55 protein-coding genes are annotated in these 52633 nt (G+C 67.3%); 12 read left to right on the top strand and 43 right to left on the bottom strand.

Annotated elements, in window-relative coordinates; translation table 11 throughout:
* The first annotated feature begins 273 nt into the window (after positions 1-273).
* Positions 274-2934, top strand: coding sequence for a glycosyltransferase (locus VRZ77_RS17110; RefSeq protein WP_414593819.1), 2661 nt, complete (start codon positions 274-276; stop codon positions 2932-2934).
* An 89-nt stretch (positions 2935-3023) separates the two neighbouring features.
* Here VRZ77_RS17110 and VRZ77_RS17105 read toward each other — a convergent pair whose 3' ends face one another.
* The 4 genes from VRZ77_RS17105 to VRZ77_RS17090 all read right to left on the bottom strand — a co-directional run bounded on the left by VRZ77_RS17105 (position 3024) and on the right by VRZ77_RS17090 (position 7581).
* Positions 3024-3893, bottom strand: a complete 870-nt coding sequence (locus VRZ77_RS17105; RefSeq protein ID WP_414593818.1) for a VOC family protein — start codon at positions 3891-3893, stop codon at positions 3024-3026.
* A gap of 217 nt (positions 3894-4110) precedes the next feature.
* Entirely contained in the window at positions 4111-5739 is a 1629-nt protein-coding gene (locus tag VRZ77_RS17100; RefSeq protein WP_414593817.1) for a CTP synthase, read from the bottom strand.
* Positions 5740-5856: 117 nt separating this feature from the next.
* Complete coding sequence (secG, locus tag VRZ77_RS17095; protein ID WP_414593816.1) at positions 5857-6243, bottom strand: preprotein translocase subunit SecG; 387 nt, start codon at positions 6241-6243, stop codon at positions 5857-5859.
* A gap of 204 nt (positions 6244-6447) precedes the next feature.
* The gene (locus VRZ77_RS17090; protein WP_414593815.1) at positions 6448-7581 is read right to left on the bottom strand and encodes a hypothetical protein; all 1134 of its coding nucleotides are present in this window, start codon (positions 7579-7581) and stop codon (positions 6448-6450) included.
* A 274-nt stretch (positions 7582-7855) separates the two neighbouring features.
* Between VRZ77_RS17090 and VRZ77_RS17085 the strand changes: the two genes are divergently transcribed.
* A complete protein-coding gene (locus VRZ77_RS17085; protein ID WP_414593814.1) occupies positions 7856-8938 on the top strand; it encodes a helix-turn-helix transcriptional regulator in 1083 nt (360 codons plus the stop codon).
* Here VRZ77_RS17085 and tpiA read toward each other — a convergent pair.
* Positions 8929-9678 (bottom strand): triose-phosphate isomerase, encoded by a 750-nt coding sequence (gene tpiA / locus VRZ77_RS17080; RefSeq protein ID WP_414593813.1) that lies wholly within the window; start codon positions 9676-9678, stop codon positions 8929-8931. The two genes, VRZ77_RS17085 and tpiA, sit on opposite strands and share 10 nt — an antisense overlap.
* A 181-nt stretch (positions 9679-9859) precedes the next feature.
* On the opposite strand from tpiA, the gene VRZ77_RS17075 reads away from it, so the two are divergent.
* From VRZ77_RS17075 to VRZ77_RS17035, 9 genes are all read left to right on the top strand, one after another.
* Positions 9860-11764 carry a SurA N-terminal domain-containing protein gene (locus VRZ77_RS17075; protein WP_414593812.1) on the top strand — a complete coding sequence of 635 codons (1905 nt, stop codon included), beginning with the start codon at positions 9860-9862 and terminating at the stop codon, positions 11762-11764.
* Positions 11765-11775: 11 nt separating this feature from the next.
* Positions 11776-13290, top strand: coding sequence for an anthranilate synthase component I (gene trpE, locus VRZ77_RS17070; protein ID WP_414593811.1), 1515 nt, complete (start codon positions 11776-11778; stop codon positions 13288-13290).
* A 157-nt stretch (positions 13291-13447) separates the two neighbouring features.
* Positions 13448-14056 (top strand): anthranilate synthase component II, encoded by a 609-nt coding sequence (locus VRZ77_RS17065; protein WP_414593810.1) that lies wholly within the window; start codon positions 13448-13450, stop codon positions 14054-14056.
* Positions 14057-14073: 17 nt separating this feature from the next.
* Complete coding sequence (gene trpD, locus VRZ77_RS17060; RefSeq protein WP_414593809.1) at positions 14074-15099, top strand: anthranilate phosphoribosyltransferase; 1026 nt, start codon at positions 14074-14076, stop codon at positions 15097-15099.
* 10 nt (positions 15100-15109) lie between these two features.
* On the top strand, positions 15110-15925 hold the full coding sequence (gene trpC, locus VRZ77_RS17055) for an indole-3-glycerol phosphate synthase TrpC (protein WP_414593808.1): 816 nt from the start codon (positions 15110-15112) through the stop codon (positions 15923-15925).
* Between the two features lie 3 nt (positions 15926-15928).
* Positions 15929-16417 (top strand): cyclic pyranopterin monophosphate synthase MoaC, encoded by a 489-nt coding sequence (gene moaC, locus VRZ77_RS17050; protein ID WP_414593807.1) that lies wholly within the window; start codon positions 15929-15931, stop codon positions 16415-16417.
* 4 nt (positions 16418-16421) lie between these two features.
* Positions 16422-17663, top strand: coding sequence for a gephyrin-like molybdotransferase Glp (gene glp / locus VRZ77_RS17045; RefSeq protein WP_414593806.1), 1242 nt, complete (start codon positions 16422-16424; stop codon positions 17661-17663).
* 87 nt (positions 17664-17750) lie between these two features.
* Positions 17751-18149 carry an oxalurate catabolism protein HpxZ gene (gene hpxZ / locus VRZ77_RS17040; protein WP_414593805.1) on the top strand — a complete coding sequence of 133 codons (399 nt, stop codon included), beginning with the start codon at positions 17751-17753 and terminating at the stop codon, positions 18147-18149.
* 71 nt (positions 18150-18220) lie between these two features.
* On the top strand, positions 18221-18949 hold the full coding sequence (locus VRZ77_RS17035; RefSeq protein WP_414593804.1) for a GntR family transcriptional regulator: 729 nt from the start codon (positions 18221-18223) through the stop codon (positions 18947-18949).
* A 44-nt stretch (positions 18950-18993) separates the two neighbouring features.
* On the opposite strand, the gene atzF is transcribed toward VRZ77_RS17035, so the two are convergent.
* A complete protein-coding gene (atzF, locus tag VRZ77_RS17030) occupies positions 18994-20820 on the bottom strand; it encodes an allophanate hydrolase (RefSeq protein ID WP_414593803.1) in 1827 nt (608 codons plus the stop codon).
* Positions 20821-21057: 237 nt separating this feature from the next.
* On the opposite strand from atzF, the gene lexA reads away from it, so the two are divergent.
* Positions 21058-21753, top strand: coding sequence for a transcriptional repressor LexA (gene lexA / locus VRZ77_RS17025; protein ID WP_241618823.1), 696 nt, complete (start codon positions 21058-21060; stop codon positions 21751-21753).
* 274 nt (positions 21754-22027) lie between these two features.
* Here the strand turns inward: lexA and VRZ77_RS17020 are convergent, their stop codons facing one another.
* From VRZ77_RS17020 to VRZ77_RS16840, 37 genes are all read right to left on the bottom strand, one after another.
* The gene (locus VRZ77_RS17020; protein ID WP_414593802.1) at positions 22028-22747 is read right to left on the bottom strand and encodes a DNA-methyltransferase; all 720 of its coding nucleotides are present in this window, start codon (positions 22745-22747) and stop codon (positions 22028-22030) included.
* On the bottom strand, positions 22723-22914 hold the full coding sequence (locus tag VRZ77_RS17015; RefSeq protein ID WP_414593801.1) for a Com family DNA-binding transcriptional regulator: 192 nt from the start codon (positions 22912-22914) through the stop codon (positions 22723-22725). The genes VRZ77_RS17020 and VRZ77_RS17015 overlap by 25 nt, the downstream gene beginning before the upstream one ends.
* A gap of 132 nt (positions 22915-23046) precedes the next feature.
* Positions 23047-24063, bottom strand: a complete 1017-nt coding sequence (locus VRZ77_RS17010; RefSeq protein ID WP_414593800.1) for a hypothetical protein — start codon at positions 24061-24063, stop codon at positions 23047-23049.
* Positions 24060-24293, bottom strand: coding sequence for a tail protein X (locus VRZ77_RS17005; RefSeq protein WP_414593799.1), 234 nt, complete (start codon positions 24291-24293; stop codon positions 24060-24062). Before VRZ77_RS17005 ends, VRZ77_RS17010 begins: the two co-directional genes overlap by 4 nt.
* Entirely contained in the window at positions 24290-24661 is a 372-nt protein-coding gene (locus VRZ77_RS17000; RefSeq protein WP_414593798.1) for a phage tail protein, read from the bottom strand. Before VRZ77_RS17000 ends, VRZ77_RS17005 begins: the two co-directional genes overlap by 4 nt.
* A gap of 2 nt (positions 24662-24663) precedes the next feature.
* Complete coding sequence (locus VRZ77_RS16995) at positions 24664-26661, bottom strand: phage tail tape measure protein (protein WP_414593797.1); 1998 nt, start codon at positions 26659-26661, stop codon at positions 24664-24666.
* A gap of 96 nt (positions 26662-26757) precedes the next feature.
* Positions 26758-27222, bottom strand: a complete 465-nt coding sequence (locus tag VRZ77_RS16990) for a phage tail assembly protein (RefSeq protein ID WP_414593796.1) — start codon at positions 27220-27222, stop codon at positions 26758-26760.
* Positions 27223-27269: 47 nt separating this feature from the next.
* The gene (locus VRZ77_RS16985; protein WP_414593795.1) at positions 27270-27803 is read right to left on the bottom strand and encodes a phage major tail tube protein; all 534 of its coding nucleotides are present in this window, start codon (positions 27801-27803) and stop codon (positions 27270-27272) included.
* 14 nt (positions 27804-27817) lie between these two features.
* The gene (locus VRZ77_RS16980; RefSeq protein WP_414593794.1) at positions 27818-29287 is read right to left on the bottom strand and encodes a hypothetical protein; all 1470 of its coding nucleotides are present in this window, start codon (positions 29285-29287) and stop codon (positions 27818-27820) included.
* 143 nt (positions 29288-29430) lie between these two features.
* Complete coding sequence (locus VRZ77_RS16975; protein ID WP_414593793.1) at positions 29431-30180, bottom strand: hypothetical protein; 750 nt, start codon at positions 30178-30180, stop codon at positions 29431-29433.
* A gap of 2 nt (positions 30181-30182) precedes the next feature.
* A complete protein-coding gene (locus tag VRZ77_RS16970; RefSeq protein ID WP_414593792.1) occupies positions 30183-31949 on the bottom strand; it encodes a hypothetical protein in 1767 nt (588 codons plus the stop codon).
* Positions 31950-31957: 8 nt separating this feature from the next.
* Complete coding sequence (locus tag VRZ77_RS16965) at positions 31958-32545, bottom strand: hypothetical protein (RefSeq protein WP_414593791.1); 588 nt, start codon at positions 32543-32545, stop codon at positions 31958-31960.
* 2 nt (positions 32546-32547) lie between these two features.
* Positions 32548-33669 carry a hypothetical protein gene (locus tag VRZ77_RS16960; RefSeq protein WP_414593790.1) on the bottom strand — a complete coding sequence of 374 codons (1122 nt, stop codon included), beginning with the start codon at positions 33667-33669 and terminating at the stop codon, positions 32548-32550.
* 10 nt (positions 33670-33679) lie between these two features.
* Positions 33680-36919, bottom strand: coding sequence for a DUF4815 domain-containing protein (locus VRZ77_RS16955; RefSeq protein ID WP_414593789.1), 3240 nt, complete (start codon positions 36917-36919; stop codon positions 33680-33682).
* A gap of 2 nt (positions 36920-36921) precedes the next feature.
* Positions 36922-38079: a phage tail protein gene (locus VRZ77_RS16950; RefSeq protein WP_414593788.1), complete on the bottom strand. Its 1158-nt coding sequence runs from the start codon at positions 38077-38079 to the stop codon at positions 36922-36924.
* Positions 38076-38231 (bottom strand): hypothetical protein, encoded by a 156-nt coding sequence (locus VRZ77_RS16945; RefSeq protein ID WP_414593787.1) that lies wholly within the window; start codon positions 38229-38231, stop codon positions 38076-38078. The genes VRZ77_RS16950 and VRZ77_RS16945 overlap by 4 nt, the downstream gene beginning before the upstream one ends.
* Positions 38232-38246: 15 nt before the next feature.
* A complete protein-coding gene (locus VRZ77_RS16940; protein ID WP_414593786.1) occupies positions 38247-38957 on the bottom strand; it encodes a baseplate J/gp47 family protein in 711 nt (236 codons plus the stop codon).
* Positions 38954-39337, bottom strand: a complete 384-nt coding sequence (locus VRZ77_RS16935; RefSeq protein ID WP_414593785.1) for a GPW/gp25 family protein — start codon at positions 39335-39337, stop codon at positions 38954-38956. The genes VRZ77_RS16940 and VRZ77_RS16935 overlap by 4 nt, the downstream gene beginning before the upstream one ends.
* A 36-nt stretch (positions 39338-39373) precedes the next feature.
* Positions 39374-39553 (bottom strand): hypothetical protein, encoded by a 180-nt coding sequence (locus tag VRZ77_RS16930; protein ID WP_414593784.1) that lies wholly within the window; start codon positions 39551-39553, stop codon positions 39374-39376.
* Position 39554: 1 nt separating this feature from the next.
* Positions 39555-40163, bottom strand: a complete 609-nt coding sequence (locus VRZ77_RS16925) for a hypothetical protein (RefSeq protein ID WP_414593783.1) — start codon at positions 40161-40163, stop codon at positions 39555-39557.
* Positions 40160-40750: a hypothetical protein gene (locus VRZ77_RS16920; protein WP_414593782.1), complete on the bottom strand. Its 591-nt coding sequence runs from the start codon at positions 40748-40750 to the stop codon at positions 40160-40162. The genes VRZ77_RS16925 and VRZ77_RS16920 overlap by 4 nt, the downstream gene beginning before the upstream one ends.
* On the bottom strand, positions 40747-41247 hold the full coding sequence (locus tag VRZ77_RS16915) for a phage virion morphogenesis protein (RefSeq protein ID WP_414593781.1): 501 nt from the start codon (positions 41245-41247) through the stop codon (positions 40747-40749). Before VRZ77_RS16915 ends, VRZ77_RS16920 begins: the two co-directional genes overlap by 4 nt.
* The gene (locus tag VRZ77_RS16910; RefSeq protein WP_414593780.1) at positions 41247-41717 is read right to left on the bottom strand and encodes a phage protein Gp36 family protein; all 471 of its coding nucleotides are present in this window, start codon (positions 41715-41717) and stop codon (positions 41247-41249) included. The genes VRZ77_RS16915 and VRZ77_RS16910 overlap by 1 nt, the downstream gene beginning before the upstream one ends.
* A 6-nt stretch (positions 41718-41723) precedes the next feature.
* A complete protein-coding gene (locus VRZ77_RS16905; protein WP_414593779.1) occupies positions 41724-41990 on the bottom strand; it encodes a hypothetical protein in 267 nt (88 codons plus the stop codon).
* Positions 41991-42121: 131 nt separating this feature from the next.
* Complete coding sequence (locus tag VRZ77_RS16900) at positions 42122-42514, bottom strand: hypothetical protein (protein WP_414593778.1); 393 nt, start codon at positions 42512-42514, stop codon at positions 42122-42124.
* A 4-nt stretch (positions 42515-42518) separates the two neighbouring features.
* On the bottom strand, positions 42519-43478 hold the full coding sequence (locus VRZ77_RS16895) for a capsid protein (RefSeq protein WP_414593777.1): 960 nt from the start codon (positions 43476-43478) through the stop codon (positions 42519-42521).
* Between the two features lie 34 nt (positions 43479-43512).
* A complete protein-coding gene (locus VRZ77_RS16890) occupies positions 43513-43872 on the bottom strand; it encodes a hypothetical protein (protein WP_414593776.1) in 360 nt (119 codons plus the stop codon).
* Positions 43869-44882 carry a phage protease gene (locus VRZ77_RS16885; RefSeq protein ID WP_414593775.1) on the bottom strand — a complete coding sequence of 338 codons (1014 nt, stop codon included), beginning with the start codon at positions 44880-44882 and terminating at the stop codon, positions 43869-43871. Before VRZ77_RS16885 ends, VRZ77_RS16890 begins: the two co-directional genes overlap by 4 nt.
* A gap of 329 nt (positions 44883-45211) precedes the next feature.
* Positions 45212-46552, bottom strand: coding sequence for a phage minor head protein (locus tag VRZ77_RS16880; protein WP_414593774.1), 1341 nt, complete (start codon positions 46550-46552; stop codon positions 45212-45214).
* Positions 46539-48206, bottom strand: a complete 1668-nt coding sequence (locus VRZ77_RS16875; RefSeq protein WP_414593773.1) for a DUF935 domain-containing protein — start codon at positions 48204-48206, stop codon at positions 46539-46541. The genes VRZ77_RS16880 and VRZ77_RS16875 overlap by 14 nt, the downstream gene beginning before the upstream one ends.
* Positions 48200-49834 (bottom strand): hypothetical protein, encoded by a 1635-nt coding sequence (locus VRZ77_RS16870; protein ID WP_414593772.1) that lies wholly within the window; start codon positions 49832-49834, stop codon positions 48200-48202. The genes VRZ77_RS16875 and VRZ77_RS16870 overlap by 7 nt, the downstream gene beginning before the upstream one ends.
* The gene (locus tag VRZ77_RS16865) at positions 49821-50432 is read right to left on the bottom strand and encodes a phage protein Gp27 family protein (RefSeq protein ID WP_414593771.1); all 612 of its coding nucleotides are present in this window, start codon (positions 50430-50432) and stop codon (positions 49821-49823) included. Before VRZ77_RS16865 ends, VRZ77_RS16870 begins: the two co-directional genes overlap by 14 nt.
* 3 nt (positions 50433-50435) lie before the next feature.
* Positions 50436-50738, bottom strand: a complete 303-nt coding sequence (locus tag VRZ77_RS16860) for a hypothetical protein (protein ID WP_414593770.1) — start codon at positions 50736-50738, stop codon at positions 50436-50438.
* Entirely contained in the window at positions 50735-51100 is a 366-nt protein-coding gene (locus VRZ77_RS16855; protein WP_414593769.1) for a DUF2730 family protein, read from the bottom strand. The genes VRZ77_RS16860 and VRZ77_RS16855 overlap by 4 nt, the downstream gene beginning before the upstream one ends.
* The gene (locus VRZ77_RS16850) at positions 51100-51315 is read right to left on the bottom strand and encodes a TraR/DksA C4-type zinc finger protein (RefSeq protein ID WP_414593768.1); all 216 of its coding nucleotides are present in this window, start codon (positions 51313-51315) and stop codon (positions 51100-51102) included. The genes VRZ77_RS16855 and VRZ77_RS16850 overlap by 1 nt, the downstream gene beginning before the upstream one ends.
* A gap of 4 nt (positions 51316-51319) precedes the next feature.
* Positions 51320-51790, bottom strand: a complete 471-nt coding sequence (locus tag VRZ77_RS16845) for a hypothetical protein (protein ID WP_414593767.1) — start codon at positions 51788-51790, stop codon at positions 51320-51322.
* A gap of 8 nt (positions 51791-51798) precedes the next feature.
* Positions 51799-52536 carry an N-acetylmuramoyl-L-alanine amidase gene (locus tag VRZ77_RS16840; RefSeq protein ID WP_414593766.1) on the bottom strand — a complete coding sequence of 246 codons (738 nt, stop codon included), beginning with the start codon at positions 52534-52536 and terminating at the stop codon, positions 51799-51801.
* Positions 52537-52633 lie beyond the last annotated feature (97 nt).

Here is a 52633-nt window from a genome sequence, read left to right as displayed (position 1 = left end):
CAGTGAGGCAAGCGCCCAGCGTCGGTTTCGCCGGATGAACGAGCATTCATCCGCAAGGCGTTTGCAGCGCAATGAAATCATGGCCGAGCCGCGGCGGCGACACGGCCCTGCCACAGTGCGGAACCATATTCCGTCCTGTCGCGTTGCCCCGCCGTAAAAGGCTTGCGCCGAATCACATCGGAAATATCGCGATGCGGCGCAGGACATGCTGCAACCGCGTTAAAATTGTACTATATGTCACCCGTTACCTCACTCCATCCGTGGGTTAGTTCCATGCGTCCCGCTGTTCGTGTCGCTGCCGCTGCTCTTGCGGTGGTCACGTCCGTGCATGCCTTCATGTGGCTGGCAATGCGCGAGGAGGTGACCGCTCCCGGCATTTCCGACCGCCTCGCCAGCATGTCCTTCGCGCCCTATGGCCGCGATGCCAACCCGGACAAGGGCGAGCCGACCACGGAAGCGCAGATCCGTGCCGACGTCGATGCGGTCGCCCCCTACACCAAGGCGGTGCGTACCTATGCCTCGACCGGCGGCCTGGAGCATGTCGCGCGCCTCGCGGGCGAGGACGGCCTGAAGGTCACAGTCGGCGCCTGGCTCGACGAGGACGAGGCGCGTAACGAGCGCGAGATCACCAACGCGGTCGAGGCGGCGAAGAAAAATTCCAACGTCGTCGGCATCGTGGTCGGCAACGAGTCGATCTTGCGCGCCGAGCGTACGCCCGAGCAGCTGATCGAGACCATTCGCCGCGTGAAGCGCGAGACCAACGTACCGGTCACCACGGGTGAGACCTGGGACGTATGGCTGGCGCATCCCGAGCTGGTCTCCGCCGTCGACTACATCGCCGCGCACATGCTGCCCTATTGGGAAGGCGTGACGCCGCAGCAGGTGGTCGACCATACCATCGCCATCTATGACCGCCTCCGCGCCACCTATCCCGGGAAGCGCATCGTGATCGCCGAGTTCGGCTGGCCGAGCCAGGGCTACAACCGCGACGACGCGGTGCCCGGCGAGCTGGAACAGGGCCAGATCATCCGCAATTTCGTCGCGCGCGCCGATGCGCTCGGCATCGACTACAACATCATCGAGGCGTTCGATGCGCCGTGGAAGAGCTTCGAAGGCAGCGTCGGCCAGTACTGGGGCCTGCTCGATGCCAATCGCGAGCTGAAGTTCCCGCTATCCGGCCCGCTTACGCCCTCCACCTACACCGCAACGGCGGCGATCGCGCTGCTGCTCGGCATCGCCTTCTCGCTGCCGGTGTTCCGCTTCGCGCGTCTCACCATGACGCAGGCGCTGGTGATGATGGGCGCGGCAAGCCTGGTCGGCGCCTGGATCGCGACTGTCGCCGATCACTGGATCACCCACTACATCGTCGGCGGCAATGTCGTGACCTTTATCGCCAGCATCGTGCTGCTGGTACCGCTGGTCGTGGTCATGCTGTACCGGGTCGAGGAGCTGGCCACCATCGCCTTCGGCCACGCCCCGCGCCGCCTGCTGCGCAATGACGGCGCCAAGGGCGATGTGATGCCGGCGCGCACCCCGAAGGTCTCGATCCACATCCCGGCCTATAAGGAGCCGCCGGAGATGCTGAAGCTCACGCTCGACAGCGTGGCGCGGCTGAACTGGCCGAACTTCGAGTGCCTGGTCATCATCAACAACACGCCCGACCCGGCGTTCTGGGAGCCGATCGAGGCCTATTGCGAGCAACTCGGCGAGCGCTTCAAGTTCATCAACCTCCCCAAAATCGAGGGCTTCAAGGCCGGCGCGCTGCGCGTCGCCATGGAGAAGACCGCGCCGGACGCCGAGATCATCGGCGTGATCGATGCCGACTACATGGTCGACCCGAACTGGCTGCGCGACCTCGTGCCGACCTTCGAGGACCCGACCGTCGGCATCGTGCAGGCGCCGCAGGACCATCGCGACGCCAATAAGAGCCTCATGCACGAGGCGATGAATACCGAATATGCCGGCTTCTTCGACATTGGCATGGTCCAGCGCAACGAGCACGACGCCATCGTCGTTCACGGCACCATGTGCCTGATCCGCCGCGCCGCCATGGTCGAGGCCGGCGACTGGTCGAGCGACACCATCTGCGAGGACACCGATCTGGGCCTCTCGATCGTCGAGCGCGGCTGGAAGAGCCACTACACCAACACCCGCTATGGCTGGGGCCTGCTGCCGGACGACTTCGCCTCGTTCAAGAAGCAGCGCCACCGTTGGGCCTATGGCGGCATGCAGATCGTGAAGAAGCACTGGCACCGGATGCTGCCGAATGGCGGCACCCGCCTCACCCCGGCGCAGCGCCGCGAATTCGGCATCGGCTGGGTGAGCTGGCTCGGCTCGGAGAGCGTGGGCGCGCTGGTGGCGATCCTCAGCCTCGCCTGGGTGCCCTTCGTGCTCGGCTTCGGCATCGCGGTGCCGCAGCGCATCCTCACCGTGCCGATCCTGTTCTGCTTCGGCATCTATGTGCTGCACTTCTGCGCGCTGTACCGCCTGCGCGTCGCCACCACCCCTGTGCGGATGATCGGCGCGGCGATCGCGGCCATGGCGGTGCAGTTCACCGTCGCCAAGGCGGTCTATGACGGGTTCCGCTACAAGGACCTCGCCTTCGCCCGCACCGCCAAGGGCTCCTGGCTCGCCGGCGCGGCCCGCGCCTTCCCGGCGCTGCCGGAGACCGTGATCGGCGTCGGCCTGATGCTGGCCGCCATCGGCCTGCGCATGACCAACTGGCACGCGGTGGTCGAAGTCGACCTGTTCGCCTTCGCCCTGGCGATCCAGAGCCTGCCCTTCCTCGCCGCCGCGCTGATCGGCTGGCTGGAAGGCTCCAGCCTGAACGCCCTCGAGACCTGGGCCAGCCTGCGTGCCCGCGCCCTGGCTCTGCTGCCCGGCCGTGCGGCCCAGCAGACCGCGCGGGTCACGGTGGAGAAGGTGACGCCCTGAGGGCGCCGCGCACCATCGCGACAAACCACATGAAAAAAGGCCCGGAAGTCATTCCGGGCCTTTTTTGTTTTCTCGCGACGGGAGACGCTTCAGTCCGCCGCCTCGAACACCAGCGCGGCGCCGAGCGCGGCCTTGGGACCGATCACGATGATGCCCTCGATCTCCTCGGCCGACATGCGGCTCGACGCCACGCGCCGCCGCGCCTTGGTGATGTCGGCGACCGCGAAGCGCAGCGCGGCGAGGCGCAGGCCCTGATCGGCCGGGGCGGCGACGCCGAAGCGCTGCGTGTAGATATCCGGGCTCATCAGGTCGACCGCCCCGCGCGGCGTTTGCGCGATGTGCCAGCCGTCCACCGCGCGGCGGAACGGCACATCGAGAAAGGTGGCGAGGAAATCGAGATGGCTCGCCGGATCCGCCGCGACCAGCACCACCCCGGCGATCGAGGTCGTGCCGTTCATATGGCGCTGCAGGTCCGGCGACCAGAAATTGTCCGGGAAGCGCTGCCGGCAGGTGAAGAAGCCGGCATGGGGCGACTCCGGATCGCGCGCGAAGGCCAGCGTGAATGCGACCTCGACATCCGAGCCGTCCGGCCGCTTGCCCTGCCGCGCGAAATCGAAGGTCTCGAACCCGCCATAGCCGGCGGCATCGAACTCCAGCTTGTCCGCGGCTGGCTCGACGCCTTCCAGCACCAGCATCGAAAGCCCTTGACCGGCGGTGGCGAGGAAATCCTGGTTGAAGGCGCCGAAGGAGAACACGCCTTCTGAGGCAGGGGGAATCGCCTCGGGCTCGGCGATCTCCAGCAGCTCGACAAAGAAGCCCGGCGTCTGCACCAGCCGGTTATGCGTGCCCCAGGGATGGCGATTGCGCGCGCCCACGGTGAAGCCGAGCATGTCGTAAAGCTCGCCGGCGGCTTCGAGGTCCCGGACGACATGGACGACATGGTCGAGACCGCGGGGCATGGGCTTACTCCTGACGAGACGATATCGGCAGGAGAGCACGGGGCGGATGGGGGAATCCAGCCCCGATTGCCACCCGGCAGCGATCTGTGGACAGGCGTGTCCCGGCGGTCGTCATCCCGGTGGCCGGAGACCGGTGCGGGATCGCGTCAAATATCGGGAAGCGATCCCGGCGCGTCGGCCGGGATGACGGAGAGCGCGTTCCGAGGATCGGCGCGCGTCAGAACAGCCGGCTCTGCACCGCCGCCGCGCCGATGAAGGACGCGAACAGCGGGTGCGGCTCGAACGGGCGCGACTTCAGCTCGGGATGGAACTGCACGCCGACGAACCATGGGTGATCCGGATATTCGATGATCTCCGGCAGCAGCCCGTCCGGTGAGAGGCCGGAGAAGCGCATACCGCAGGCTTCCAGCCGGTCGCGATAGGCCATGTTGACCTCGTAGCGATGGCGGTGGCGCTCGGATATCTCGGTCGAGCCGTAAATCTCCGACACCCGGCTCGCCGGGGTCAACGCGGCGGGATAGGCGCCAAGGCGCATGGTGCCGCCGAGATCGCCGTTCAAGCCGCGCTTTTCCAGCTCATTGCCGCGCAGCCATTCGGTCAGCAGGCCGACCACCGGCTCGCCGGTCGCGCCGAACTCGGTGGAGTTCGCCGCCTCGACGCCGGCGAGGTTCCGCGTCGCCTCGATCACCGCCATCTGCATGCCGAAGCAGATGCCGAAATAGGGCACGCGGCGCTCACGCGCAAACTGTGCCGCGCGAATCTTGCCTTCGGCGCCACGCTGGCCGAAGCCGCCGGGCACCAGGATGCCGTGGACGTGCTCAAGGAACGGCGCGGGGTCCTCGCGCTCGAAGATCTCGCTCTCGATCCAGTCGAGATTGACGCGCACATTATTGGCGAGCCCGCCATGGGCCAGCGCCTCGATGAGCGACTTGTAGGCGTCCTTCATGCCGGTGTACTTGCCGACGATGGCGATGGTGACGGCGCCTTCCGGATTGCGGATGCCCGCTTCCACCTTCTTCCAGCGCGTCAGGTCTGGCTCGGGCGCCGGCTCGATGCCGAATGCCGCCAGAACCTCACCGTCGAGACCGGCCTCGTGATAGGCCGAGGGTACGGCGTAGATGTTGTCGGCGTCGCGCGCCTCGATCACCGCGCTCTCGCGGACATTGCAGAACAGGCCGAGCTTGCGGCGCTCCTCGCGGGGGATTTCCCGGTCGGTGCGGCACATCAGAATGTCCGGCTGGATGCCGAGCGCCCGCAGTTCCTTGACCGAGTGCTGGGTCGGCTTGGTCTTCAGCTCGCCGGCCGAGGGGATGTAGGGCAGCAGCGTCAGGTGCACATAGATGCAGTGCTTGCGCGGCAGGTCGTTGCCGATCTGGCGGATCGCCTCCAGGAACGGCATCGCCTCGATGTCGCCCACCGTGCCGCCGATCTCCACCAGCACGAAATCATAGCCCTCGTTACCCGAGAGCACGAATTCCTTGATGGCGTTGGTGACGTGCGGAATCACCTGGATGGTGGCGCCGAGATAGTCGCCGCGCCGCTCCTTGGTGAGAATGTCCTGATAGATGCGCCCGGTGGTGATGTTGTCGGCCTTGGTGGCCGGTCGCCCGGTGAAGCGCTCATAATGGCCAAGATCGAGATCGGTCTCGGCGCCGTCGTCGGTGACGAACACCTCACCGTGCTGATACGGGCTCATCGTGCCCGGATCGACGTTGAGGTAGGGGTCGAGCTTACGCAGCCGCGTCTTGTAGCCACGAGCCTGCAACAGCGCGCCGAGGGCGGCGGAAGCGAGGCCCTTGCCAAGCGAGGACACGACGCCGCCGGTGATGAAGATATAGCGCGCCATGGAATTGGGTTTCTAGCTGCAAAAACGCGATTCGACGAGAGGCCGCCGTAAAGTTCGGCCCCTCGCCTGTGGAAACGTGGAAAAAGCCGACCGCGACCTCACAGCCGCGGAAGGGTCTTACTGGGACTGCGGGACCTGCGGGCCGGCCGGCGCCGTGGGAGCCGGCTGGGCGCCCTGAAGCTGGTCGAGCACCGTGCCGCCGGGCGCGGGCGCCGGAGCGCCGGAAGGCAGCGTGGTCGGCGCGTTGAAGATCGTCGCCGGGCCACGGCCCCAGCCCGCCACCACGGTGAGCGAGAGGCTGGTGAGGAAGAACAGGCCGGCGAGAATCGCGGTCGCGCGGGTCAGCGCGTTCGCGGTGCCGCGGGCCGAGAAGAAGCCGCCACCTGCGCCGCCGCCACCACCGCCGCCAATGCCGAGGCCACCGCCTTCGGAGCGCTGGATCAGCACGACGCCGATCAGCGCCAGTACCACCATCAGGTGGACGACAATCAATACGGTCTGCATGGGACGCCTTCAAAAAACCCAAAGCGGCGCCGGGCCCAACCTTTCGGTCCGGCCCTCCACCGCAACGTTCGGCGCGTTCCTACACGATCGCGCCCGACTTTGCCAGCACAAGAGGCGGAGCCGGCAACCGCCCCGCCCTCGCGCTTTCAAATAGGTCGAAAACCGCGCCGCGCCAGAGCCGCGCCTTGTGGAAACATTGGCATGTCATAGACAGGGGGCGTTCGGGCTGGGGGTAGGCGTACATGGCGGTCCCACCCGCGTCAGGGGGTTCTTGGGATTGCCAAGCTGCTCCTCGCCCTGGCGCTGCAGCGCGGCCAGCGCCTGCTGCGCGGCCTGCTCGTCTTCATAGAGTCGCTTCTGGTCCCGGGTCATGAAGGATGTCAGTGGCATCCCCAGTCCCGCCGAGAGTGCCTCGGTGATGAGATCGTCATCGCTCGAGATATATCCGGACTGCCAGCCATTTCCGGCTCCCGGTCGGGTCTTTTGGAGCAGATACTCATAGGATTTTCTGAACGCAGTGTCGTCCAAGAAACCACTGTCTTCGAGAAAGTCACCCATCAAATCCAGACGAGCGGTCCCAAGTTGATCGTTCCTATACATACTTTCTCGGATCATCTCATTGTACTCACCTATGGCCTCGATCTGCTCGGGCGTCGGATAACGTCGTTCAGCGTCAGGACCTTCTCCTTTCGGAATCTGGTCGAAATTGAAGTGACCATCAGCAATGCTTGAGCCTGAGACGAAGGACTCCTCAATATAGAAGCGGCCATCCTTATCTTTTTTAAGTGGGACGGAACGAGCGGCAAGCAGTTGGTTTCGACTTCGCGTCACCGCCTCGGTGTTTCTCTGCAAACTGGCGAAAGCCACGCCCAGCGCCACCATCACTCCGCTACGGGCGGGCCCTTCCCCAATTTCAGCGACAACCAGTTTTATCGCGTTCAACCGCTCCAGAGCCTCATTCGCGCGGACCTCCACATCATTGCGTGTGTTGACCCCGTAACGGACCTCATCGAGGCCACCGTCAATAAAGTGCGCGACGAGACCCGAAAATACGACGGTCGCGAAGCCGGGTTGAACGCCGTCCGGCGGGTTCGCGATCAGGCGCGAGTATGCCGCAAACACCCCGCCGATATTGCCGCTATGGAGCGCATCAACTGAGCCCCGAGGCACCAGCGCACTCATCACCTGCGCGCTCATCTGCACGCGATCCGGCGCGTCCAATACCGCTGCGCTGGCAGTCACGCCGCCGGTCAGGCTCAGCATGGCCAACACCATACCGGCGCCGGTCAGGCGCCGGCAGTCGGCGGCCATGGATTTGGCGACTTTGGCGAAACTCATATTAGCCCCCGCATATTCCCCTTGCGCGCCCCCCTGAACACACGGGTGATTCAGGTGGCACGCCCCACCATCAATGTCCGCAGCGCCGGGGGCCGACGCATCCCTCACCTTGGGTAGGTTGCAATTCCCGGCAGCGATCGCTCGAAACTGTGGCACTCTTGCCACAAGCGCGAATCCACGCACCGTGGAACAGCACGGAACTTGCATTTGCCCGTTGGGTCACAACGCCCGCCGCACCAGCCTCCGATCGATTCCAATCCTTCGAGACACCCGCATGACCCCCGCCGACGAGTTGATCGCCGCCATCTATGAGAGCGCCGCGCTGCCTGAGCTGTGGCCGACCACGCTCGACCGGATGGCGGCGGTGGTCGAATGCGACAAGGCGCTGATGTTCACCACCGATGGCGCGCGGGTGCAGCGCTGGGTGTGCAACGACGCGATGCGGCCGGGCCTGGAGGTGTTCCTGCGCGAGCGCTGGATGGAGCGCAACCCGCAAGGCACGCACGTCATCACCTACCCCGAGCCCGCATTCAAATGCGACGACGACCTGTTCTCGCCCGAGGAGATCGAGACGCTGCCCTATTACCGCGAGTTCCTGCGGCCGAACGGCATGGCCTGGGGCGCCGGCACCATGATCGAGGGCGGCAGCGCGGATATGGCGATCGTCTCGATCCACCGTCCCTATGAACGCGGACCGATCGAACGCGCCCGCATGGCGGAGCTGACCCGGCTGCGGCCGCATCTGGCGCGCGCCTCGCTGATTTCCGCGCGCCTGTCCAGCGAGCGCCACGCCGTCACGCTGTCGACGCTGGAAAGCCTCGGCCTGCCGGCGGCGACGCTTGGCGCCAACGGCCGGCTGATCGATGCGAATGCGGTGTTCGAGGCGCAGGCCGGCGCCCGGCTGGTCGACCTGCCCGGCCGGCTCCGGTTTCAGGACCGGGACGCCGACCGGCTGTTCCAATCCACGCTCGACGCGCCGCAGATGCGCGGCGGCAGTTTCCCGCACCGCGCCAGCACCGACGCGCCGCCCCTGATCGTCCACCTGTCGCCGATCGCCGGCCATGGCCGCGACCTGTTCGCGGCCGCACAGTGGCTGATGATCCTCACCCCGCCCGCCGCTGGAAAGCCGGTCAGCTCACGCATGCTCTCCGGCCTGTTCGACCTCACGCCGGCCGAATCGCGCGTGGTCGTCCATCTGCTGCAGGGCGCGGGCGTCGGCGGCGCGGCGGAAAGCACGGGGACCTCACCGGATACCGTGCGTCACCATCTGAAATCGGTGTTCCACAAGACCGGAACCCACAGCCAGGGCGAATTGCTCGCGCTGCTGCACGGGCTGCGCCCGCCCGCTCAGGAATAGGTGCGGGCGATATCGAGGAAAGCTTCCGCCTGGAGGCTCGCGCCGCCGACGAGAGCGCCGTCGACATCCAGCACCGCCAGGATCTCGCCGGCATTGTCCGGCTTCACCGAGCCGCCATAGAGCAGCCGGATGCCCGCGCCTTCCGCCCCGAAGCGGGCGAGCAGCTCAGCGCGCATGGTGGCGTGCATCTCGGCGATATCGGCCATGGTCGGAATGAGCCCGGTGCCGATCGCCCATACCGGCTCATAGGCCACCACCAGATCCGCGCCGGTCGCCCCGTCGGGAATCGATCCGGCGAGCTGCGCGCGCACCACGTCGAGCGCGACGCCGGCGCGGCGCTCGGCCTCGGTCTCGCCGACGCAGACGATGGCGATCAGCCCGGCCCGGCGCGCGGCCTCCGCCTTGGCGCGCACCACCGCGTCGGTCTCGCCATGGTCGGCGCGGCGCTCGGAATGGCCGACGATGACGAAGGTCGCGCCGGTATCGGCTATCATCTCGGCGGAAATGTCGCCGGTATGGGCGCCGCTCGCCTTGGCGTGGCAGTCCTGCGCGCCGATCGCGATCCGCGAGCCCAGTGCCACCACGGGGAGCGTCGCCAGCAGCGTAGCGGGCGGACAGATCAGCAGGTCGACCCGCGCCCGCATCTTGCGGTCATAGCCCTCCATCATCCGCCCGAACTCGGCGACGGCCCCCTTGAGACCGTTCATCTTCCAGTTGCCGGCAATGAGGGGACGGGGCATCGGCGTGTCATCTCGCTCGTGAAACATCGGATGACCCCGCGTAACAGAGGTTTTTTACGCGCGCAAATGATGCAACGTGTGGCGTTGCGGCACACGGGAGGCATCCCTATGATGCGCGCCTTTCGCGAGCCGACCCCGCTCCCGGGGCCGGACCTGCGCCTAATGCCCAACGAGAAACGAAATGCTGCAGACCCTGCGCAGTCGCGCTTCCGGTATCGTCGCCAAGATCCTCATGACGCTCCTCATCCTCAGCTTTGCGGTGTGGGGCATCGCGGATGTGTTCCGCGGCTTCGGCAGTCAGACGCTGGCGACCATCGGCTCGACCGAGATCACCGTCCCGGAATTCCGGCAGCTCTATCAGGACCGGATGCAGCAGATCAGCCAGCAGATCAAACGCGGCCTGACGCCCGATCAGGCCCGCGCGCTGGGCATTCCCGACCAGATTCTCAATGAACGCCTTGCCGAGGCCGCCCTCGACGACATGGCCGGCACCATGGGCCTCGCGCTCTCCACCGACGAGATCGTGCGCCGCGTGCACCAGAACCCGGCCTTCTTCGGGCCGTCCGGCTCGTTCGACCCGGCCTATTTCAACCAGCTGCTGCGTTCGAACAACTTCACAGAGGCGCGCTTCGTCGAATCCGAGCGCCGGCTCGCGCTGCGCCAGCAGCTCATCCAGTCGCTCGGCGGCGGCATCGAATTGCCGCAGGTCATCAGGGACGCCGCCGCGCGCTTCGAGAACGAACAGCGCTCGGTGAACTACGCGGTGCTGACCGCTGCCGGCCTCCCTGCCCTGCCCGAGCCGACCGAGGAGGAACTGCGCAGCTTCTTCGAGGCGCGCAAGGTGGCGTTCAAGGCGCCGGAGTTCCGCAAGATCGCCGTGCTCGCCCTCACCCCGCAGGCTCTGGCCGAGGCGCAGCAGGTGTCGGACGCCGATGTCGAGGCGGCCTATCAGGCCAATCTCGCCAGCTACGGCACGCCGGAGAAGCGCGTGGTGCAGCAGATCGTGTTCCCCAATGAGGAAGAGGCCAAGGCGGCCGCCGACCGCATCGCCGCCGGCACGCCCTTCGCGGACATCGCGGCCGAGCGCAAGCTGGAAGCCAAGGACATCGACCTCGGCGACGTGACCCGCGCCGACATCTTCGACAAGGCCATCGCCGATGCCGCCTTCGCGCTGGCGCCCGACAGCACCTCGGGCGTGGTCGCCGGCCGCTTCGGCCCGGTGATCGTGCATGTCGGCGCGGTGACGCCCGGCACCACGCAGCCGCTCGCGGAGGTCGCGCCGGTGATCCGTGCCGCGCTTCAGGTCGACGGCGCCCGCCGCGCGCTGCTCGCGAGCTATGACAAGATTGAGGACGAGCGCGCCAGCGGTGCCCAGCTCTCCGAGGTCGCCTCGCGCCTGAACCTCACGGTCCAGCAGATCGATGTCGATGCCCAGGGCCGCACGGCCGATGGCTCGCCCGTCGCCAGCTTCCCCGGCCAGGCCGAGGTGCTGCGGGGCGCCTTCGCCAGCGATGTCGGCGGCGAGAACGATCCGATCCAGATCCCGCAGAGCGCCGGCCAGGGCGGCGGCTATGTCTGGTACGAGGTCGAGGCCATCACCCCGCCGCGCGACCGCACCTTCGAGGAGGCCCGCGCCCAGGTGCTGGAGCGCTGGAAGCAGGACGAGACCGCTAAGGCGCTCGACGCGCGCGTCGAGGAGCTGACCAAGAAGATCGAGGCCGGCACGCCGTTCGATCAGGCCGTCACCGAGGCGGGGCTGGAAATGCGCACCGCCAACGGCCTGACCCGCAGCCGCGCCGCCGACGGCCTGCCGCAGGAAGTGCTGGCGAGCGTGTTCGACGCCGCGCCGGGCAAGGTTTCCTTCGCGCTCACCGATGGCGGCGACAGCCGCGTGCTGTTCCAGCTCGTGCGCAGCACGATTCCCGCCGGCGCCAGCGTCAACGACAAGCTGCTCTCCGACATCCGCCAGAGCATGGAAAACGACCTGATGACCGAATATCTGGTCCGGCTGCAAAACGATCTCGGCGCCCGCGTGAACCGCGCGGCGCTCGACCAGATCGTCGGCGGCGGCGAAGCGGTGAACTGAGACCCCGACCGATGAGCGTTACCCCGGATATCGCGGCCTTCACCGCGCTCTATGAGCGCGGCGAGCCGCAAGTGGTCTCTTCCGTTCTGGTCGCCGATCTTGAGACGCCGGTCTCGGCCTTCCTCAAGATCGCCGGCGAGCGGCCCAACAGCTTCCTGCTGGAATCGGTCGAGGGCGGCGCCACGCGCGGGCGCTACTCGATGATCGGCATCGAGCCGGACCTGATCTGGCGCTGCCGGGGCAATGCGGCGGAGATCAACCGCCACGCCGCCCATGCCCCCGACAGTTTCGAGCCCTGCCCCGAGGCGCCGCTGGTTTCGCTGCGCAAGCTAGTGGCTGAATCGCGCATCGCGCTGCCCGCGGGCTCGCCGCCGATGGCGGCCGGCATCTTCGGCTATCTCGGCTACGACATGGTGCGCCAGATGGAGCGCCTGCCGGAGCCGAAGGCCGATCTGCTCGGCGTGCCGGACGCGATCTTCTTCCGCCCGACCGTGATGGTGGTGTTCGATGCGGTGCGCGACGAGCTGACCGTGGTCACGCCGGTGCGCCCGCAGCCGGGCGTCAGTGCCGGCGCGGCCTATGAATCCGCCATGGAGCGCATCGAACGCGTGACCGCCGCGCTCGACAGCGCGCTGCCGAACCTGCCGACCGGGGACGCCTTCCATCAGGACGTGGCGCCGCTGTCCAACACCGAGCCGGCGCAGTACCTCGCCATGGTGGAGCGGGCGAAGGAGTATATTCGCGCAGGCGATATCTTCCAGGTGGTGCTCTCGCAGCGCTTCGACGCGCCGTTCACCCTGCCGCCGTTCTCGCTCTACCGGGCGCTGCGGCGGATCAACCCGGCGCCGTTCCTGGTCTATTTCAACTTCGGCGGTTTCTCGCTGGTGTGCTCCTCGCCGGAAATCCTGGTCCGGCTGCGCGACAACACCGTCACCATCCGCCCGATCGCCGGCACCCGCCCGCGCGGCGCCACGCCCCATGACGACAAGGCGCTTGAGGACGAATTGCTGGCCGACCCCAAGGAGCGCGCCGAGCATCTGATGCTGCTCGATCTCGGGCGCAACGATGTCGGCCGCGTCGCCTCGATCGGGTCGGTGCATGTTACCGACAGCTTCTTCATCGAGCGCTACAGCCAGGTGATGCACATCGTTTCCAATGTCGAGGGTACGCTGGACCCGCGCCGCGACGCGCTGGACGCGCTCGCCGCCGGCTTTCCCGCGGGCACCGTCTCGGGTGCGCCAAAAGTGCGGGCGATGGAGATCATCGACGAGCTGGAGCGCGACAAGCGCGGCATCTATGCCGGCGCCATCGGCTATTTCGGCGCCGACGGCGAGATGGACACCTGCATCGTGCTGCGCACCGCCGTGGTGAAGGACGGCAAGATGCATGTTCAGGCCGGCGCCGGCATCGTCTATGATTCCGTGCCGGAGAGCGAGTTGCAGGAATGCGTGAACAAGGCCAAAGCCCTGTTCCGCGCCGGCGAGGAAGCGGTGCGGTTCGCCGCGCGGGCAGGACGGGGACAGTGATGATGGCGGGGCTTCGTTTCGAGCGATGGCGTGGCGGACGATAACCGCCATTGCCGCCCGGCCCGGCTTGACCCGGCGCCGGTTCACACCCTAGAGCTTCTGCACCTTTGAGAAACGCCACAGGCGCAGGGAAGCTCTCCGCTCGAACGGAACCGTCATGATCCTTCTGGTCGACAATTACGACAGCTTCACCTGGAACCTCGTCCACTATCTCGGCGGCCTTGGCGTCGAGGTGGAGGTCCGCCGCAACGATGCGCTCACCGTGGACGAGGCGCTGGCGATGAAGCCCGAGGCCATCGTCATCTCCCCCGGTCCGGCCACGCCCAACGAGGCCGGCATCTGCCTCGACCTCATCACCCGCGCCGCCGGCGACGGCGTGCCGGTGTTCGGCGTCTGCCTCGGCCATCAGGCGATCGGACAGGTGTTCGGCGGCGACGTCATCCGCGCGCCGCTGCCGATCCATGGCAAGCTCGCCGAGGTGAAGCATCGCGGCGAGGGCGTGTTCCGCGGCATCAACGGCCCGTTCAAGGCGACGCGCTACCACTCGCTGGTGGTCGACCGCAAAACCCTGCCCGATGCGCTCGCCGTCACCGCCGAGACCGATGACGGCCTGATCATGGGCCTCTCGCACAAGGAACTGCCGGTGCACGGGGTGCAGTTCCACCCCGAGAGCATCGCCTCGGAACATGGCAAGACGATCCTGAAGAACTTCCTCGACCTTGCGCGCGACTGGAACGCCGGTCCGCGCCGGGCCCGCGCCGCCTGACGGGATTGCACAGCCTCATGGAAAACCTGAAATCCATCATCGCCAAGCTCGCCGCCGGCTCCACGCTGACCCGCACGGAGGCCGCCTTCGCCTTCGACGTCATGATGTCGGGCGAGGCGACGCCCTCGCAGATCGGCGCCGTGCTCATGGGCCTGCGCGTGCGCGGCGAGGATGTCGAGGAGATCGCCGGCGCGGTTTCCACCATGCGCGCCAAAATGCTGCGCGTGGAAGCGCCTGAGAACGCGGTCGATGTGGTGGGCACCGGCGGCGATGCCTCGGGCTCCTACAACATCTCGACCTGCGCCTCCTTCATCGTGGCCGGCGCGGGCGTGCCGGTCGCCAAGCACGGCAACCGCGCGCTGTCCTCCAAGTCCGGCGCCGCGGATGTGCTGATGGCGCTGGGGGTGAAGATCGACCTCACCCCGGCACAGATTTCCCGCTGCATCGCGGAAGCCGGCATCGGCTTCATGTTCGCCCCCGCGCATCATCCGGCGATGAAGCATGTCGGCCCGAGCCGGGTGGAACTCGGCACCCGCACGATCTTCAACCTGCTCGGCCCGCTCTCCAACCCGGCCGGCGTGAAGCGGCAGATGGTCGGCGTGTTCGCCCGCCACTGGGTCGAGCCACTGGCGCAGGTGCTGAAGACGCTGGGTTCGGTGCGTTCCTGGGTCGTGCATGGCTCGGACGGGCTCGACGAGATCACCGTCACCGGCCCGACCTATGTCGCCGAGCTGAAGGACGGCGCGATCCGCTCCTTCGAGATCGCACCGGAACAGTTCGGCATCGCCCGTGCCGACGCGGCGGCCCTGCGCGGCGGGGATGGCGAGGCCAATGCGGCGGCGCTGCGCGCGGTGCTGGCCGGCGAAAAGAGCGCCTATGCCGATGTCTCGCTGCTGAATGCGGCCGCCGCTCTGGTGGTCGCCGGCAAGGCGGAGCAGCTCGGCGAAGGGCTGGAACTCGCCCGCGCGAGCCTGTCCAGCGGCCATGCCGAGGCCGCGTTGAACCGTCTGGTCGCGGTCTCCGCGCTGGCGGTCGCGGAATAGGAGGCGGCCGGTGGCAGATATTCTGGAGAAGATCGGCGCCTATAAGCGCGAGGAAATCGCCGCCGCCAAGCGGGCGGTGTCCCCCGCCGAGATCGCGGCCCGCGCCGCCGACGCGCCGGCCCCGCGCGGCTTTCTCAAGGCGATCCAGACCAAGATCGCCGCCGAAAACACCGCACTGATCGCCGAGATCAAGAAGGCCAGTCCGTCCAAGGGCTTGATCCGGGCCGATTTCGACCCGCCGTCGCTCGCCCGCGCCTATGAGGCCGGCGGGGCGGCCTGCCTGTCGGTGCTGACCGATGCGCCGTCCTTTCAGGGCGCGCCGGAATTCCTCACCGCCGCCCGTGCGGCCTGCGCGCTGCCGGCGTTGCGCAAGGATTTCCTTTACGACACCTACCAGGTGCAGGAAGCCCGCGCCTGGGGTGCGGACTGCATCCTCGTGATCATGGCTGCGGTCGATGACGCGTTGGCTCTCGATCTGATTGAGGCCGCCCATGGTCTCGGCATGGATGCGCTGGTCGAAGTTCATGACGAGCCCGAGCTGGAGCGTGCGCTCGCCCTGCCGGCGACGCTTATCGGCATCAACAACCGCAACCTGCGCACCTTCGAGGTCTCGTTGGAAACCAGCGAGCGCCTCGCCCCGCGCATTCCCGCCGATCGGGTGATCGTCGGCGAGAGCGGCATCTTCACGCCGGACGACGTGGTGCGGCTCGCCCGCGCGCGGATCGACACCATCCTCGTCGGCGAGAGCCTGATGCGGCAGGCGGATGTGGCGCAGGCGACGCGCGCCCTGCTCTCCCGCCCCGCGTCCATCCGCGCGGCGGGCTGAAAAATGGGCGAGGATAACGCCCGGCTCTCGCATCTCGACGCTAGCGGCGCCGCGAACATGGTCGACGTCACCGACAAGCCGGCGACCGACCGCACCGCCACCGCGCTGGGCGCCGTGGTGATGAAAGCCGAAACGCTCGATCTGATCCTCTCCGGCAACGCCAAGAAGGGCGATGTGATCGGCACGGCGCGCCTCGCCGGCATCATGGCCGCCAAGCGCACCCATGAACTGATCCCGCTCTGCCATCCGCTGCTGCTCTCGAAAGTCAGCGTGGACATCGAGCCGGACCCGGCCCTGCCCGGCCTGCGCCTTTCCGCCACGGTGCGCGTCAGCGGTCCGACCGGGGTGGAGATGGAAGCCCTGACCGCCGTCTCCGTGGCGTGCCTGACCATTTACGACATGGCCAAGGCGGTAGATCGCGGCATGCGGATCGAGGGCATCCGCGTCGTCGAGAAGGCCGGTGGGCGCTCGGGCCACTGGAAAGCGGAGTAGCTCCATGGCCCGATCCCCCGCCTCGCCGCTGATGCCGGTGACCGAGGCGCTGTCGCGCCTGCTCGCCGCCGCCGCGCCGTTGCCCGGTGAGACCGTCCCGCTGATAGAGGCCCATGGCCGCGTCACCAGCGCCCCGGTGATCGCCCGCCGCACCAGCCCCGGCGCCGATGTCTCGGCGATGGACGGCTATGCGGTGCGCGCCTCCGATGTTGCGCGCGTTCCGGAGACGCTGGAACTGATCGGCGAATCCGCCGCCGGCCGCCCGTTCGCGGGCGAGGTCGCGCCGGGCACCACGGTGCGCATCTTCACCGGGGCGGTAATGCCGACGGGTGCGGACGCGGTGGTGATCCAGGAGGATACCACGCGCGAGGGAACGCGCATCACCATGACCGAGGCGGCGACCGCCGGTCGCCACATCCGCCGCGCCGGCGGCGATTTCGCGGCGGGCCAGATCGTGGTCCCGGCGGGAAAGCGGCTCACCGCGCGCGACCTCGCCCTCATTGCCGCCGCCGACATCGCCGATGTCGAGGTGCACCGGCGCCCCCGCGTGGGCTTGATCTCCACCGGCGACGAGCTGGTGCGGCCGGGCACCGGCGCCGATGCCCATCAGGTCATCGTCTCCAATCTTTATGCCCTCACGCCCTTGATCCGCTGCGCGGGCGGCGAGGCGGAGGATCTCGGCATATTGCCGGACGACATGGCAGCGACCAAGGCCGGCATGCGCGCGGCGCTGGATGGCGGCTTCGACGTACTGGTCACCACCGGCGGCGCCTCCGTGGGCGACCACGATCTGGTGGCGCCGGCTCTGATGGCCGAGGGCGTGACGCTCGCCGTGCACAAGATCGCGCTTCGCCCGGGCAAGCCGCTGATGTTCGGCCGCTCGGGCGGAGAGCCGACGACGCTGGTGCTCGGCCTGCCGGGCAACCCGGTCTCGGCCCATGTCTGCGCCGTGTTGTTTCTCCTGCCGTTGTTGCGGGCACTGCAGGGCGAACAGGTCGCCCCCGAGGTGCCGCTACAGCCCGCGGAACTTGGCGTCGACCTCAAGGCCAACGACCATCGCATGGATTTCATGCGCGCGGAAATCGTGGGGCGCGGGCCGAACGGGCCGATCGTGCGCCCGCTTCCCGTGCAGGACAGTTCGATGCTGAGCGTGCTCGCCCGCGCCGACGCGCTGCTGGTGCGCGCGCCCAACGCTCCCGCCGCAAAAGCCGGAGAGCCCTGCGCGATCGTGCCGCTCGACGATTGAGGCGGACTGCGGCAATTGCCGATTGACCTTGCGCGCGACCCGCGTTGTGCTGGCATAACAGCACAGCGCCAGGGAGCCGGGCACGCGATGGAGATCAATCTTCCCGAAGTTCGCGCCGAGGTCGAAGCCGCCTTCGCCGCGTATGAACGGGCGCTCGTTTCCAACGATGTCGACGGCCTCGACGCGCTGTTCTGGGACAGCCAGATCACCATCCGCTACGGCAGCGGCGAGAATCTCTATGGAATCGAGGCGATCCGCGCCTTCCGCGCCGCCCGGTCCGCCTTCGGGCTGGAGCGCTCGCTGGAGCGCACGGTGATCACGACCTATGGCCACGACATGGCCACGGCCTCCACCCTGTTCCGCCGCGACAACGCGCCGGGGCGAATCGGCCGGCAGATGCAGACCTGGATGCGCACTGCCGAGGGCTGGAAGGTGGTCGCCGCCCATGTCAGCATCATCGACGAGCCGCAGCCCGCCGCGCGGTGAGGTCATGCCGTAGCGGAGCCGGCGTGTCATAGTTGCAGCGATTCCCCCGCTGCGCCGGATAGATTGCCCCGATGCCCGCCTCCTCCGCCCGCACCCGATCCGCAGCCACGCCCCCGCGCTCCACGGAGCCGCGCGAAGCGCCGGCCCGTGCCCGGCAGACGCGCCCCACCCGCGCGGAGGAACTACGCCTGCAGATCGCCGAGGACATCACGCGCGGCCTGCTGCCGCCCGGCACCACGCTGGACGAGACCGCGCTCGCTGCCCGGTTCGGCGTCTCCCGCACCCCTGTCCGTGAGGCGATCCGCGAACTCGCCGCCTCCGGGCTGGTGCAGACCCGCCCGCATCGCGGCGCCGTGGTGGCGCGCCCAAGCGTCGCCCGGCTTCAGCACATGTTCGATGTCATGGCGGAACTGGAAGCGCTGTGCGCCGGCCTGTGCGCGCTCCACATGACCCCGGCCGAGCGCCACGAGTTGTCGGCGCTGCATGCCGGCATGGGCGAGTTCGTCCGCCAGGGCGACTTCGCCCGCTACCGCGAGGCCAACGAGACCTTCCACACCAGCATCTATTCCGGCAGCCACAACGATTATCTGGAGGAATTGACGCTCGGCACGCGGCGCCGGCTGTCGCCGTTCCGCCGTGCCCAGTTCCACGCGCTGGGCCGCCTGTCGCTGTCGCATGCCGAGCATGAGCGCGTGATCACCGCAATCCAGCGCGGCGACCGGGATTCGGCTTCAAGCGAGATGCGAAGTCACATCTCGATTGTTCATGACGCGTATGAACAATACGCGCAAACCATTTGATATCATTAGATATATTTTACTTTTAAACGCGCAGGCGAACGCCCTCATCCTCGCGCATAACTGGCGGCATTGCGCTTGGCGACCTCGTCCGCCAGGAAAGCCTTCCAGCCGCCGAAAGCGGTGATATCCCGGGCGGAGCCGGCGGCGACGGCCTCCAGCACGAAGCCCTTCACCTGCCCGCCATCCTCCAGCTCGACCGTTCCCAGCCCGAGCGGCGAGGGAATAGCCGCGACGAAACGGCCATAAGCGGCTGCCGGCAGCGCCCAGATCTCGCAATCGATCGGCGCGCCGCTGCCAGGCCGGCCGCGCAGCAGCCCCGGGCGCCGCACGCGGCCTTCCGGCAGCAGATAGAGCCGGTAGTCGGCACTGGTGCGCGCAGGGCGCACGAGCATGCCGCCGGCCGCGAGCAGATCAACATTCAGCGGCAGGCCGGAAAGGTGGGCGCCAAACAGCGCGAGCTCCAGAAAGCCAGGAGCCGCCCGCGCCGGGGACTGCGAGACCGGCGGCAGGGCACGCCCGGTGGCACCCATGGTGAGCCCGCTCGCGGCATGAAAGCGCGAGCCCAGCGCCGCCAGATGCGCGTCGCGCCCGGCCGGCGCCAGCAATGTGATGCCATACGGGGCACCATCGTCGCGGATTTCCGACGGCACGGCGAGGCCGCACATGTCGAGCAGATTCACGAAATTGGTGTAGACGCCGAGATGGCTGTTGAGCCGGATCGGGTCCGCGCGCATCTGCGCCACGGTGTAGACCGTGGGCATGGTCGGCACCATGAGCGCGTCGAATCCCGCCAGCACCTTGTCCGCGATCGCCTTCAGCTCGGCGAGGCGGTAGCGGCCGCGAAAAGCGTCGACCGCCGAGAAGTTCCGGCCCTGCTCGACGATGGTGCGCACCGACGGATCGAAGGAATTCGGCCGGGATTCGAGGAAGGAGCCGACGGCGGCGAAGCGCTCGGCCACCCACGGGCCTTCATAGAGCAGCCGCGCGGTTTCGTGGAACGGCTCCATCTCGATTTCGACGATGCTGGCGCCGAGTTCGGTCATCCGCGCGATGGCGCGCTCGAACGCCGCCTCCGATACCCGGTCGCCGAAGTTCACGCGGTCGCGCACCCGCGGCACGGCAAGGCGCGGACGGGCGGGAAAAGCGCCGCGCGGACCGAGCGGCAGCGGGCGCGAGAACGGGTCGTTCTCATCCGGCCCGGCCATGGCCGCGAGCACGGCGAGCGCATCCTCGACGCTGAGCGCGAACACCGACACGCAGTCCAGCGAGCGGCAGGCCGGCACCACGCCATTGGTCGAGACCAGCCCGAGGCTCGGCTTCAGCCCCACAATGTTGTTCAGCCCCGCCGGCACGCGGCCAGAGCCGGCGGTATCGGTGCCGAGCGCGAAGGGCACAAGCCCCGCCGCGACCGCCACAGCCGAGCCGGAGGACGACCCGCCGGGCACCAGATCGGGACGCATCGCGTTCACCGGCGTGCCATAGGGCGAGCGGGTGCCGTTCAGGCCCGTCGCGAACTGATCGAGATTGGTCTTGCCGATGACGATCGCACCGGCGCGCCGCAGCCGGGCGACGGCGCCGGAATCGTGCGTGGCGTCATAGGCGAAATCCGGGCAGGCGCAGGTGGTGGGCAGGCCGGCGACGTCGATGTTGTCCTTCACCGCGAACGGCACGCCATAGAGCGGCAGCGTGGCGGGATCGATCCCTTCCAGCGCCTTCAGCGCGGCGGAAATGGCCTGCGGCGTGCTGATGGCGGTGAAGATGGCGGGATCGCCATGTGCCTCGATGCGCGCCAGACAGTCGGCCACGGTCTGCGACGGATGGAGCTTTCCGGCGCGGTGAGCCGCGACGATTTCCTCGACAGTTGCGATCAATGGCGCCCCCGACACGACACTTTCGGAATTGCATACCACTTGAGCATGGCGAGAGCCATTGCATACATTAGGCGCCTCTGCCTCGTTTCTCGGCAGAAAAGAACGGGCGATCGCGGCGGGCTTGGCGATTTGTTTACCCATTGTAGAACACAAAAAGAACGGATATGGTTTGTTCGTGATTTGTTTCGCTGACTCGATCCGCTTCGGCGCCGCCCTCCCGCAAGAGACGAATGCCCTATGCTCACCCGCAAACAGCATGAGCTGCTTCACTTCATCAATGAGCGCCTGAAGGAAACCGGCGTGCCGCCCTCCTTCGAGGAGATGAAGGAAGCGCTGGATCTGAGGTCAAAGTCCGGCATCCATCGTCTGATCACGGCGCTGGAAGAGCGCGGCTTCATTCGCCGGCTTCCCAACCGCGCACGGGCTCTGGAGGTGATCCGCCTGCCCGAGGCGACGCAAGCGCCGCGCGCCGCCGCGCGCCAGTTCGCCCCCAGCGTGATCGAAGGTAGCCTCGGCCGCGTGCCTCCGCAGAACGAAGAGGATGGCGGCCGTCCGATCCCGATCCCGGTGATGGGCCGCATCGCCGCCGGCACGCCGATCTCCGCGATCCAGTCGCGCGACCACACCATTTCCATGCCCCCGGAAATGCTCTCGGCGGGCGAGCATTTCGCGCTGGAAGTGCGCGGCGATTCGATGATCGAGGCCGGGATTCTCGACGGCGACCTCGCGCTGATCCGCAAGAGCGACAGCGCCAATACAGGCGACATCGTCGTCGCACTGATCGACGACGAGGAAGCCACGCTGAAGCGGCTGCGCCGCAAGGGCGCCTCCATCGCGCTTGAAGCCGCCAATCCCGCCTATGAGACTCGCATTTTCGGCCCGGACCGCGTGCGCATCCAGGGCCGGCTGGTCGGCCTGTTCCGCCGCTACTGACGCCTCGCGGCCGCGCCGCGGGGATCGTCCGATTACCGGAAGCGGCGCGCCGCTGACGCCGTATGCCAGTGGGCGTCGCCGGATGTGGCTGTGGAGGTCGTGCACAAAGGTCGTCGGTTGGAGAACTGGCCGATCTGCTGGCTGATCTCATCGAAGCGAAAGCGCTCCCGCTATCTAGTTCCAGAGCCCTTAATGTGCGGGGGTATTCTCCTGTAGCGCGAAAAATCGAATGTCAGTCTGCGAAGGATCAGATGTCAGCGCTTGAAGCGCCATTCTAGCCCCCTTCACGAAGCCGTCGACAGGCGATCTCGAAGTATTCCTCGCTCACCTCGATCCCCACGTAGTCAAGGCTGCGTTCCGCGCAGGCGAGGCCGACCGTGCCAGAGCCCATGAACGGGTCCAGCACCGGGCCATCCATCACGCTCAGAAGCCCAGTCATCAGATCGACGGGCTTTCCTGCAATGTGGTGCTTTTGTGCTGGCACCGGCACCCGAAACACGCCTGGAGCCACCGGGCCGGCGAGCGGCCGGGCGCCGTTGGTCCCCCACACCACATATTCCGCCTGCGCGCGATAGCGGCCCTGCTGCGGCCGACCCCGTTCGGTTTTGTCCCAAGGCACCACACCGCGCCAGATCCATCCGGCACACTGGATGGCGTCGGTGGTGACCGGAAGCTGCCGCCAGTCCGTGAAGGTCGCGCAGATCCCGCCGGGCCGCACTAGTTCGCGCGCGCGACCGAGCCACAGCGCAGACCAGGCGAGATAGGAACGCTGGTCACGGGTGTCGCCCATGAATTCAGGATAAAGCCCGCGATGCTCGCTGGACTGGTACTTGGCCGAGGGCGGCTGAGTCCGGGCTGAAAGACTGGCCCCGCCCGAGGAATAAGGCGGGTCTGTCAGTACAGCACCGAAACCAGGCTGAAGCTCGCATAGGATCTCCAGAGCGTCGCCGAGATAGAGGGTCGCGCGACCTATTGTTTCGCGGTGATACCGCATGCGTCGTCTCCATTGGACTGACGCTCGCGGCGCTCGGTGGTGGGCTCGATTGGCCTCAACGAATTGAGCGTGCCGCATCGGCGGCACTTGATCTCGACAGCGCCCCGGAGGGCGCCAGCATCGGCGCGAAACAGCAGCGCGCCGCATCGGCATCTTATGTCCTTCACGCGATTTTAAGTCCACATGCTGCACCTCGGCCCAGCTCGCCAGAGCACGGGGCGGGGTGGCGGTCATGTTTGTGCACTGCTCGCGGGTCATGGTCGCAAACTAAGCCCCGCGCCGGCGAAAGCCGGACCCCGTCACTCGTCTTCCTCCTCTCCGCCCTCGGGTTTCTGCGTCACGTCGATCGTGCTCATCACCGCGTCGCCCTTCCGCCATTCGGTCGATATCCGCTCGCTGGGCCACTGGCCGTCGACTCCCTCGCCGTAGCCGCTGGCCACGACGATGGCACCGGCAGAGAAGGTGGGATCGAACTCGGCGATGAAGAAGCCGCTGCCGGTGAACATGTTGAGCTCACGCGCCCGCGCTGCCGCCGCGGCTTCCGCCTCGGCTTCGGTGGCCCGTGGGTGGATCAGGCTATGCGTCGGTCCCTGACGGCCCGTCGCCTGTTGCGCGCTCTCGCGGCGCCCGCCGCCGGCATCATGCCAACTGGCCGCCACGGTGCCTTGCTGGGGTCGCGGCTCGCCCTCGACGCTCCATCCGCCGCTGCCGAGCCGGTTGACGCGGATGACAGGTAGTGCCGCGCCCTTCGCATCCGTTCCGGCGCCCTGGCGCACGACCGAGAACCTCTCGCCGGCGGGTTTTCCGACGCCGCCATATTCGGCGGCGAGCCGCATGGCGAAATCGATCGGGCTGGCCTCCCATCGCAGTGCGTAAGGGATTGCGATATCCGCCAGCGCCGGGTCGATCGCCAGCGTCAGACCGGCAGCGCGGGCGGTATCTGACAGGATCGCGCCGAGCGTGGTGTCATCCCAGTGCTGGGCGCCGCCGGCCTTCACCGGGCCGGTATAGGTGGCAGCACGGGCCGTCATGGTCATGGCCTCGACCGCGCCCGGCTCCCATCCGGTTTGCCAGCCCTGCACCTTGAACGCGCCAAGCGGGAAGACGCCGCTCTCCGCATAGCCAGCGTACGGGAAGATCAGATCGTCCTTCTTCGGCAACGGCAGCTGGCGCAGATAGTCGTTCAGCGTGACGGTGAGCTCGTCGTTCTTCCATCCCACCTCGTCGGTGAACGAGGCGCCTAGGAAATAAGGCGCCATGGACGACATGAGGTTTTCGCCGCCCTTGAAGAGCTGGAATATCGGCGTGCGCATCAATCGCCCCAGATACGCGGCACGCTGGCGCGCTTCGGCTCGGCCGAGGCGCGCGGGGGTAGCTTGATGCGCGTGCCGGCAGGATAGAACGGCCCCTTGGCCGCAAGGCCGGGATTGAGATCGAGGATGGCCTCGACTGTGCCGCCCTTTTCGGTGCCGAGCTGCTCCCGCGCGATGCGGTCCAGGCGCTCACCGTCGCGCGCCACGCGATAGATGCGGTCCACCGTGCTCATGTGGTCCTCAGCTCGACATCGAACCCGATCATCTGGCCGTCATATTCCGAGAGATCGGTCACCCGTTCGACGACGTAGCTCCCGAGCACGCTCGCCACGAAGCCGCTACCCATGGTCAGCATGGGCAGGGCGAGCCCCATCAACTGGCTGACCCGGATCGCCTGATAGTCGGGCAGGCCGCCTACGGCATCCGGGAACAGCACGCCGCTGATGACGAAGGTCGAGCGACGCATGCCCTGCCATTGCGCCCCGTCTTGCAGGCCCCAGCGGGGGAATTCCGCCACCACCGCCTCGGTGGTGAACTCCATCGCCTTGCCATTGAGCCCGACAGGGCGGAAGACGTGCGGCCCGATGCACATGAGACCCATGCCTACCCCACCGTGTCGAAGAGTGAGGAAGAGCCGGAGCCGAGCCGCGCCAGGCGCTGCTCGACCGCGCGGGCGGCGGCCTGTGGGTCGCCCGCGCCGTTGATCGTGATGTGGTTGGTCTGCGCGACGGTGCGCGCGCCGCCTGCCGCCGCGCGCCGTTCCTGTGCAGGCGCCGCCGGGGCATCGCGCAAACGCATCGGTTCCACGGTCGCGGGCGCCTGCGGTGCGATCTGTGGCGAGATGGTGACATTACCCCGATCCTCGATCTGCCTCATGATCGAGTTCATGGTGTCGACCGCCTTTGCCCCCGTCGCCTTCAGACCTTCGTTGAGCGCATCGCCGGCCTGCTCGCCGCGCTCGCGCATCTTGCGGATCTCGATCTTGGACGCGGTAATGAGATCGTCGATGTATTGGCGATCGGTATCGTAAGCGCTCATATCGCGCTGAGCCGCAACGCCTTCCGACCGCCGCTGGTTCTGTTCTCGCCGCTTGAACTCTTCAGGATTGGTGACCTCAAGCGAGTTCTGGCGATTGAACTCCTTGTTATTAAAGATAAAAGCATCAAGGCGGCTCAGCGAGTTACTGAGCGGCTGCCACCATTCCTTCGCGATGTCATCCCGGCCCGCCTGTGCAATAGCACCCATTTTCTGCTGCTGCTCGGCGGGCGTCTGCGCGAGGAAATTCCAATCCTGCTCGATCGTCCCCGCAGATTGGTTCCGAATCTCTTTTCGCCACTCTTCAAACTGATCGAGGTTTGGAATCACAGCTCGGAGCGCCCCTAAGACCTGCATATCGCCGAAAAGATCGGACACCAGGAAAGGGTCGCCGCCATTGGTGAGCTTATCGACCTCCTCTAAGATCGCGGTGACGTAGGACTTGCCCTCCTTTTTTGCCCTGGCGCGTACCGCTTCCAGGTCGACGCCCTTCTCCGCGAAATTTTTGCGAGCATCAGGTGCGAACACCTTCTGGAGCAGGTTGTCGAGATTGGTGCCCGCCGCATCTGGCGTACCCGACCCCTGACGAACGATCTGGGCCAGCGCATTGATTTCAGCGACGGCATCCAGGCCGGTATAGCCCATCCCCTGATAGGCTGCGCCGTATTGCGGCAGGAATCGAGCGACGCTATCCGCTTCAAACCGCCCCTTTTTCGTGCCCTTCGCAATCATATCGAGCGCGAGAGGGATGTCCTCGGGGGGCACCTTCAGGTTCTGGAGCATCGCAAGAACCGTCTGCGAAATATTCTCGGGTGACGCATCCATCGCCTTCACGGCCCGCGACGAAGGATCCATCACAGCTTCCGCTTCGTCGAGGGCGAGGCCGCCGGCGACATAGGAGTTTCGCAAAGGCTGCACCTGCTCAGGCGTCATGCCGTACTTAAGGCCGACCGAAGTGTCCTGCTGCCGAAGTGTCTCTACCAATTTTGGATCACGCATCTCAGCCGTGACCGCCAGTGAGGCATATTTGCGATCGAGGGCTGTCACCCGGTCCTCGATCTGATTGAGACCGGCAATGATCGCCGCTGGCGCCGCGAACGCCAACAGCGCCCCAAAGGCCGAGCCCACGGACCCGCCTAGGCGAACGAAGGTGCGATCGAGCAGTCCGGCGCTATCATCGACTTGCCGGAGGCCGCGTTGAGCATCCTTCAGATCGGTATTCGTGCGAACTCGGTTGATTTCACGCGCCTGGCTCTTGACCTTCATCAGGTCGCGCTCGGTTTTGCGGGCTTGGTCGCCAGCCTTGCGCAAGCTCTGCTCGATGCCGACACCAGGCCGCTCGGTTTGGAGCTGTCGCGCAGCCGACCGAACATCGAGAATATCGCGCTTCGCCTTCCGGGCCGCCGGAGGAATCGCAGCTAAGGCGTCAGGCGCGCGCCGCGAGCCGGCCCGCTTGAGATCATCGACAGCCCGCTCAATACCTTTCACATCCCGCGCTGCGCGACGTGCGGGGCTACCGAGATCCGCAAGCAGACGAACGCGAAGTGCGACGTCGAGGTCAGTCATCGCCTAGCTCCGCACGACGCGCTTCGTGGTGCCACAACAGAACGTCCCGCCATTCCATATCGAGGACCGTGGTGAGCGGCGTGTAGTAGTCTCGGCTCACATTGCGGACGTAGCGGCGCCACCCGAACCGACGACCGACGAGTCGAGCACCGCCCGGAGGGCGCGGGGCAAAAAATCCAGGGCATACTCCGCTAGGGCTCGACGATCATCGACATCGAGGCCGCGTATGACTGCGCCCGGAAGGCCGGTCATCAGCCCATACAGATCGTCGGTGTCCGCGGCGTCATCGTCAGCCCATTGACCGTAGCTCGCGGCCGTCAGCCGGAGCAGGCGCAATGAATCATAACGTCGTCCGTCCCAGTCGAAAGGAAACTGAAGCGGCACGGTCTTTTCGCGCGCCTGACCATCGACAAAGCTCAGCGCCGCGACCGGAGGCCTTGTTACCTCCTTCGGCGGCGCCGCCGCCTCTCCGGCCTCATCCGGCTTACCTGCCGCCGGCATCACCGGCGTCAGCGTCGGCTCGCCTTCGATCGCCGGCGGCAGGGTTTCGGAGCGGATCATGTTTCACCTCGCGACAAGAGGATTGAAGACGCTTTGAAGAACCCGGATCAGACCGTGGCGCCGCCGGCGATGCGCAGGATGCGGTTGTCCTCGTCGCTGCCGGCCTCAATGCCGTAGCCGCGCCAGGTGTTGGTCCAGAAGTTGAAGCGGGCGACGATGCCGTAGCCCTCGATCACGTCCTCATATTCGGTGATCGACTTGATCAGGTGCCCGTAGCCCTTCAGCCCTCGCCCGGCCATTTCTTCGGGCGTGTTCTCGGCCGAGATGCCGCGCACCGTGATGATGCGCTCGCGCTTGGTCCCGGTCTTCTCGTCCTGGAGCAGCTCATAGATGGTGTAGAGCCGCGAATGGTGCAGGCTCATGCCCATGGTGCCGAGCTCGCCGGGATGCGCGCTGATCAGGTTGTAGCCCAGCGTCAGCGGCTCGATCGCGCCCAGCGGCACGTCGAGGTCCATGATGCCCCCGCCCGGCGAGTGCGTCTCGGTCTTCACGCGCGGTGTCGGGAGCTGGTAGCTCTTCAGCTTCTGCCAGTGGTTCCAGCCCTCGGAATAGAGGTTGCCGCCCTTGCGAACGAAGTCCATGGGTCTCTCCTGGATCAGGCCGCGAGGGACACGGCGTCGTAGCCGCCGAGGGCGCGCTGGATATCGGCGGCGAGGATGTCGAACGCCGCCGCGTAGGGCCGCATGCCGAACTGCATGTCCGAGATGATCGGCGTGTTTTCGTGCGGCAGCTCGATGCGCAGGATACCCTGCCGCATATTGGCGTTCGGGTTCAGCGTCCGGTCGAAATAGCGCGTGTAGCCCAGCACTGCGCCGAGGCCGACGAGCTCGTCCAGGAACGCCTCGACCGTCTTCACGATCATCAGGGCATTGTGAGCGGTGAAGTTCTCGCCGCGCCATTTGCGCAGGGCGCCGGGCAGCGAGGCCCGGATCGCGTTCTCGGTGCGCACCTTGTTGACGAAGCGCCAGTTGCTGTCGTTCGACAGCGTCTCGGAGCCGAACAACTCCTTGCCCTCAATGAACGTGTTCACGCCGGCGGTCGAGACGAGGAAGTTCGCCTCGTGGTCGACCTCGCCGTCGTAATAGGAAATCGGCCGCGCGGTGCCGACGATCGAGCTCGACGTCTGGTTTTCCGGGCTCCAGTACGGCCCGCCGCGCGCGCGGTCGCGCTTGGCGAACAGCGCCGCCACCACGGACGAGGCCGGTCGGGTGAGGATGGTGTCGTCGGAGCCATCCAGCACCGCGAAGCGGCGCACCGCCGGATCGATCGGGTAGAGGTAGCGGCCGTCGTCGCGCTTCAGGCGCTCGGCCCAGAGCGCCGCGTCGGTGCGGGTGAGGTTCGGCGCATCGACGATGCCGAGCGCCAGCAGGCGCTTGGCAACGGCCGACATGGCGAGCGCGACGGGATTGGCCACCTGGCCGGTGGCGACCGTGCAGGTGGCCCCCGCACCGTCACCCGCAATCGTGCAGGTGACGGCCGCGACGATGCCCATGCCGGCATTGGTGATCTGCACGCCCGTCACCTTGCCGCCGGCGATGACGCAGGTTCCGGTCGGAACGACGAGCGCGCCGGCGCTGGCAAAGGTCGCGGTAGCGTGGCTGTAACCCGAGCCCTGCGCGGTCATTGTGACCACGGTGGCGCCGACCAGGCTGTCATTGGCAAAGCCCGGCGCGATGATCAGGCCGGGCCGCACCATCGTCTGCGCCCGCGCGTCGAGTAGACCCCACAGGCCGGTGCGGTCGGAAGGATCGCCGATGATCGCGCCAAGCTGCTCATTGCGGGTCGCCTCTTTGGCCACACGGCGGATGAGGAAGGAAGGAGAGACGCCCTCGGCGAGAATGTCGTCGATCGCGTCGCCGATCTCGCCGGCATTGCCGAGTTGCGCGATGCGCTCGGCCTCGTCGCCATAGAGATGGACGTTGGTCTCAAGCGGGAAGGCGTCGGCGTCGGCCTCGTCGGCCGGCGACACGATGGTGATGGTCGAGAAGTCCGGCGTGACGACGGTGCGCGCGTCCTCGCCCGCATCGAGAAAGCGGACGCCGTGATTTCGAGTGAGCGCAGCCATCTGCAAACCGCCTTGACCGTTGAGGGATCGAAGGCGAGGCTAGGCGCGCGGTGCACGAACCGCGCTGGTGACGCGTGTCACCAGCGCGGGGTTCGCGTGACTTCACGATGGCAAACAGCTTTAGGCGGCGGACGCTTGTCGCCTCACGCCATCCCGTACTCGGCGAGCGCCTTGGTGTGCCACGCCTCCATTTCGTCGTCGCGCCAGATGCGGCTGCTCCCTCGCAGGCGCGCGATCTCGACGGCCGACAGCGCGCCCTGAGCACCAATCCTCAGGTTGCGCAGGATGCCGGCTGTCCCGCTGGACGTATGGCCTGTCGACGCTGTGATAGGCCGGCTATCGAGCTTGCGGCGCAGCGTGCCGCCATCACTATTCGAGAACGAGTAAGTGAGCAGATGCCAGGCGGTCTCGGTCCCAGAAAGCACCGATCCCATGGACACACCGCCCGTGCCGCCACCGATGTAAAGCGCGCCGCCACCCGAGGCGCGGATGCAGAGATATCGGCCGGAGGTCGTGCCGTTGAGGATCTGCGTGCCGGTCGAATTTACGAAGGCCCCGATTTCGTCGAAGCGGAACAGCATCGAAACGGTGAAGTCGGGATAGTCCGTATCACCGAGCGCCGTCATGGTGTCGTCGCCGGCGTCCTTGCCGAACCGCAGCGCCGGCAGGCCGTGGATGGCGCTCGCCTTGTAGGTGGGAGGCGTGTCACCAGCCACCAGCGTCTTGATCCCCGTGGCATCGCCGCGCGCGGACGCCCAGTTCGGTACCGCCGCGCCGTCCTCAGCTCCTGAGATGGTCCGCGCATCGAAATCGAACAGCAGGCCCTTGCGCAAGTTGGGGATGAAGAAAGACGGGTTGGCGATCGGTGTCTTGGTGGAGAGCAGCAGGGTCATGATCAGGCTCCATACCAGCCGAGGCTGAGTATCTTGTCGCGGATGGGATGGTTGACGATCGCGGTGCGCGCCGTGCCGGTGAGATGCAGATCGTCCTGGCAGAACTGGCGCGCGATCTTGCCAGCGGCGATGTCGGCAATGTCGTCGGCGGTCTTGGTCAGGCCCGTGTCCGTCCAAATCTGCTCGCCCATCACATAGGTGTAGAGGTCGATGTACCGATCGCCGAAATAGGCCATCTCGGCGTCACGCACCTGGAGCATCAGCACCCGGCCGGCGCCGCCGGGCACGTCGGACTGGCGCGGGCAATGCCCGAGGCAGAGGAGGCGCGGGAACATCGGCGAGTGCCACTCCGCGAGCTCGATGTTGCCGCGGAGGCACTCCTCCAGAGGATACAGGTCGTTGATGTTGTTCTTGCCGGCGTTCAGGAACCCGACATCGGCGCGGTTCTCGGTGTAGGCGAGCGGAATGAAGTCGTGCCAGCCAGGACCCGTCGTGACCGGAGACGCCCCCGGCGTGGTCAACTGGATCAGGTACGCGTCATCGGTGCCGCTGAGCGTGACAGGCACATCACCCGCCGCCAGCCTGAGAATGCCGGCCCAGGCCGTCGGCATCGTGGAATAGGCCCAGCCGCGATCGAGTGCGATCGAGGTCGTGCCGCTGCCGGGGATGGCACCGGCCGGTACGGTGACTTGGTACGGTGTCGTGCCGACAAGCCCGGTGATCTGCGCATTGAGACAGCCGCCACGCCCGAAGCCCGAGAAGATCGCGTCGAACTCCGCTGCGAGCGTCGTGAGCGCGGTGTGATACCCCGCCATCGTGCTCGATCCCCACCCGCACCAGCGGCCAAGGGCCGCGTGGAGCGGGGCGCGGTCATGACGCTTGGTCCGCCACGTCTCGTCGGGCCAGATCTTGAGCGACGTCGAGTCCTCACCGATACCCAGGCGCTCCCGGATGGACGGCACCACGGCCGGGTGGAACATGCCCGACTTGTCGAGCATCGAGTGCGGGTACACCGGACCCGTCAGCTGGTTGGTGACCGGATCGCGCTCGCCGATCGCGAACCCGATGTCCTCGGCACCCTCGATATCCGCGTCGGCCGGGATGATCTGCTGCTCCAGCAGCGCGCGGCCGATCAGTTGCGTTGCCTCCGGCGTCGGAGCGCCGTCCGAATCCCGTGCCGTCAAGAAAGTGCCCACGCCATTGGGGCCCTCGATCGCCACCAGCACGCCCGGCACCTCGGCCTCGGGCTGCACGGCCGTCTCAAGCAGCGCCGTCCGGCCATCGACGGATGGCAGCGTGTCGCTCTCCGGCGTCGCGGGCCACGCACCGGCCGTGCGGCGATAGACGCCGCGCCGGCGCGATCCACTGTTGACCGCGAGGATCGCCGGCTTGCGATCCGCCGGCGCATAGGCGAGCAACTCGGCCTCGGTCAGGAACACTGGCCCGCCGTCCAGATTGGCTGCGGTGTTCGCCGCCGCCGCGATCGCCGCCTCGGAGGCCGCGAGTCCCTCGGGCGAGAGCTCGAAGTCGCGACCCCGGAAATCACTCGCCGCGGCCATTTCGGTCACGTAGCCTGCCGGGCCGACATACATGCCCACCGCCGGCTTCGGGCCGGCGCCGCCGGCCCAGTCGGCGATCTGAAGCAACTGGCGCTGACCATCGGCGACCGTCTGAAAGACAGGCGTCCAGCTCTGCAAGCCGATATATTCGGCCAGCGCTTCCCTGACATCGTCGACGCGGTCGCCCGGATTGAGGAGATCGATTGCCATCTGGAACCTCAGAGCTGGGCGGCTGTGGTGAAGAAGGCGTCGACCTGCTCGGCCGTGAAGCTGAGCCCCGCAAAGCCGGCCTGAAGCATTGTGTCGGCCCGCTCGAAGGTCGCGGATTCGCGGAACGCGATCTGAACCAGGGCAGGCTGCGTTTCGACCCAGTCCGTTACGGCCTCGGTGAGGTCGTCGATGGCCAGCTGCAGGAAGAACTGCCGGCGCGAGATGCGGTCCGGCACCGTCGCCACCGCCGGCAGCGGCAGAACCTCAAGCGTGGCGCCATCGATGTACTGGCGCACCAGCAGTTCGACCGGGCCGGCCCAGCCGTGGACGGTGAACAGGTGCAGCCCATCGACATAGGCCGGCATGCCGCCGCCCGAGGCGCTGACGATCTGGTAGTTGTCGCCATCGAGCTCGGCCGCGACCGATACCGTGTCGTCGAAGATGAACTCCGATCGAAGATCGTTGAAGTCGATACCGTCGCCCTTTCGGCGCATGAAGACGACCTTCGAGGCCATCTCACGAATCGCCGCAGGCAGAGCGGAGACGTCGGGCTGATAGCGCTCATATTCGCCGCGGTGTATGGCGGTGACGCTCATGTCTAAATCTCCGAAATCCACTGCCAGCCGCCAAGGGCCGGGATGTATTGGTACAGACGCCGCGAAGCGATCGAGCTGATACGCCAGTCGTTCAGCGCGTAGACGCCGCACAGATACTTGCCCGAAGGCGCTTGGGTCCAAGAAAGGATGCCAACGCCATGCTCGGCATAATCGCCATGCGCCACCCGATGCACGCGATCATTGGCCGCCGCCTGTGCCGTCGCCGCCGCCGAGTTGGCCGCGTTGACCTGACCGATGGTCGCGTAATTCGAGCTCACCCAGCTAAAGGTGGCGAGGTTGGAGCTCACCCAGGTGAAGGACGGGTAATTCGAGCTCACCCAGGGCTGCATGGCGATGGGGCCGAGATCGGACGTGTCGACCTGGATCCGCACCACGCCGGCCGCGCCGTGCCACCCGAAATACAGCTTGTTGCCCGACTGCGCCGCCCCGCCGCCCTGCTGGACCGGCGTAAACCCCAGTTCTTGCTGCGCGCCTAGCGTGGTGCGCGCCACCGCGCTGTCGGTGTCATCCAAAAACTGACGCATAAAGGCCGAGAAGCCGAGGTTCGTCTGCGCCTGTGTCCGCTGCGCGGTCGTCAAGGTCTGCGTAGCGTCGATCCGCAACCTGTTCGCCAGAGCTGTGGCGATCGTGGTCGCGAAGTTCGGGTCATCACCCAGGGCTGCTGCGAGCTCGTCCAGCGTATCCATGGCGCCGGGCGCGCCGGCGACCAGGCTGGCGACCCGCTCGCCGATCAGCGCCGTGACGGTATCCTGCCAGCCCTCGACATCGCCCAACAGGATGCGTGCGGCCTGCCATGTGGTGCCGACGCGCTTCAGGACCTGGCCGTTGGCCGGCGTGCCGGTGTCGACATCGGTCAGGTCATCGAGCGCGTGAGCGTGATCGTCGGCGGCCTTGCCGGCCAGCGCCGCGACGAGACCCGAAATCTGGTCCATCGGGTGCTGATGCGAGAGCAGCGCCCGGCCGGCAACCGCCGCCAGCAGAGCGGCCAGCCAGCTGTCGATGAGGGTGAGCGCCTCAACCAGGCGCGGCGCATCCACCTCAAGATCATTGTCCGGGTGGGGCAACGGCAGGTTCTGGTTCGGCGTCCGATTGTCGATGACCATGGTCGCCTCCTCAGATCATCACACAGCGCAGGTCCGACAGCGCGGGACGCGCGGCCGGGGTGCCGGTGAGCGTGAGCTTGATGCGGCCTTCAAAGGCCGTGATGGGATCGACGGTGTAGGAGCGCTCGCGCCAGCCGGTCGGCAGCACCTCGTCCGTGCCGACCGGGAGTGCGGCCCAGATGCCGTCCGTCTTGTCGATCTGGACCGTGACGGCCGAGCCCGCCGGCAGCAGCGTCTTGATGCGCGTGGTGTGGCGGATCGCGGTCCCGAGCTCCATGGCCCGAGTGACATAGGTCCCGCTCGCGCGCAGCTTGCCGGCGGCGACCGTGACGCCCGGATAGAGCGTCGGCGAGACCTTCTCCGACCCGCGCAGCACGGCCCGGATGGTCACCGTCTCGGTGACGTACTCGGTGAACTCGTGGGTCTCGTGCGGCTGGAGCTGGATGACCGCGCCGCCGGCGCGCACCACCTCGAACCAGAGCGCGCATTCCGCGGTCGGGATCTCCACCGTCGCGCGGATCTGAAGGTCCGAGCAGTCGAGCAGGTCCACCGTGCCGAGCACCACCGTCCTCGTGGGCGCAGTGAAGCGGGCGACGAAGAGGTTGAAGGTGATGTCCGACCCATTGTGATGGTCCCAACTCACCGCGTTGCTGGAGCTGTGGCGGTTGCCGATCGTGTAGGGGTTGGCGCTGACCCAGCGCTGATTGACCGCGTCGAACTCGCCGAGATTGGCCACGCTGATCGAATGCTCGTTGTCATCGGTCTTGATGACAAAGGCGCGCCAGTCATCGCCGCGCGTGAAAATCGGCATTTTCCAGGCCGCTGAGACCAATTCGCCAGCGTCGACGCCGGTCATGGGGATTGCGACGGACGCCTGCGCATCCGTGGTCGGGTCGCCATTGTCCATGGTGACCAGGTCGACCATCAGGCCGTTGGCCCGGTCGCCGATCGCGCACATCCTGAACGTGACGCCGAGGATATGGCGGGCCTCGTCCAGCACGAATGACTGCGCCTGCGGATCACCCTTCACCCGATCGCGCTGGGTCCGGCGCTCACGCACCGCGCGCACGATGTTCTGTGGCAGGGTCTCCTCGGCGGCCGGGGTGTCCGGCACCGGCGCCGGCGTCGCTACCACGACCGGCGGCGCGGTCTCGATGGTGGTGACGCGGCGCATGGTGGTGATGTCGATTTCGCCCTGTCCGACGAATTCGCACCAGGCCGTGGCGCCCGAGCCGCCGACGACAATCACGTCCTTCGAGCCGGCGACGACATTGGCCGGGATCACGAAGGAGCCGGTGACAACGCCGCTGGCATCCGCGACGAGGCCCGGCGGTGTCAGCACCAGGCCGTCGAACACGAGAGCCTCCAGCGTCTCGCCGGGGCCGAAGCCGCGGATGGTAAAGGCGACCGTGATCTGGCGCAGGAACTGGAGATCCTCGGTGCGGCGGCCGAGCAGCTCATCGGTGACGGTGGTGCGGTCGCTGTCGCCGGCGATCGAGCGCGTCTCAGGCGAAGTCCAGTCGGTGCGTGTCTCGGTCCAGAAGTCGACGTTCGGCTCTACCGACAGGATGGCGGGCAGCGGTGCGAACACCGCATAGGGGTTGATCTTCTCGCAGGCGGTGTAGATCGGCTGTGAGATCGCGAGCTCGGGCACGTAATCCAGCATCACCGGCCCGGTCATGCTGATCGGGTGCAACGTGATGTCGATGGCGAGCTGGATCGAGCCGCCGAACACCGCGGCCGTCTGCGGCTCGCCGGCATCGCGATAGGTGTCGTCGATCAAAGGGTCGACGAACATGCCTCGCTTGGCGACGGGCTCACGCGCATCGATGTCGCTCTTGAGGCGCTCCAGCGCGACCAGATCCTGAAGGTCGATATGCGAGCGCCACAGCCGCCAGAACTGCGCGAAGTGCGCCGCATTGATCGCGTTGTTGTCGATCGCCGGCGTGCCGCGCCAGTCGTTGTAGACGTCCGCGAGGCCCAGCAGGGTCTCGGGCTCGATGGGCGGGCGCGGCCGGCGCTTGGAGACCCCGCGCAGATACACCACCTCGCCGAACTGGTTGAGGCAGATGCGGTCGATGCGCGGCAGCTTGTAGCTGTAGCCGACGATGACCTGCGAGCCGGTGACGCCGCCGGCCACCGTCACGGTGTCGGCGGTCATCGTGCTCGGCAGCACGGCGTCGAGATAGCGATAGGTCACCTGATAGCTGGAGCCCACCGCCGGCTCGGGCCCCGCGCCAGCCCAGTTCACCGCGTTGCCGGAGAGCACCCAGCCCGACGCGATCGGCGAGCCGCCCTGCGACACCGAGACGATGGTGGTGGCGCCGGACTGGCCGAGCGGGTCGGCGGTGTTGGCCGGTGTGCCGCGCGTCAGCGTCTCCGTGACCTGCTTGGTGACCAGGATCGAGGAGACAGTGTCGATCGGGCCGTTGTTCAGCGCGATGGTGGCCGAACCCGAACCGGCGTCGTCGAAAGTATGCGGCTCAGCCGCGACGACAACCGAATCCCACGCCAACGGCTCGGCGTAGCGCAGGGCCGAGCCGCGCGTGCGCTTGTAGCCGTAGATGTTGGCCTCGCCCTCGGCGATGCTGAACTGCATGGTGGCGCCGACCTGGCCGATCGCGCTCACCGCGCAGCCGCGCACCACATAGTTGCCGCCGGTCGCGCCACGGTCATAGGCCGCGATCTGCTGGTTGATCTGGCTGAGGTTGCTCGGCGCGGTCTGGTCGAGCACCGTGCCGCCACGGCACAGATAGACTTGGTAGTAGTCGCCGGGCTCGTCGAGCGTGAGCAGCGACCAGGTGACGGTCTGCACTTCGCGCGCGGCGGCGGGCTCGCCTTCGGCAAGCGTGCCGGGCTCCAGCCCGCGCAGCTCCGGCACATCATCGTCGGTGGGATAGGTCGTGTGGATGCGGATGCCGATCGAGATGTCGCCGTCGAGGCTGTCGACCTCGATGATGCGCTCCGCCACCGCGCGGACGTCGCCGACCGCATAGATCATCCCGGCGGCCAACGTGATGCGTTTCGCTTCCACGTCGACGGCCACCGCGGCGCCGGCCGTGCGGTCGCCGTCGCGCGCCACCATGTCGCCAAGGCGCCGCGCGCGGCTGCGCAGGATGGACTGCGCCTCGTTGTGATCGGCACCAGTCAGGAATCGCGCCTCGCGGAACACGACCGACGCAAAGTCCATCCCGGCATGTCCATGGCGGTCATAGGCGCCGGGCAGATTGGACGGGTGCTCGAAGGCCATTGTCAGAACCTCAACAGGCAGGCGACGCGCTCACGCACGGTCCGCCCGAATTCGATATGGATGGGGGTCTCGGCGATGAGCGCCGAAGTGTCGGCCAGACCATCGGGCGGCAGATGGGCCGCGCCGCGCGGATGGCCGGCGAGCGGCTCGGCCGACAGGATGAAGCCGACGCTGGTCGCCACCGTGCCGGGCGCCTCGTCGAAGTCGGTTAGCGCCTCAAGGTAGAGATGGACGCCGACGCCGGGCGCGTAGCGCCCTCCTGCGCACGCATAGGGTCCGTCGATCGCCGGCGTGACGATGCGCCGGACCCGGCAGCGGCGGCAGAACAGAACCTCGCCGCCGTCGTCGAGGAACACCGCCCAGGCCGGCCCGGTGCCGGCGGACTGGGCCATGAGCACCGACGCCGCATAGGTCGCCGGCGCCCGCCAGGGCAACGCCGTCCACTTACCGCGCCACTGGCGCCGTCCGCCGAAGGCACGAAACACATCCTCGCCGATGAACAGCGGCTCGCCGTCGATCGTGATGGCGTAAGGATCGTCGATCCCGAGCCGCGCCAGATCCTCGGCCGTTACGTCGTGGGTGATCTCGACCTCGCGGCCGAAGGACCATTTGGCTTTGCCGCCGGTGACGCGGATGCCGCTGTCATCGGACGCAAGGCACGCGCTGGCCGGCGAGTAACCGGCCTCGGCCGCGCGGACGTCGTAGCCGTGATAGCCGCGCCAGAAGTCCGAGCGGAACGGGATCGACAGGTCCATCAACCCGTTGACGCGCGGCAGATCCGCTTCGTCGTCCGGCAGTCGGTCCAGCTCCAGCTGGACCATGTTCCACCAGCGCCGGCGCGGCGGCGCATATTCATAGGTCGCGGTGTAGCCGAGCCACCCCAGCGCCCGATCGGCGGCGGTCGGCGTCCCGCGCTCACGCTCCCAATCGACCCCGGCCTCTATGAGCTCATAGACGTTGGTGACGAACGGCGTGAGCATGCCGAGGCCATATTCCCACACGATGTAAGGGAGAAACGAGGCCGGCGGATTGTTGATCTTGAGGCCGTGCATCGCGTCGATGACCGGCCCCAGCTCGTCGCTGGGATCGATCGCGCGCGCAAGGGTGCGCTCATAGAGCGAGGCGCTGGTGGGCAGCAGGGCGCCGGCGTCGCGGGTCAATAGGCCCTCCCGCGATAGTTCGGGACGATGGAGCCCAGGGCGATGGCCTCGAAAGGCTCAACCGCACGCTCGGCGCTGGTCAGTCGCGCGCGCTTCACTCCGTAAATCATGGCCCGCGCCTGGACCCACTCGGCGACCAGATCGAAGCCCATGTTGGTCTCGGCGGCCTAGGCGCGCCGGAGCGCGGCCGGGATCTCGTCGAGGATCGAGAGCGGGGCGTCGGGCAGTAGCCAGACATCGAGGGCGATATCGACGACATAGCGCACGGCACCGCGCACGTTGAACACGTCGTTGAACAGCGCGACGCCCGGCGCCTCCAGCCTGGCGCGAACCGCGGCGAGCAGATCGGGATCGGCGACGCCATCAGCGTCGGTCGAATACACCGCCATGTTGATGGTCGGGTCGCGGCCGATGCGGTAGGCCGAGACGTGGCGCACCCGAGCGCTGGTGGAGCGCGCCACTGCCTCGTAACGCTCCTTCGGTCCGCCGGGCGAGCGCCCCGCAATGGCGAGGACGGTCCGGCTCTTCACCTGATCGTCGTCTTCGAGCGCCAGCCGCACCACGTCGTGGAACACGACGAGCTGGTCGATGTCCGAGCCCTGCGCGTAGAACAGCAGGTTCGAGCGCGCCGCGTCGTTGATCCGCGCCCGCAGATCCATCGTGTCGTAGGCACCCTCCTCCATGAGTTTGCGGCCCGGATCGCTCGGCAGGTGCAGCGTGTCGATGGCCGGCAGGCTCGGGTCGAGTAGGCGCCGGGCTTCCCACAGGTCCTGGAAGCGCGCGACCTTGCGGGCCACGCTCGCCTCAAAATCCAGCTCCTCGATGACGGCCGCCGGCGGCAGTCCGTCCAGCGCGGCGAGAGTGACGCCATCCGTCATGACGCGGCTCCCGTCCGTACCAGGACCGATGTCGGCAGCTGCATGGAGACGAGCTCCACCACCGAGAAATCGCCGAGATGGCCATAGGGATAGAAGCTGTAGAGCAGCAGGAATCCGGCCGCGCCTTCGCGGCCCGACAGGTAGTTCGGCTCCATCCGCCCGATCCGCACGCCCGGTTCCTGGCTGTGCACGGCCTGGACGAGCTCGGCATAGGCTTTCAGCACGTTCGCCGCGGTCAGGTTCTCGCCGCGCAGCGAGTCGAGGTCCGAGCCATAGTCGAGGCGCATCACCCGCTGGTTCTTCCGCGTCGCCAGGATATCGCGTACCGACTGCTCGGCATGCGCGCGCCCGCGCAGCAGCCGCCCGGTGCTCCGATCCATTCCCGTCCGCGTGGTGAGAGCCATTTCAAGCGCCCTTCAAAGCTCGGCGGCCTTCGCGGCCTTCTTCGCCGGCTTTTCCGGCTCGACGGGTTCCAGCCCGCCCCAGCCGATCTCGGCCGCGTACTCGCGAGCGGTCAGGTTCACGACCTCATCAACCTTGCGCATGCGGCCGGCGATCGGGCGCTCCGTGGCGATGCGGTAGGGCTTCTTTTCCATGTCAGAGCTCCAGGGGTGGGGGGGGAAGCGTGAAGGCGCCACCGGGCTCGACGCCCGGATGACGATGCGTCGAGCCGATGTTGTGATCGTTGTGGGAGAGGCTCTCGCTGCCGAACCTGATCGCCTTGCCATTGACGCGGACCTCGTCGCCCGAGATCTCGATCGTGGCGTCGCCGGTGGTGACCAGCACCATGCCTTCGCGAATGGCGAGGCGGGTCCGGCCGCGCTCCAGCACCACGTCCTCGTCGCCAGCCGGCGCGGGGTGGTCATTGTCGAACGGGCCGCGGATCGACCAGGAGCCGGAGCCTACCGTGCCGGACGGCGACAGCAGTCCGAAGCGCTCGCCGATGGTGGGCTTCACCTTGACCTTGAGCCCGCCGGCGCTGACCGGCTGCACCGGCACCCAGGGCGACAGGATCGCGACGCCGTTTTCCGGGTTGCGGCCGAGCTCCAAGCGCACCTGCCAGTCTTCGCCGGCCTTGCGCACCTGGGCGACCTTGCCCGGCAGAAAGGTACGCGCGATGCGCTGGTGCGCGTCGACCAGCTGGCGCTCATTGCGCAGCAGGCGCTTTTCCAGCTGGCGAAGACGGAAATCGCTCTGTGCGCTCATACCGGCCACCCCGACAGGTCGGCCGGCAAGGCGACGGCTTCGCCATCCAGAACCGTTTCCACGGTCTCGACCGGCGGGCGCGCCAGCGGATCCTCGCCGAAGCCGATCAGGCTCTGGCGCCATGTCAGCGCGTAATAGGCGGTGCCGGCCGTGTACGACTTCGCGGTGACCAGCGGCCGCATCTCCGCATCCGTCGGCGACGTGATCGAGGCGAGCCCCCAGCGCGCGACATCGAGGTCGACCAGCACCTCGAACAGCCCGAGGCCAATGGCATAGGCCAGCTCCGCCCGCTCGACCGCCTTGCTGCCGATCGCCTGGTCTTCGGTGACGATGATGGCGGTGATGTCGGTGGGCAGCTCGAAGGAACCATCGACGCTGATCGGCTGGCGGATGCGCGTCAGGCAGATGCCGATCATGGGCGCGGCATAGACATCGCCGGCGAGGATGTCTGAGATGTCGATCCGGCCCGGAAGCTCCTTCACCGTCACGCCGGGGTAAAGCGGCTTCAGGGTGGCGACGATGGCCGGCGCCAGGGCGGCGAGGCGCGCGCCTTCCAGGCGCTGCGCAAGGGTGCGGGGCGCGATCATTGCAACCCCTCCCCAAGCCCGGAAATGTGGCTCTGCAACCACTCGCGGGTGACGCGCTGGATCTCGCTTTCATCATCGGTGGAGATGCCGGCGAACGGGCGAGCCGGGATCGTGACCTTCTTCGCGAAAACCCGCTTGCCGCCCATGAGGAAGGAGAGCCGGCCGCCATCCTTGGCCTTGATCACTGCGCCGTCCTGGTGGACGTGCGCGTATTCCCAGGAGGCACCGGCGAGCACCTGGTCCTGGCTCGCGATGAAAGCGAAGCTGTCGCGCAGATGCCGGCCGGTCTCCAGCAGGGTGGACGTGCCGGCGCGGTTGGGCGCCCAGGGCGTGCCGTCCGGCCCAGTCTTGGTGTCCTCGACGCGCTCGCGCATGGAGGATTCCAGCACGGCACCGATGTCGGTCATGAGCGGCGTGGTGTCGGCGCCGGCGAGCCGCTCCAGCATATCCACCGGCAGCACACCGTCGATCTCGACGACTATGGAGATGCCCGACATTACAGCCCCCTCAGTCGTTCACGGGTAAACAGGCGCTCCGGCGCCTCCACGATCGCCTCGGCCGGCCCGACCGAGGACGGGTCCAGCGCCGAGCCGCCGCCGCCCGCACCACCGCCGCCCGGCCCGTCAAAGGACAGCGACGCCTTGCCGGCGCCGATGGCCTCCAGCCGCTTGATGGCGATGTCGTAGCGATCCTTCACCCGATCGTTGCCACGGCCGAAAGCCAGCGCGACCCGGTACAGAGCGATGTCGATGGCGTAGATCCGCAGCGCCTCGCGGCTGTCATCGTCGATCCGGTCGAGATCGGCGCGGGTGTAGCGGGCGAACAGGATGACGCGGATCTCGGCCGCGGCGTCGGTGAGCGCCGCCTCGATGCGCGCATCGTCGCGCTCGCGCGTCGTCTCGTCCGCCGCGAGGATGGTTGCCTCGTTCGGGTAGCGGGCGAGCACGTCGGCGAGCGTGGCGAACATGGCGCGTCACACGTCGAGGTTATCGACCGGCGCGTCGCCCGGCAGGCTGACACGTTCCGGCTGGAACACCGCGCGGTTGACGGCCATGAAGCCCTGCTCGATGGCGGTGCGGCCGATCGCGAGCCAGCGCTTGTCGATATCGGACCGGGCGGCGAGCTCGTCGAGGCGGCGCAGCAGCACCTCCTCCATCTGCTTGTGCTCATTGACCAGGCGAACGGCCTCTCCGCCCTGGGGACGGTAGCCGTGGACAGGCAGGGATTTGTGCGTCGTCATGGGTGCTCCAGCGGGCTTGAGGAGGACGGGGGCGGCGAACCGCCCCCGTCGCGGGTCCGCATGCGGCGAGGACGCATGGTGCCGGACCATCCCGCCGCGCGACGCTGTCGCGACGGCGCGCGGAGAGGGGATCAGGGCTCGACGGCGCGGCCGCCGGCCTCCCACGGAACGGCAACCGCTCCCGCTCGAAACAGCGGCGCGTGCTCGTCCTCAGTGAGCGTCATGGTGTCGAAGGGCGCGAAGCGCTGGCCGTCGCGCTTGATGAGCGAGGCGGCGATGAAAAGCCGGCGCTCGGGGGCGGATGCGACCTCCGCAACGTCCGCCGGCGGCTTCCTGCCCAGCGCCTGGGCGGCCTCGCCGTCGACCTTGTCGACGGGCTTGGCCTCCTCGGAATTCCCCTCGGAGCTCTCACCCCGACCGGCGGACGACAAAGTCTCGTCCGCCGGTCCGGTTTTGCTCTCGGGGTTATCGGTACCGGCGGGCTTTTCAGCCCCCGCCGTGGCCTTGGTCGCGCGCTTTGCCATGGCTTTACGCGACCGCGTTCTGGATCAGGAAGCCGACATCCTTGGCGATCACCAGCTCCTTCAGCCGCTCGCCGGAACGAACGCGGTATCCGCCTTCAAGGCCGAGGTCGGGATCCTCAATGCGGCCCGCGATCTTCGTGCCGAACTGGGCGCTCATGCCCCAGGTGAGGCCCTGATCCGGGGTCGCCGAGGGATCGATGTAGTGCAGGGCGATGTTCTTGCCCCAGACCCGCGCGAGATTGACGTTCTGGCCCTTCTTCGCGACGTTCACGAAGGCTTCGCCGACCAGCAGGCGCTGGATCTCGAACAGCTCGCAGAACTGCTCACGGCTGATGAGACCCTTATTGGTCAGGTTGCCCTTCACCGCGTTGATGAGCACCGGGTGCCGGCGCAATACCGACCAGACCGGCTGACCCATGATGCAGGTGTTCGGCCGATAGATCAGCGTGCCGTCGATCGCCTCCTGGATCGTCTCGATCGGATCGGAATCGTCGAAGTCGCTGAGCTGGTCGGTGCCGGCAAGGGTGACACGACGGGTCGCCGCATAGTTCGCCGGGTCCTGCACCACGGCCGCCACGCGGACCTCGCGGCCGAGAGTGACGAGATTGGTGAGCCCCTCGACCGCCCGCGCCTCCGGGTCATAGGTGGAGAGCCCGCGCGCCCGCGCAGCCGCGGCGGCCGTCACGTCGGAATTGACTACGGGAGCGTCGAGGCCGAAGTCCTCGACTTCGGAGGTCTTTTCGGTGCCGCTGAACTCGACCTGATTGACCTGACCCTTGCGGCCGACGCGGCTGTCGGGAACGGTGAAGCCCTCGGCGAGCGGGTATTCCGTCCAGCTGAAACGCTCCTGCCCGACATCCTGGCGCGGCAGCACCTCGTCGGCGATCAGCGTGTGAGCGGGGTTGCGGTAGGCGATCGCCACCGCGGTGAGAACCGGGTCGACGGTGAAGGGACGGCGGGCCATGGAGAACCTCTGTCAGGTGTCGGGTGAGCCGCCGTCAGGCGGAGAAATAGCCGGGAGCGAACAGCACGGCGCCGATGTCGCCGAGCGCGCCGCCGGCCTGGGCGAAGCCGATGATGCGCACGCCGGCGCCGGCCGTGGCCTGGATCGCGCGGCCCTGGGCGTCGGCGGTGAGCGGCTTGCCGGCGACGACGTTGCCGCCATACTCGACCTCGGCCCAGCCGCCCTGGATCACATCCGCCATCTTGCCGGCGTCGGCGCCCATGGAATCGGACACGCCGACGATGTCAGCTGTGGCGGCCGCGGCCTGGGAGACGCCGGTAGCGTCCAGCTTGAGGATGCGGTAGGGCGCGATCGCCGCCGCGGCGAGGTGGGACTTGATGAAGGTCGGGGTCACTTCGCGCCTCCCTTGACGGCGATGACCGCATCGGCGGCCGAGATGTGGACACCGCCCGCCGCCATCTTGGTGCGGTAGGCGGTGGCGCGGGCGGCGAGCGCGACCGGGGTCTCCTGGTCGCCGCCGGTCTCCGGCGCGCGATCATCGAGGCCGGAGGCCTGGAGATTGGCGGGGGTCTTCTCCAGAAGATCGCTCACCTGCTTGAGGCCATCGGCGGTCGCGCAGAGCTTGGCGTATTCCTCGCGCTGGGCCGGAATGATCTTCTTGGCCTTCAGGGCGCCGTCGAGCAGCTCGTTGACCTGCTTCTGGTGACCCTCGGCGGCCAGTGTGGCGAGCTTGGTCTCGGCGGCATCCTTCTGCGCAGTGACGGCGGCGAGATTGGTCACCGCCTGGTCGTAAAGCGCCTTGGAAACCGTTCCGGTCTTCAGAGTACCGATGGCCGTGAGGCACGCGGCCTCGTCGGCGCTCTCGGCAATACCGAGCGCCGCGGCGACATTCTTCAGCATGGGCTGATCCTTCTGGGGAGCCGCCGAGGCGACGGCGGGCATGGCAAGGGCGGGGGCCGGAACGAGGGCGACCGAATGCAGCCAGGTCGCATTGCCGGCCTCGTCATGATGGAAGGTCGGCGAGACGTAGCGATGGGTGCGCGCGGCGAGCGCGGACTTGCCGGGCTCCAGCCATTCGACGCGGGCATAGAGACCGTCGGCGCGCGCCTGGAGTTCCGCCGCCCAGCCCGCGACGGTGCCGGCCTCACCGACGAGCGCGCGGAGTGCGACGCTGTGATCGAGGTCGACCGGGATCGAGATGGCGTCCGCCTTGAACCGCGCGACAAGCGCAGCCGCGTCGAAGGCGAAAGAGCGGCCGTCGCGGGTTTCGACACGGCCGGCCGGCGCGACCTTGATCCAGTCGGGAGCGGCGGCGTCGGCGGCGAGCGCGGCGAGCTCGCCGGCAATGACGCCGGTGGCGAGCTCGGTAGCGGATGCAAGGAGGGCGAGGTGATGTTGCGACATGGGGCAACGCTAGATGCGTCGCCCTCGCGCTGCGCTGGTGACAGCTGTCACCAGCCGATAGCGGGCGCCCGAGCCGTGGGCGCGAAGCGGATGCGGTCTACCCTACGCGCACAGGATCAAATTTGAAGGCCATTTGAAAGCCGTGTGCGGGCGTTTGTTCCGCTTGGCACCGAAGGCAGGTCGGCAGGCAGTAGTACGGCTGAGCGGGCAAATATGGAAATGTCGGGCCGATGTTGCTCCGCTGATGCACGCGAGCTATGATGAACAGGCGGGGACAGTCCCGGTCAGCATGCGTGCTCGCCAGGAGGGTTGACGACCTCCCCCCGCATTTACCTCACCCTGGTCAGTCCGCGAAGCTCCTTGGTGACATATCCGCTCTGGCGTCCTTTGCTATGCTGGAACATGGTGGAAATGCCGAGACGCCCACCCGGCACCGGTCGCAGCACGATAAAAAACAGCCGCCCGTCGAGCTCCTCCAGCACGATTACGCGTCCATCCGCACCGCGCCAGATTTCACCAGTGTCGATCATCTCCTGTACACGCGACCATATCCAGTCGGGATAGTGGTGCGCCGGCGCATGCCCGAGTGCCGCGTCGGTCGCCGTGACCGTGGACCGCGCGACACCGAGATCCTTGGCGAGATCCGGCGTCAGGCTGGCGACGGGCATCGGGGCATGCTGCCACGGCAGTTCCACATCGATCTGCGCTCGGGTTAGGCCGGCTTTTTCCAACGCTAGCCGCTCGGCGCCCAGCCGCTGGGCTCGCCAGAGCCCCGAACGGAACCCCTCGCTCTCGATCAGGCGCTGGATGCGCGGGCGGGCGCGATCGGCCGACGTGTCGTCGAGCTGGTCCGCGAGAATGCGCCCCAGCGTGTGCGACCGACCGACGCCCGGATTGGTGTGCCAGCCTGGATCGATCCCTTCCGGCACCTGCGTGCGTACGCCGGTGCGCTTGTTGATGAAGGTCTTCAAGCGCTCTTCCGGCGGGGTGTCGCGATAGATGACGCCGCCATCCTCCGGCGACCGGCCGAGCAGTCGCTCGGCCTGCGCGGCCGAGATCTGGCGCACCGCGCATTTGCACATCCAGCCGTTGGGCGGAAAATGGGTCCGCCAGAACGGATGATCGACAGGCAGGATGATGCCGGCCCAGGCGAGATGCTCCAGGCGCGGATCGTTCGCCGTGGTGCGGACATAGAGGAGGTACGGGAGCGCGCGCTTGGTGCGCTGGATACGGTCCCACTGGCCCGCGGCACGTGCGGCGCGGATGTTCGACCAGAACGTGACCTCAAGCCGGCGCGGGCGGGTGAAGTCGACTGTCTTGACCTTGCCGGTTTCGGGGTCGACGACGTCGCGCGCACCCCACCAGCCGAGCGGCTTCAGCCGGTTTTCCATGTCCGCCTTGAACTTGTCGAAGCCGGTGCCGCCGGTAAGCGCCTTGTCATGGGCGGCCTTGAACTCGGCCAGCACGCGCTCCTCCAGGACGCCGGCGACGGTGAAGCCGTGCGCGTGCTCCTCGCCCCAGACATCCAGCCAGGAGAAACGCGGCTGGAGCTTCTTGTCCCGGAAATAGTCCAACACCTCGGGCGGCGTCGGGAACGCATCCGCCACCTTGCCGGCGAGTGAGACCAGGTGCGCGAAGAACGACCGCGCCGCGGCGCTAATCCCTCGCATCGCCAAGTCCGCGCGCCTTCGCCATCGCGACGGCCAGCTTCATGGCGATCTTCGAGCCGTCGACCTTCGCCGCGATCTCCGGCAGCATGGCTTCGAGCTCGTCGTAGGAAGTGGCGGCCGCTAGCGCCTCGCGTAGCGGGGCAAGCAGCGGATCGGCATCCGCCTCCCAATCCGCGAGCGCCTCGACCAGGAAGCCGTCGAGCTCGGCCTCGCTGTCGATCTCGGTCGGGCCGTAGCCGGGTTCTGCCGCGAGGCCGGCCGGTGCGGTGGCGCAGCTCGGGCACCGGCACCCGCCATGATGTGCCGAGAGCCGGGCCGGCTTGCCTGGGCGCTTCGGTGGCGGGGGGCCCTTATCCTCGTCCTCGTCCTCGTCCTCGTCCTCGTCCTCTTCCTCGCCATCCTCCGGCGCCGGGCGCGCCGCCGGCGGCGTCAGCAGCTCGTCATCCTCGGCCGGCTCGGACAGGCCGATCTTCTCGCGCATCTCCTTTTGGCCGACCTTCAGCCCGAGCGGCACCAGCCGCGCCACCGCCTCGGTCAGCTCCTTCACGTCCTCGGGTTCGGGGACCGGCAGCGAGAGCTTGGGATAGGCCGACTGCGGCCCGAAGTTCATCGCCACGAACCACGGGATCAGGTCGCGGTTGAGCGTGGTGGCGAGCTGGCGGCAATCGGCCTGGGTGATGTCGAGGCGCACCTTGTCGTGCACCTTCGCCTGCGCCTGGCTCGATCCGTCGTCGGACGTCATGGTCTGGCCGACGACCAGCTTCGACACCTGCTTGTCGAGATAGTCGAGCAGGCCGCCGAACACCGCTTCGCCCTTGGAGCCATCCGCCTCGATGAGCTCCAGCTCCATGCCGATCGGGATGATGGCGGCGGCGTCGTTGGCGAGGTTGCGCACCGCGCGCAGCAGCGCTTTCTTGTCTGTCTCGCTGGCGCCGGCATGGTAGCGGCCGAGCCGCAGGGGAACGCCATAGATCTCGGCAAAGGCCGCCCAGTCCTTCAACGCGAAGTTCTGGAGCATGAATGCCCAGGTCGCCGCCCTGGCGAAGCCACGCCGCAGCGGAATGCCGGTTTTCGAGCGCGGCATGTGGACGATGAAGGTCGGCTTTGTGATCGGCACGCCGTCCAGGCTGCTGTCGCTGGCGAGGCGCAGCTCGGTGAGGCCGATCCGCTCGAACTGAAAATAGCGCGGGTCGCGCCATTTGAGCTCGACCGGGCGCAGCAGCTTGTCCTGGTACTCCCATATCGGCTCGACGACGGCGTAGCCCTTGGCGATGCCGTCCGTGAGCGCGCCGATCGCGTCGAGCAGCTCGGGCGTATCGATCAGGGCATGGACGGCATCGACGATGGCGGTCGGGTAGCCCTTGGGAGATTCCACGGTCGGCGTCACGCCCTCGACGGCAAGGCGGCGGGTCTGCACCTGGCTGGCATAGTGCAGGTAGCGCTCCTCCATCTCTTCCGCGAGGGTGAGATAGTCGCGCGCATGGCCCATCGCCGCACGCCGCAGCACGTCGGCCAGGCGCTCCGGCGTCATCCCCGAGGCGACCGCATCGGCCGCGGTTTGGCGCACGCCCATAACTGTCGGGGTGGCGACTTCTTTCGAGAGGTCGGACGAGGAGACAGGCTGGCCGTCCGGCCCGAGGATGCGGGCTACCATAGGGCTCGGCCTCCGGTGTCTTCGGCGAAGATGCTTTCCGACCCGCCATCGAGGGCGGAGACCGGGGTGTAGGCGTACTCGACAGGAGCGAGATTTGATGCGTGCCAGAGCATCACGCCGGCGATCGCGCTGTCGCCATGGCGCTCGAAGCCGTCTTCACCTTTGAAGCGGTGATCATCCGGCACCTTGATCACGCCATTCACGTATTGGAGCGCCTGATGGTCGCTGATCGTGTCAGCGTGCAGCGGCAGCACGATGGTCCCGTCGCCGAAGGCCTCGACATAGGCCGTCGAGTTTTTGCGATACCATTCGGGCGTCGCCTTCACTTCGACAATGCGATGCTCGCCATAGCGCTGCTGGGCGACTTCGGCGAGGTACGCGCCGTTGCCATTGGCATCCAGCGCGCCGCCCGAGAAACGAGGCAGGCGGTCCGCGACATAGAACAGTATCTCGCGCTGCTGTTCGAACGGGACGTTGCGCAGCTCAAGCTGGAACACGACGCGGCGGACCATATCGCGACCGAGCTCGGCCGGAAGAATGACCGTGGCGTCGCCGATGCGCGCGAAGTCCTCGCCGAAATAATGCGGCCGATGCGCGTCGAGCTGATCCAGGAGCGGCATGAGTTCGCGCTTGCAGAAATCGAGCGCTGCCGCCTTGCGCATATGTTCCGGCGCGCTTTTGAAATCGTCATTGCAATGCCAGACCACGACAGGAATACCGGCCTGCATCCGCGCCTCGATCTGGACGCGGGAAAGCGCCGCTCCTTCCGCTTCGGCCGGGATTGCATCGAGCTCCTGACGCATGGCGGCGATGCGCACACCATAGGAACCGCGGATTTTCTTCTCCCAGGCCGCTTCGGCCTCCGCAGACCAAGTCTTCCCGGTAATGGCGCAAACACGCCGGAAGAGCCCGTTGGCCACGGCTTTGGCGAAGGGAATGAAGTGGCACGAGAACGGCACCTTCCCGGCCTTAGCCTCGCGGATCAATCCATTGAACGGGTTCAAGACGCCCTTGTGGGTCGAGATCACGCGGACCTTGCCGCCCCAGATCAGCAGCGCGTTCACAGCGTCGATCACCTCACGGACGTCCTGATGATAGGCTGCCTCGTCGATGCCAACCGTACCCTGCAGACCGCGAATATTCTCCGGTCGGGAGGACAACGCCTCGACCCGACGCCCGCTAGCGAACGGAACCCGGAAGGCGGGAATCTTCTTGGGCGTTCCGTCCGGGTTGACGCCGTCGTCGAACATGAACTCTTCGATCTTGCCCAGCTCACCGGCGATCACTCGGGAGAAATGTGCGACGTAGCCGATGAATTCGCGACCCTTGTCCTTGGTGTCGCCGATGTAGAAGTAGTTCTGGCCGCCAGCGCTCTTCTTCGTCGCCGCGATCAGCGTGGCATCGAGCGCCTCGGCAAACGTCACGCCGGTGCGCCGGCCCTTCTCCGCAAGCTTCAGGTCGGATTCGTCCTCAAGCCACTCGGCCTGATGGCGCATCAGCACGCCGTCAGCATATGGATCGAGATCATCAGGGATCTCGGCGCCGCGCGGCAGCTCCGGCGGAAGTGAGGCGGGGTCGCGCGACAGAACCGGCGCACCCGCGACCTTGTCGGGATCAGGCGCCTGCATGTCCGCCCTCCGTCGCCGGCTTCGGCCGAACGCCAAGGAAGTCGCGGCGCAGCTGCGCCACCACCGCGGCCGACAGTCCGCCTTCCTTCGCTGCTGTTTCGATTACCTTCGCGGTCCTAGTGTCGTAGTCGGCCTGCAACCGGCGCCGGCGATCGTCGGAGATCTTCATGCCCGAAACGACGGACTGGTAAGCGCGGGCGAGCTCCATGGCGCCCTTGGTGCCGACGCCATCCGTCTCGGCAATTTCGAGCACCAGCGACTTCAGGAACTCGCCCAAAACAACCGAGCTGGTGTCGACGTCATTGTGGTCGAACTGGGTGGCAAGACCTTCGTAAAGCGCCTTGGCTTCGGCCATCCGGCGAACGGTCGCGGCGCGGCGCATGGACAGGCGGTTGAGCGAGGAGCGGCTGGCTTGCGGAATGTCGCTGGTGATGCCCTCCTGCCAAGCGGCCGTCCGAAGGCGCTCATTGACGCCGTCGAGGATCTCCATCTGCGTCAGGGCTCGGGCGGCGAGCTGCTCGAACGCCCACAACCGAGCCTCGTCGCCCCACTCAGGCAGCGTATCCCAGAACGAAAGCCGTCCGCGCCCGCTCGCCATGGCTCACTCCCCCGGCCGGGACGGACGCTTGACGCCCTCGATGACGATCTCGCGCTGGAGGTGGCGATGGCCGGTATGGGTGAGCGTGGCGATCTTGACCGTTTCGGCCGGTACGATCGTCACCGCGCCCATCTCGGCGAGATGGTCGAGCTGGAGATGCACCCAAGGCCGATCACGCGGAATGCCGAAGCGCTCGCGCAGATGGCGCGTCAGCAGGTTGCTGTTGAGGCTCTCGTTCGGCTCTTCGGCCAGCGTCTTCAGGATGATGAGCCGCGCCTCCTCGGCGAGCCACTGTTCGCGCGTCACGGACGCACCTCCTCGAACATGCGATTCTGCACTCGCTTCGCCATCTCGGCGACCGGCTGGAGCCGCTCGTCCATGACCTCGATCCGCCCTTCCAGCTTGCTGATGGCCAGCTCCAGGCGATGGGTGATGTCCCGATCCGGCAGGTGCTTCAGCTCACCCTCGACCTTGCTCACGCGGTCCTCGACGATATCGAGCTTGCCCACCACGACCTGCACGGTGGTGGCGCTTGCCTTCTCTTCGAGCTTGGTCTCGATCTTCGCCACGCGATCGTTCGCCGCCTTCCCGCGGGACGACGCGATCGAATATATGAGGCCGAATGCGGCCAGCAGAAGCGGCCCCCAACGCAGCAGGAACTCTTCCATCAACGCGCCCTTAGCTTGCAATAGCGCTCCACGCGCTGCTGACATTCCACGCACCGCACTGCGTTCGGGACCGCCATCCGGCGCTCCAGCGCGATTTCTTCGCCGCAGGCCAGGCAGGTTTTCCGGCCGTCGCCACCCATGCTCAAGGCCAGAGCTGCCAGCGCATCTTCCCGCTGGCGCTCTTCAAGCCTCTGCGCCTGGTCGAAATCGTCCACGGCGCTATTTCGCGTCGGCGATCAGCTGGCCGAGCTTGGCGCTTACGATGGCCCCGATCTTGTCGGGCGTCGCGCCGAGGTAACGCACCGCATCCGGGACGGATTCCGTCACCCATCCGACCGCCTGCGCCGCGACCTGCGACCGCGCCTCATAAGTGAGGTTTTCGGCGCGCTCTCCAAGAGCATTGAGCACGCGCGTCACCCCGGTCATCGCGGCCGAATGCAGCGCTTCGCGATGCCGGGCCTCGATCTGGATGCCGGTCCATTTGTGGATGAGGCCGGCCGCCCAGCCGATGGCGACGACGATGACCGCATCGAGCGCGGCGGAGATGAGCGGCTCTATCGCACCGACGATCGGCGCGGCCGACACCGTGGTGTCGCCGGCCGCCGCCAGGGCGAGGACCGGCGCGAGTGCCCAGGCGATCGCCACCAGGGCGATGATGGCGAGGGAGACGAGAGACGCGATGCTGCGCATGATGATCCTCAATTGATGATGGAGCCGAGCCGGTCGCGGCGCACGTCGAACGACGGGCACGCCTTGGCGGCGTACTCGTTGTGGCCGGAGACCTTGCGGATGGTGGGGTGGCGGGCCTTGAGCTGGGCGACCAGCCACAGCAGCGAGGCGCGCTGCGCCGGGGTGCGGGTGTCCTTGGCGATCTTCCCATCGGCGGAGACCCCGCCGATGTAGCAGACGCCAATGGTGCCGGTGTTGTGGTCGGCGACGTGAGCGCCGACCTGTCCGACCGGCCGGCCCTCCAGAACACGGCCGTCGCGGTAGACCACATAGTGGTAGCCGATATCCGAGAAGCCGCGCTGCTTGTGCCAGGAGCGGATGTCCGCGACCGAGAAATCGCGACCCTCCGGCGTCGCCGCGCAGTGGATGATGATCTCGACGATCCGTCTCGCCGTGGTGCGCAGGATCAGCTGGCCGGCGTTCGGCGGCAGCCAGAGTTTGTCGTCGAGGCTTTCGGCGATCTCCAGGGACGGGCCGGCCATGGCCGACTTGTCGGGCTCCGGCCGCGCCTGAAGGGCCGGCGTGATCGCCTCTTTCAGGGCCTTTTCGGTGTGCCGGCCGACGTCGCCGTCAACGACAAGCCCGTAGTCGTACTGAAAACGTCGGATCGCCAACCAGGTCTTCTGGCCGATGATGCCGTCGGCGCCAGCCGGGCCAAGGTCATAGCCGAGCGCGAACAGCGCACGCTGGATCTCGCGGTTGTCCATCGCCTCAGAACCAGCTGGCGATGGCGACGGCGACAAGGAAGCCGGAGATCAGACAGAAGGTAACGGGGGACATGAGGGCTCCGAAGCCGGGTGGGGT

The organism is Ancylobacter sp. G4_0304, from assembly GCF_047501495.1.
Classification (GTDB): domain Bacteria; phylum Pseudomonadota; class Alphaproteobacteria; order Rhizobiales; family Xanthobacteraceae; genus Ancylobacter.
This window is presented reverse-complemented; position numbering and strand designations above follow the sequence as displayed.

Coding starts and splice junctions, on each gene's coding strand:
- VRZ77_RS17110 (WP_414593819.1), top strand. CDS start 274: ATGCGTCCCGCTGTTCGTGTCGCTGCCGCTGCTCTTGCGGTGGTCACG.
- VRZ77_RS17105 (WP_414593818.1), bottom strand. CDS start 3,893: ATGCCCCGCGGTCTCGACCATGTCGTCCATGTCGTCCGGGACCTCGAA.
- VRZ77_RS17100 (WP_414593817.1), bottom strand. CDS start 5,739: ATGGCGCGCTATATCTTCATCACCGGCGGCGTCGTGTCCTCGCTTGGC.
- secG (WP_414593816.1), bottom strand. CDS start 6,243: ATGCAGACCGTATTGATTGTCGTCCACCTGATGGTGGTACTGGCGCTG.
- VRZ77_RS17090 (WP_414593815.1), bottom strand. CDS start 7,581: ATGAGTTTCGCCAAAGTCGCCAAATCCATGGCCGCCGACTGCCGGCGC.
- VRZ77_RS17085 (WP_414593814.1), top strand. CDS start 7,856: ATGACCCCCGCCGACGAGTTGATCGCCGCCATCTATGAGAGCGCCGCG.
- tpiA (WP_414593813.1), bottom strand. CDS start 9,678: ATGCCCCGTCCCCTCATTGCCGGCAACTGGAAGATGAACGGTCTCAAG.
- VRZ77_RS17075 (WP_414593812.1), top strand. CDS start 9,860: ATGCTGCAGACCCTGCGCAGTCGCGCTTCCGGTATCGTCGCCAAGATC.
- trpE (WP_414593811.1), top strand. CDS start 11,776: ATGAGCGTTACCCCGGATATCGCGGCCTTCACCGCGCTCTATGAGCGC.
- VRZ77_RS17065 (WP_414593810.1), top strand. CDS start 13,448: ATGATCCTTCTGGTCGACAATTACGACAGCTTCACCTGGAACCTCGTC.
- trpD (WP_414593809.1), top strand. CDS start 14,074: ATGGAAAACCTGAAATCCATCATCGCCAAGCTCGCCGCCGGCTCCACG.
- moaC (WP_414593807.1), top strand. CDS start 15,929: ATGGGCGAGGATAACGCCCGGCTCTCGCATCTCGACGCTAGCGGCGCC.
- glp (WP_414593806.1), top strand. CDS start 16,422: ATGGCCCGATCCCCCGCCTCGCCGCTGATGCCGGTGACCGAGGCGCTG.
- hpxZ (WP_414593805.1), top strand. CDS start 17,751: ATGGAGATCAATCTTCCCGAAGTTCGCGCCGAGGTCGAAGCCGCCTTC.
- VRZ77_RS17035 (WP_414593804.1), top strand. CDS start 18,221: ATGCCCGCCTCCTCCGCCCGCACCCGATCCGCAGCCACGCCCCCGCGC.
- lexA (WP_241618823.1), top strand. CDS start 21,058: ATGCTCACCCGCAAACAGCATGAGCTGCTTCACTTCATCAATGAGCGC.
- VRZ77_RS17020 (WP_414593802.1), bottom strand. CDS start 22,747: ATGCGGTATCACCGCGAAACAATAGGTCGCGCGACCCTCTATCTCGGC.
- VRZ77_RS17005 (WP_414593799.1), bottom strand. CDS start 24,293: ATGAGCACGGTGGACCGCATCTATCGCGTGGCGCGCGACGGTGAGCGC.
- VRZ77_RS17000 (WP_414593798.1), bottom strand. CDS start 24,661: ATGGGTCTCATGTGCATCGGGCCGCACGTCTTCCGCCCTGTCGGGCTC.
- VRZ77_RS16995 (WP_414593797.1), bottom strand. CDS start 26,661: ATGACTGACCTCGACGTCGCACTTCGCGTTCGTCTGCTTGCGGATCTC.
- VRZ77_RS16990 (WP_414593796.1), bottom strand. CDS start 27,222: ATGATCCGCTCCGAAACCCTGCCGCCGGCGATCGAAGGCGAGCCGACG.
- VRZ77_RS16985 (WP_414593795.1), bottom strand. CDS start 27,803: ATGGACTTCGTTCGCAAGGGCGGCAACCTCTATTCCGAGGGCTGGAAC.
- VRZ77_RS16980 (WP_414593794.1), bottom strand. CDS start 29,287: ATGGCTGCGCTCACTCGAAATCACGGCGTCCGCTTTCTCGATGCGGGC.
- VRZ77_RS16975 (WP_414593793.1), bottom strand. CDS start 30,180: ATGACCCTGCTGCTCTCCACCAAGACACCGATCGCCAACCCGTCTTTC.
- VRZ77_RS16970 (WP_414593792.1), bottom strand. CDS start 31,949: ATGGCAATCGATCTCCTCAATCCGGGCGACCGCGTCGACGATGTCAGG.
- VRZ77_RS16965 (WP_414593791.1), bottom strand. CDS start 32,545: ATGAGCGTCACCGCCATACACCGCGGCGAATATGAGCGCTATCAGCCC.
- VRZ77_RS16960 (WP_414593790.1), bottom strand. CDS start 33,669: ATGGTCATCGACAATCGGACGCCGAACCAGAACCTGCCGTTGCCCCAC.
- VRZ77_RS16955 (WP_414593789.1), bottom strand. CDS start 36,919: ATGGCCTTCGAGCACCCGTCCAATCTGCCCGGCGCCTATGACCGCCAT.
- VRZ77_RS16945 (WP_414593787.1), bottom strand. CDS start 38,231: ATGGGCTTCGATCTGGTCGCCGAGTGGGTCCAGGCGCGGGCCATGATT.
- VRZ77_RS16940 (WP_414593786.1), bottom strand. CDS start 38,957: ATGACGGATGGCGTCACTCTCGCCGCGCTGGACGGACTGCCGCCGGCG.
- VRZ77_RS16935 (WP_414593785.1), bottom strand. CDS start 39,337: ATGGATCGGAGCACCGGGCGGCTGCTGCGCGGGCGCGCGCATGCCGAG.
- VRZ77_RS16930 (WP_414593784.1), bottom strand. CDS start 39,553: ATGGAAAAGAAGCCCTACCGCATCGCCACGGAGCGCCCGATCGCCGGC.
- VRZ77_RS16925 (WP_414593783.1), bottom strand. CDS start 40,163: ATGAGCGCACAGAGCGATTTCCGTCTTCGCCAGCTGGAAAAGCGCCTG.
- VRZ77_RS16920 (WP_414593782.1), bottom strand. CDS start 40,750: ATGATCGCGCCCCGCACCCTTGCGCAGCGCCTGGAAGGCGCGCGCCTC.
- VRZ77_RS16915 (WP_414593781.1), bottom strand. CDS start 41,247: ATGTCGGGCATCTCCATAGTCGTCGAGATCGACGGTGTGCTGCCGGTG.
- VRZ77_RS16910 (WP_414593780.1), bottom strand. CDS start 41,717: ATGTTCGCCACGCTCGCCGACGTGCTCGCCCGCTACCCGAACGAGGCA.
- VRZ77_RS16905 (WP_414593779.1), bottom strand. CDS start 41,990: ATGACGACGCACAAATCCCTGCCTGTCCACGGCTACCGTCCCCAGGGC.
- VRZ77_RS16900 (WP_414593778.1), bottom strand. CDS start 42,514: ATGGCAAAGCGCGCGACCAAGGCCACGGCGGGGGCTGAAAAGCCCGCC.
- VRZ77_RS16895 (WP_414593777.1), bottom strand. CDS start 43,478: ATGGCCCGCCGTCCCTTCACCGTCGACCCGGTTCTCACCGCGGTGGCG.
- VRZ77_RS16885 (WP_414593775.1), bottom strand. CDS start 44,882: ATGTCGCAACATCACCTCGCCCTCCTTGCATCCGCTACCGAGCTCGCC.
- VRZ77_RS16880 (WP_414593774.1), bottom strand. CDS start 46,552: ATGCGAGGGATTAGCGCCGCGGCGCGGTCGTTCTTCGCGCACCTGGTC.
- VRZ77_RS16875 (WP_414593773.1), bottom strand. CDS start 48,206: ATGGTAGCCCGCATCCTCGGGCCGGACGGCCAGCCTGTCTCCTCGTCC.
- VRZ77_RS16870 (WP_414593772.1), bottom strand. CDS start 49,834: ATGCAGGCGCCTGATCCCGACAAGGTCGCGGGTGCGCCGGTTCTGTCG.
- VRZ77_RS16865 (WP_414593771.1), bottom strand. CDS start 50,432: ATGGCGAGCGGGCGCGGACGGCTTTCGTTCTGGGATACGCTGCCTGAG.
- VRZ77_RS16855 (WP_414593769.1), bottom strand. CDS start 51,100: ATGGAAGAGTTCCTGCTGCGTTGGGGGCCGCTTCTGCTGGCCGCATTC.
- VRZ77_RS16845 (WP_414593767.1), bottom strand. CDS start 51,790: ATGCGCAGCATCGCGTCTCTCGTCTCCCTCGCCATCATCGCCCTGGTG.
- VRZ77_RS16840 (WP_414593766.1), bottom strand. CDS start 52,536: ATGGACAACCGCGAGATCCAGCGTGCGCTGTTCGCGCTCGGCTATGAC.